Source organism: Blastocatellia bacterium (assembly GCA_035275065.1).
In the GTDB taxonomy this organism is placed as follows: Bacteria; Acidobacteriota; Blastocatellia; order UBA7656; family UBA7656; genus DATENM01.
Genome location: DATENM010000014.1, coordinates 173,015 through 230,685 on the forward strand (window position 1 = coordinate 173,015; position 57,671 = coordinate 230,685).

29 protein-coding genes and 1 riboswitch are annotated in these 57,671 nt (G+C 63.2%); of the genes, 24 read left to right on the forward strand and 5 right to left on the reverse strand.

What is annotated here, in order from left to right; all coding sequences use genetic code 11:
• Positions 1–137: 137 nt before the first annotated feature.
• Positions 138–299, reverse strand: a riboswitch (cyclic di-GMP riboswitch).
• A gap of 467 nt (positions 300–766) precedes the next feature.
• The 3 genes from VJ464_02645 to rpsU all read left to right on the forward strand — a co-directional run bounded on the left by VJ464_02645 (position 767) and on the right by rpsU (position 4,002).
• Positions 767–2,683 carry a GNAT family N-acetyltransferase gene (locus VJ464_02645; protein HKQ04003.1) on the forward strand — a complete coding sequence of 639 codons (1,917 nt, stop codon included), beginning with the start codon at positions 767–769 and terminating at the stop codon, positions 2,681–2,683.
• Positions 2,684–2,738: 55 nt separating this feature from the next.
• Positions 2,739–3,644 (forward strand): cupin-like domain-containing protein, encoded by a 906-nt coding sequence (locus tag VJ464_02650; GenBank protein ID HKQ04004.1) that lies wholly within the window; start codon positions 2,739–2,741, stop codon positions 3,642–3,644.
• A 151-nt stretch (positions 3,645–3,795) separates the two neighbouring features.
• Positions 3,796–4,002 (forward strand): 30S ribosomal protein S21, encoded by a 207-nt coding sequence (gene rpsU, locus VJ464_02655; protein HKQ04005.1) that lies wholly within the window; start codon positions 3,796–3,798, stop codon positions 4,000–4,002.
• Between the two features lie 127 nt (positions 4,003–4,129).
• Here the strand turns inward: rpsU and VJ464_02660 are convergent, their stop codons facing one another.
• From VJ464_02660 to VJ464_02680, 5 genes are all read right to left on the reverse strand, one after another.
• Entirely contained in the window at positions 4,130–4,906 is a 777-nt protein-coding gene (locus VJ464_02660; GenBank protein HKQ04006.1) for a HEAT repeat domain-containing protein, read from the reverse strand.
• Complete coding sequence (locus tag VJ464_02665; GenBank protein HKQ04007.1) at positions 4,903–5,286, reverse strand: hypothetical protein; 384 nt, start codon at positions 5,284–5,286, stop codon at positions 4,903–4,905. The genes VJ464_02660 and VJ464_02665 overlap by 4 nt, the downstream gene beginning before the upstream one ends.
• A gap of 15 nt (positions 5,287–5,301) precedes the next feature.
• Positions 5,302–5,481 carry a hypothetical protein gene (locus VJ464_02670; protein HKQ04008.1) on the reverse strand — a complete coding sequence of 60 codons (180 nt, stop codon included), beginning with the start codon at positions 5,479–5,481 and terminating at the stop codon, positions 5,302–5,304.
• A gap of 53 nt (positions 5,482–5,534) precedes the next feature.
• Entirely contained in the window at positions 5,535–6,707 is a 1,173-nt protein-coding gene (locus VJ464_02675; protein HKQ04009.1) for a phosphopentomutase, read from the reverse strand.
• A gap of 247 nt (positions 6,708–6,954) precedes the next feature.
• Positions 6,955–8,991 carry an N-6 DNA methylase gene (locus VJ464_02680; protein ID HKQ04010.1) on the reverse strand — a complete coding sequence of 679 codons (2,037 nt, stop codon included), beginning with the start codon at positions 8,989–8,991 and terminating at the stop codon, positions 6,955–6,957.
• A gap of 90 nt (positions 8,992–9,081) precedes the next feature.
• Between VJ464_02680 and VJ464_02685 the strand changes: the two genes are divergently transcribed.
• The 21 genes from VJ464_02685 (at position 9,082) to VJ464_02785 (ending at position 57,593) form a co-directional block, all read left to right on the forward strand.
• The gene (locus tag VJ464_02685; GenBank protein HKQ04011.1) at positions 9,082–10,110 is read left to right on the forward strand and encodes an alpha/beta fold hydrolase; all 1,029 of its coding nucleotides are present in this window, start codon (positions 9,082–9,084) and stop codon (positions 10,108–10,110) included.
• 293 nt (positions 10,111–10,403) lie between these two features.
• Positions 10,404–12,014, forward strand: coding sequence for a SpoIIE family protein phosphatase (locus VJ464_02690; protein HKQ04012.1), 1,611 nt, complete (start codon positions 10,404–10,406; stop codon positions 12,012–12,014).
• Between the two features lie 121 nt (positions 12,015–12,135).
• Entirely contained in the window at positions 12,136–14,583 is a 2,448-nt protein-coding gene (locus tag VJ464_02695) for an ABC transporter permease (protein ID HKQ04013.1), read from the forward strand.
• Between the two features lie 104 nt (positions 14,584–14,687).
• A complete protein-coding gene (locus VJ464_02700; protein HKQ04014.1) occupies positions 14,688–17,111 on the forward strand; it encodes an ABC transporter permease in 2,424 nt (807 codons plus the stop codon).
• A gap of 116 nt (positions 17,112–17,227) precedes the next feature.
• Positions 17,228–19,672 (forward strand): ABC transporter permease, encoded by a 2,445-nt coding sequence (locus VJ464_02705; protein HKQ04015.1) that lies wholly within the window; start codon positions 17,228–17,230, stop codon positions 19,670–19,672.
• A gap of 90 nt (positions 19,673–19,762) precedes the next feature.
• Positions 19,763–22,327, forward strand: a complete 2,565-nt coding sequence (locus VJ464_02710) for an ABC transporter permease (GenBank protein ID HKQ04016.1) — start codon at positions 19,763–19,765, stop codon at positions 22,325–22,327.
• A 127-nt stretch (positions 22,328–22,454) separates the two neighbouring features.
• Positions 22,455–24,854 (forward strand): ABC transporter permease, encoded by a 2,400-nt coding sequence (locus VJ464_02715; GenBank protein ID HKQ04017.1) that lies wholly within the window; start codon positions 22,455–22,457, stop codon positions 24,852–24,854.
• A gap of 122 nt (positions 24,855–24,976) precedes the next feature.
• Entirely contained in the window at positions 24,977–27,385 is a 2,409-nt protein-coding gene (locus VJ464_02720; GenBank protein HKQ04018.1) for an ABC transporter permease, read from the forward strand.
• 92 nt (positions 27,386–27,477) lie between these two features.
• Complete coding sequence (locus VJ464_02725; protein HKQ04019.1) at positions 27,478–29,937, forward strand: ABC transporter permease; 2,460 nt, start codon at positions 27,478–27,480, stop codon at positions 29,935–29,937.
• A gap of 22 nt (positions 29,938–29,959) precedes the next feature.
• A complete protein-coding gene (locus VJ464_02730) occupies positions 29,960–31,120 on the forward strand; it encodes a c-type cytochrome (protein ID HKQ04020.1) in 1,161 nt (386 codons plus the stop codon).
• 17 nt (positions 31,121–31,137) lie between these two features.
• The gene (locus tag VJ464_02735; GenBank protein HKQ04021.1) at positions 31,138–33,585 is read left to right on the forward strand and encodes an ABC transporter permease; all 2,448 of its coding nucleotides are present in this window, start codon (positions 31,138–31,140) and stop codon (positions 33,583–33,585) included.
• A gap of 143 nt (positions 33,586–33,728) precedes the next feature.
• Positions 33,729–34,619, forward strand: a complete 891-nt coding sequence (locus VJ464_02740; protein HKQ04022.1) for a DUF4097 family beta strand repeat-containing protein — start codon at positions 33,729–33,731, stop codon at positions 34,617–34,619.
• 466 nt (positions 34,620–35,085) lie between these two features.
• On the forward strand, positions 35,086–37,485 hold the full coding sequence (locus tag VJ464_02745) for an ABC transporter permease (protein ID HKQ04023.1): 2,400 nt from the start codon (positions 35,086–35,088) through the stop codon (positions 37,483–37,485).
• Between the two features lie 136 nt (positions 37,486–37,621).
• Positions 37,622–40,018: an ABC transporter permease gene (locus VJ464_02750; protein ID HKQ04024.1), complete on the forward strand. Its 2,397-nt coding sequence runs from the start codon at positions 37,622–37,624 to the stop codon at positions 40,016–40,018.
• A 7-nt stretch (positions 40,019–40,025) separates the two neighbouring features.
• The gene (locus tag VJ464_02755; GenBank protein HKQ04025.1) at positions 40,026–42,467 is read left to right on the forward strand and encodes an ABC transporter permease; all 2,442 of its coding nucleotides are present in this window, start codon (positions 40,026–40,028) and stop codon (positions 42,465–42,467) included.
• Positions 42,468–42,530: 63 nt separating this feature from the next.
• A complete protein-coding gene (locus VJ464_02760) occupies positions 42,531–44,960 on the forward strand; it encodes an ABC transporter permease (GenBank protein ID HKQ04026.1) in 2,430 nt (809 codons plus the stop codon).
• Between the two features lie 107 nt (positions 44,961–45,067).
• Positions 45,068–47,503: an ABC transporter permease gene (locus VJ464_02765; GenBank protein HKQ04027.1), complete on the forward strand. Its 2,436-nt coding sequence runs from the start codon at positions 45,068–45,070 to the stop codon at positions 47,501–47,503.
• Positions 47,504–47,693: 190 nt separating this feature from the next.
• Complete coding sequence (locus VJ464_02770; GenBank protein HKQ04028.1) at positions 47,694–50,117, forward strand: ABC transporter permease; 2,424 nt, start codon at positions 47,694–47,696, stop codon at positions 50,115–50,117.
• 10 nt (positions 50,118–50,127) lie between these two features.
• Positions 50,128–52,533 carry an ABC transporter permease gene (locus tag VJ464_02775; GenBank protein ID HKQ04029.1) on the forward strand — a complete coding sequence of 802 codons (2,406 nt, stop codon included), beginning with the start codon at positions 50,128–50,130 and terminating at the stop codon, positions 52,531–52,533.
• 205 nt (positions 52,534–52,738) lie between these two features.
• The gene (locus tag VJ464_02780; GenBank protein HKQ04030.1) at positions 52,739–55,150 is read left to right on the forward strand and encodes an ABC transporter permease; all 2,412 of its coding nucleotides are present in this window, start codon (positions 52,739–52,741) and stop codon (positions 55,148–55,150) included.
• Positions 55,151–55,163: 13 nt separating this feature from the next.
• Positions 55,164–57,593 (forward strand): ABC transporter permease, encoded by a 2,430-nt coding sequence (locus tag VJ464_02785; protein ID HKQ04031.1) that lies wholly within the window; start codon positions 55,164–55,166, stop codon positions 57,591–57,593.
• Positions 57,594–57,671 lie beyond the last annotated feature (78 nt).

Genomic DNA, 57,671 nt, shown 5'->3' on the forward strand with positions numbered 1-57,671 from the left:
GGGCCGCTTTCCTACGCGGCCTCTCGTCGCCATGAGCGTTGCGATTTGGGATATTGCCCGACCACAGTCGTGGCAAAACATCAGGGGACTTCCTGCGATGTGGAGTGAGATGAACTTCTAAGGAAGGAGCATCTCACTTCGGTAACCAGTCATCCTTCGGAAGTAAAAAGTAAAAAGTTAAAAGGAAAAAGTGGGAAGCCAGTGTGGCAGTTACTTTTGCCTTTCTACTTTTTACTTTTTACTTGTCAAAGGCCTTGGCTTTGCGACCCGGAATCACTTCCGGTGTGCCTTTATCGGTGAAACGACCGCGCCGGCTCATGCCGAGCCGAACGCGGATTTTGGCGGGATTCGTAACAGTTTGGGAAAGCACTTGCCATCGCAGTGTCGATGTCGAAGTGTGATGATCTTTACAAACTGTCCCGGCCCGCCAGATCAAAGATCGATGAATTGGTCGCTTATCAACCTTCATGCGTTTTCGCGAATCTTGCCGCGAATACGATCAGGACGATATGGGGCCAATTACGCCGCTGGGTGAGCAAGCAGCGTTCCATCAGAATGGAGGCTCTGCATATATAAGGAAGGCGCGGCACGGGCAGCGCCTATGGCCTCTGAATTTTTTTCATAGCGACCGGTGGCGACGATGTAAATTCTTCCGACGCGGCGGCGGCGTCATTCAGGAATCCGGCGCGCATTGGTCATTTCAACCGAGCGAGAACTACCTGCACCGCCAGCGTCGCAGCGACGCCGAGAAGGGATTGAGGAGGAGATGAAATCAGCGCTCGCCATCGTAACGCCCGACAACGCCGCGGCGCGGCCCGCGTCAGGCGATGAGGCACGCGATACGATCAAGCCCCTTCTGGCAACAGACAAGTTCTCTGCCGTCAGCCTCACCGATTTCTCCCTGCTCGACGGCATCCTGGAAAAGTGGCAGGACCTGGCGGAGCAGTCGGTCGAGCGCAATCCGTTTTTTGAGCCTGAAATGTTACGGCCCGCGCTCGCGCGTTCCGGCGCAGGCGCTGACCTGCGCGTGGTGCTGATCTACGCCCCCAATCGCGCACGGCCCGCCGAGCCATTGCTGTGCGGCGTCTTTCCGCTGGTGCGTCGCCGGCATCAAGCGATGCCTTGCCGGGCGCTCAGTCTGTGGCTGTACGAAGGTTGCGAGCTGGGGACGCCGCTCGTCCGCGCCGCGCAAGCCGAGCCCACGATGGAAGCGTTCTTTGCGTGGCTCGCCGCCGCCGACCACAGCTGCGCATTGATGGAATTCAACCGCGTCAGCGGCGAAGGCGCGTTTCATCATCTGCTGGTTGACTACCTCGATCATAATGCCGTGCTGCACCACGCCAACGATTACTCTGGCTCGAGTGACGGAACGGGTGATCGGCTGCTGCGCGACGTAACGGTCGGCACAGGCGGCCAGCGCGGCGACCTGACGGTTTCGCTGCTGCCGCTGCGCCGCTGGCTCGGCCACCCGGGCAAGCGCGCCGTACAACCGCAACCCGGCAAGATGTTCGCGGTCGCCGTCGAAGACGCCGCGCAGCTTGAACAGTATGCCGATGATTGGGAAGCACTGGCCGAGTCGGTCGGCGAGCCCAACCCATTTTACGAGCGCTGGATGTTCGAGCCGGCGCTTGCCGCCTTTGGCAAAGAGCGGCGCTTGATCTTCGTTTTCATTTTCGCAGCCGACACGGACTCGTCTTCAGACCGGCCACGGCCCTGCGGCTTCTTCCCGCTCGACCTCGGCAAGCGTTACGATGGGCTGGGCAGGCCGCTGCCGCTGAAGACGATCAGCCTGTGGAAGCACAAGTACGGTTACCTCTGCACGCCGCTGGTGCGCGAGGGCTGCGCCGCTGAAACGATTGCAGCGTTTTTCGCGTGGCTCGACAGGTTCGCGCATGGCGCGGCGCTGATGGATTTTCGTTACCTTGCCGAAGGGCCGTTTCATCGGGCGCTGGTCGAATATCTGCATCACACGGAGCGCCCGCACTATCTGGCGCAATCCTTCACGCGGGCTTTGCTCAACAAGCGCACGGATGCGACCACTTATCTGCGCGAGGCGTTGTCGCGCGAGCATCGCAAAGACCTGCGTCGCAAAGAGCGGCGGCTTGCCGAGAGCGACACGATTGAATACGCGGCGATGGGGCCAGACGACGACCCGCGCGCCTGGATCGCCGAATACATGGCGGTCGAAGATATTAGCTGGAAAGGCAAGCAGAATTGCGCGCTCTCTAGCACACCGGGCGAGCGCGAGTTCTTTGAAGCCATCGCGCTTGCGGCCTTCGCGCGCGGCCGCCTGATGATGCTTTCATTGCGCGCCGCGGGCCGCGCCATCGCCTGCAAGTGCAATTTCATTGCCGGGCGCGGCGCTTATGCCTTCAAGATCGCCTACGACGAGGAGTTCGCCGCGGCGTCGCCGGGCGTCCTGCTCGAAATGGAAAACATTCGCCGCATGCATGCGAGCGCGGCGATGGAATGGATGGACTCGTGCGCCAACCCGCACAACGCCATGATTAATCGCCTGTGGCTCGACCGCCTGCCGGTGCAGAGCATCGCCGTCAGCCGCGGGCGGCGCGGGCGGCTCGCGGTGGCGCTGATGCCGCTGTTGAAGTGGGCCAACCGCCAGGTCTTTCGCCGCAACCTGTCGCGCCGCTCGCCGGCCCGCGCCATTCAGATCATCGCGCGGTGAACCATAAGGCTTGATAAGTAGAGTGGAAGTGATGACCTCAAGCAGCAGCTTCGCAATGATTCAACCGAAGGTTGGCGCAGGGTCGAGCCAGTCAGCGACCGCGCGGCTGGAGATCAAGGCTGACGACTTTCGCGCCGGCTTCAACCGCCAGCCGTTTCTGATCGGCCATCATCTGGCCGGCCATCCGCTATTCGAGCTGCCGCAATTGCTAGGGCTGGCCTGCCGTCTTCCCGAAGCCTGTGTCGCTTACAACGCCGGCAACATTGCGGTCGCCGAAGGTCTGTATAAAGGCCCGCGCACCGGCCTGTCGGTCGAAGAGACGATCCGCCGCATCGAAGATTGCCAGTCGTGGATGGTCTTAAAGCATGTCGAGATGGACGGCGAATACAACGCGCTGCTCGATCAATGCCTTGATGAAGTGCAAACGCACTCTGAGCCGTTAGCGCCAGGCATGCACAAGCGCGAAGGGTTCATCTTCATCAGCTCGCCCGCCTCTGTGACGCCTTACCACCTTGACCCCGAATACAACTTCTTGTTGCAGATTCGCGGCAGCAAGTCTGTGCATATCTGGAGCCCCGAAGATCGCACGGTGTTGACTGACGAAGACCTCGAAGATTTCTACACGTCAGAGGCGCAGAACAATCTCAGGTTCAAGCCTGAGCATGAGCCCCGCGCTTTCGTCTTCGAGCTGACGCCGGGATGCGGCCTGCATTTTCCGGTGACCGCGCCGCACTGGGTCGAAAACGGCGGCGGCGTCTCTGTGTCGTTCAGCATCACGTTTCGGACGCCGGCGAGCGAGCGCCGCGCCATCGTTTATGGCGTCAACGCCGCGTTGCGCCGCCGCGGCTGGAAACCGAAACCCGTAGGCCGCTCCGCAATGCTCGACGCAATGAAGTATCACGCCGGGCGACTGGCGCGGCGATTCAAGCCCCTCAACAATCCCGCAACCGCGCGTCCCTGAATCAAGTCATTCTTGCCTGCCGAATGATGCGTTGACAGCCGCTAGCCGCGTTGGTAAGCTAAAAAGCTTGGAAGCGACTCGGTTTTTTTATCGAGTCATGTCTGTAGGCCAAAATAGATTAAAACCCGCTATGAATTTTCGGAGGTATTGAGTGGCAAGAGTACAGGTTCACGATAACGAGAGTATTGAAAGCGCCATCCGTCGCTTCAAGCGCGCCGTCGCCCGCGAAGGCATTATCACCGACACCAAAAAGCACGCCTTTTATCTGAAACCGGGCGAGCGCCGCCGCCTGAAATCGCAGGTCGCCCGCCGCCGCGCTCGCAAGAGCATGCGCAAGCGCACCACCAGCGACGAATAAAGAATAGGAAGCAGGAGGCAGGAGGCAGGAGGCAGTTGCTGATCGCCAGGCATTATTTGCCTCTGGTCGTCGCGACAGTTTGCCTATCCTCTGGACTGCTTCCTGCCACCTGCTTCCTGCCTCCTAATCATTGGTCCGGCGCGGCGCGCAAACGGCGCAGCGCCTCTTGCATCTGGCTTCGGGTTTCTTCTTCACGCTCACCGGTCACCGCGTCATTGAGCGCGCTCAAAGCGCGCTTGTCGCCGATGTCTGCCAGCGCCAGCGCCGCCGCCAGCTTCACCGTCCGCGACTCATCCTTAAGCAGCAGAATCAGCGATTCAACCGCCCGCCGGTCGTGCAGGTCGCCGAGCGCCGCTGCCGCCGTCGCGCGCACATCGGGCGCTGGCTCCCTGACTAAAAGCAACAGCGCCGGCACGGCGCGCTCATCCCGCAACGCGCCCAACCCCATCACCGCCGCCGCGCAGACGCTCGTGTTCGAGTCTTTCAAGGCGAGCATCAACGGCTCGACGGCGCGCTTGTCGCCCAACTGGCCCAGCACGCGGGCCGCGGCGCTACGCACAAAAGCCACCTCGTCTTTCAGCAGGGCCATCAGCGGCTCGACGGCGCGTTTGTCCGGCAAGCCGCCGAGCGCGTTGGCCGCCGCGGCGCGCACGCCGGCGTCCGTGTCTTTGAGCATAGCGATCAGCGGCTCGACGGCGCGCGCGTCTTCCATCTCGGCCAGCTTGTCAATGGCGTCGTGGCGGTCGGCTGCCGTCGCGCTCTTCAATCGCTGCACCTGCTTGGCGAAGTCATCGGGCTTCTGCGCCGCCGAAGCCGAGCCTTGAAGCGCGCCGCACCAGCCCGCCACCGGCAGCGCCAGGCCCAGCCCATAGACCACAATCATGATTTTCAGCTTCATCATCATTGATCCCTGGCTATTAATTTGATTATCGAGATGCCCAGATTGACGGCCAGTGCGATGATCGCGGCGACGAGGAGATAGACCGGCCCGCCAATGACCACCACCGCCCACTCTTCGATCTGCCACCGAAAAGTGAGCAAAAATACAAAGAGAAAAAGGGCCAGCGCCAGCACCGCCGCCGACAAAGTGGCGAGCTTGCCGGCGCTGCCGAGTTGCGCATACGTCGCCCAGGCGCGAATCAACGGGGCATAAATCCAGGCTAACCAGGAATCGCTTGCCCACTGACCGCCGGCAATCGCCCAGACCGCGCCGAAAACGTATAGCAGGCTCGCGGCCAGGACGCTTAAATTCAGAGCCAACCGCAAGCGGGCCAGCCGCGCCATCGGTGTTGACGACGGCTAACTGCCGAACATACCGCCGAGCTTATCACCCAGCCCGCCCGGCAGCTTGCCGAGCAGCGATGACGCCTGCTCGGGATGCTCTTTGAAGAAGTTGAGCACCGTGTCTACAGACTGCTCGGCCTTCTGTTGATCCAAGCCTACCTTCGAAACCAGCAATGATACCAGTTGTTCTTTCATTATCTCCCCTTTAAAAAATCCTGCCGCCTCAAGGCGCGGCGCATCGTTTCGGCTTACACAATCTCTCTGAGAAAGCTGCGGCCCGCCTGCAACTCCAGGCCGAAGTTTTCGGCGACCGTCTGCCCCAGATCAGCAAGCGAGGCGCGTGTGCCTAGATTGACGCCGGCGCGAGCGCGGCGGCCCCAGCCCAGCACCGGCACATATTCGCGGGTGTGGTCGGTCGAAACATCGCCCGGGTCGCAGCCGTGATCCGCGGTTATTAAAAGCAAGTCGTCATCGCGCATCGCCTGTTGAATCTCCGGCAATTGCGCGTCGAAGGCTTCGAGAGCGCGAGCGTAGCCTTCGACATCGTTGCGATGGCCGTAGAGCATATCGAAGTCAACGAGATTGGTGAAGATCAAGCCGCGCGGCGTCGTCTGTAACGCCTTGAGCGTTTGCTCGACGCTGGCGTTGTTGTTGCCGGCTTTCAACTCTTCAGTCGTGCCGCGATGGCAGAAGATCGAGCCGATCTTGCCGACTGCCGCGACCGCCAGATCAGCCGCCTTTAAACGATCAAGCAAGGTGTCGGCGGGCGGATCGATAGCGTAATCCTGGCGCGCTTCGGTGCGGCGAAAGTCGCCCGGCGTGCCGATGAACGGGCGGGCAATGACGCGCCCAACTTCGTCTGCGCCGACGAGCAAGGCGCGGGCGATCTTGCACCACTCATAGAGCTGTTCGAGCGGCACCACCTCTTCGTGAGCGGCGATTTGAAAGACGCTGTCGGCTGAAGTGTAAACAATCGGGTGGCCTGTGCGGACGTGCTCCTCGCCCAGCTCCTTGATGATCTCGGTTCCCGACGCCGGCTTGTTGCCAATCACCGGGCGACCGATGGCGCGCTCGAAGGCTTCGATGATGTGCGGCGGAAAGCCGTGCGGGTAAGTCGGAAAGGGCCGGGCGGTGATGAGGCCGCCCATCTCCCAGTGGCCGGTCGTCGTGTCCTTGCCGCGCGAAGCGGTGGCGGCGCGGCCATAGATGCCTGTGGGGGTGGCGACCGGCTCGATGGGCAAGCGGCGGATGTTGCCGAGTCCCAGAGCTTGTAGATTCGGCACGCGCACGTCACGCGAACCGAGCGTATGGCCGAGCGTATCCGCCCCCAGATCGCCATAATCCGCGGCGTCGGGCATCTCGCCGATGCCACAGCTATCCAGCACGATCAACACCACGCGATTGAAAGGTTGCTCAAGCATCGATTCGCTCCCCTGCCTGCGATTCTATGCCGTCAGCCGATGCGACACAAGAGCAGGAAGTAGGAAGCAGGAGGCAGAAGGCAGGGAGCAGGAAGCAGTCCCGTCAGGGACGCCATGTTTATAGTGATAGATGACGAAAATGATGAAGCCCCGTAGGGGCGAAATGTTGACATCGCGCTCCTACGGAGCTTGCATCCTTTAGAGCGTCGGTGACTATACACATCGCGCTCCTAACGGAGCTTGCGGATCAACTGCCTCCTGCTTCCTGCCTCCTGCCTCCTGCTTTCTCGTTTCTCGCGCGCACGAGTTGGGTCACTGCCGTGTACAGCTCGTCGAGCGTGGCGCGGCGCTCTGCCGGCTGCTTGAAGCCGAGGGCCGTTAGCACCAGCTCATCAAGGCGGCGGCGGTCGAAGCGCCGCACTTCATCAAAGACCGAGCCAACAGGCCGGTCAGCCATCTCGGTCAACGCCGCTTCGAGACGGCGTCGCAGCCCCGGCGGAATCGCTCGCGGGTCGGGAATCAACAACTGTGCGGCGACGGCGACATCGATATCGGCGATGGCCTGCGCGCCGGTCATCTGCCGGCAGGTCACTTCGGCGTAGTAGCGCGCCCAGGTCGAATTGAGCAGCGCCGCCAGCAACAGCTCCGAAACGCCCCGCCGCGGATAGACGCCATAGAGTTTCTTATCTTCAAAGACGCCGGCGCGATTCACCGCCACCAGCCAGCGCTCGCCGATCTTCGAGGGCAGGATGAGCGGCGCCGCCCGCCGGCTTCGCGTCACCGCGTACCAACGGTCGCGCGCCGCGCAGCTCGGGCGCAGATGATAGCCGGCGCGCTCGCCGCTGCGAATATAGGCGAGCGCCCGCGTGCCGCGCAGCTCATCTGCCGCCAACGCACAGTTGAAAAACAAGCGCCGCGAGCTGACCTCTGTAAGCCAGATCGCCGGAATCTCTTTCAACGAAAAGATCACCGGCACAAGAAAGCGCGCCTCAAGCTGATGACGAGCGCCCGCGGCATCTTGAACTTCGATGATCGAACGATCTGTAGCCTTCGCCACTTTTCGCGCCCGATGGTTGGTCGGCGCGGCGATATCGCGCACCGGCTTGAGGTAGAAGAACTCATTCGCGCCGGTCGTCAGCCCGCGCCGCACCCGCGCGATGTCGTCTAAGGCCAGCAGCGCGCCTTGAGCCTTTTGCGCTCCCCCAGGTTTTTTCAGGTAGAAGAAATCGTTGGCGCCGGTCTTCACACCGAAACGGACTTGCGCCAGTTCCGCCAGCCGGAGCAGCCGCGCGCCGCCGCGTTCGAGGATGCGAAAGAAAACATCATCGGCGCGCAGGTACTTGCCCCAGCCGTTCGCCGCGCTACTCGCGCGCGGGCCCGCATCCGTGTCGGTCAGCGCCCCCTGGCTAACCATGCGGAGGCGATAAGCGGCGGTGGTCGTCGCCACGTCGGCGCGCTCAATGGCGTGGGCAAACGCCTGCGTTGCGACAATGGAGTTCTGCCGTTTGTTCAAGATCGCGACGAGCGGCTGATTGAGTTGAACGAAGCGAACCGTGTTCGCGGCGCGCTGCTCGGCGTCCGGCTCGCGCTCAAGCACGGTGATGCTGGTGTTGACCGAAGCGTCAACGAAAAAGCTCTCCGCCGTTGACTCGATCACCGCGATGACGCGGAAGTTATCGAGCAAGAAACGGCGCAGCGCCGCGCCGTAGCCGGCGTCGAGCCAGCTACTCGCCGTCAGAAAGACCAGCCTGCCGCCAGCTCTCAGGAAACGAATCGCCCGCGCGAAAAAGTAAACGTAAATATCCGAGCGGCCTGACCAGCGCGGCCAGATCACTTCGGGCGCAGATTGCCGATCACTCAACAACCGGCGCTCGATGCGTCGCTTGTCGGGTGCGCCCATCACTTCCTGGCGAATGTAAGGCGGATTGCCGATGACCGCGTCGCAGCATTCCGGCAAACGCAACCTGTCGCTGAGTGGCGCGCCCGGCTCAAGGTCGAAGAAATCGGCCCGCGCCACCCGCGCGCCGGTCGCCGCCGCAAGCATGACCGCCTGCGCCGAGCGATCAATGCCGAAGACCCCGCGGGCAAGCTCGTGCGGCGACGCTTTCGTTGCAAGCTGCCGCTTGGCGTTGATGGCTTCCGCAAGCAAGCGCCCGTCGCCGCACGCCGGGTCAAAGACCCGATCAGCCGCCGAGCGCACGGCAAACGCCGCCAGCAGCCGCGCCACCTCGACCGGCGTGTAGTGTTGTCCGTAGCGGTGCCGCTCGTCTCTTGCCTTCGCCATCGTTATCCATCTTGCTGCGCGCCGCGCCGGTATCTACAATCAATTGAGGGATGACCGCCGGCGGTCTTAAGAGTAGCAACTGAAAAGCTGATGACGAAAGACGCCATTCTAAACGAGCTGGAGAAACAGCCCTTCGTGCCGCACCCGCGGCTAAAGAACGGCCACGCGCAGACGCTCGCCGGGGCGCTCATCCGTCGCCGCTTCAAGCGGGTGATCGAGAATTGCGAAGAGCGGCTTTTTGACATCGCGCCGGGCGGCCAGGTGCTCGGCCACTGCTCGTGGCAGGCAGACCGCACCATTCGTCCGACGCTCGTGCTGGCCCACGGCATGGAAGGCTCGACCGAATCTCGCTATATGCTCGGCACCGCGGAAAAGGCTTTGGAAGCCGGTTTCAACGTCATCCGCATGAACGTCCGCAACTGCGGCGGCACAGAACACCTGACGCCGACGCTCTATCACGCGGGGCTGACCGAAGACCTCAAACAGATCATCAGTGAGCTGAGCGAGCGCGATGGCCTGAGCGAGATTTATCTTGCGGGCTTCTCGCTCGGCGGCAACATGGTGTTGAAGCTGGCGGGCGAATACGCCACCACTGCGCCGGCGGCGCTGCGCGGCGTCATCGCCGTATCGCCTTCGATAGACCTCGCCGCTTGCGCCGATGCCATCGAGATGCGCTCGAACCTGATCTATCATTTCAAATTCATCACCAGCCTGCGCAACCGCCTGCGCCGCAAAGCGCGGCTCTTTCCCGACCGCTACGACGCCTCGCGGCTGCGCGGCGTCTGGACGATTCGCCGCTTCGACGATTTGATTACCGCGCCGCACATGGGCTTTCAAAACGTCGCCAACTATTACGAGCGTGCCAGCGCCCTGCCCTTCGTTGAGCGCATCAGTGTGCCGACGCTGATCGTCAGCGCCAAGGATGACCCCTTCATCCCCTTCGCGCCGTTCGAGCGCCCCGAAGTCACCGCCAACCCCAACGTCGCGTTGATCGCCCCGGCGCATGGCGGCCACGTCGGCTTCGTCTCCGCCAACGGCGAAGGCGAGGGCCGCTTCTGGGCCGAAGCAACCATCGTCAACTTTGCCCGGCTCATCAACGAAGGCCGCCGATCACGCTAAGCTCAACAACTCAAACCATCTTAACCTAAGCGGTTGTGGGAAAGCGCATCCCACAAGCGAACAGGGAGCAGAGGCCGGGGCCGGAGGCCAGGGGCCTGTAGAAGTCGCACCCGGCGAGTCGCAATGGCCTCGGCTGATCAACCAGCGCGTGAAGTAACTTGTCTGAAACCTGGGGTTAAACAAATTAGCCGCGCGTTTGCAACCTTTCCTTCCTTCAGACCACTGACCATTACCCGCTGGCCCCTGCCCGCGTGGCACGCCGCTTGGCTATGTCTAGCGGAGTTTTACGAGCAATGATGAATGTAGCTACAAGTGAAGAAGCGCGGCGCTGGCGGGCGCTGATTGCCGACGACCAACCCGATGTGCTGGAAGCCCTGCGCCTGCTGCTGAAAGGCGAAGGCTTTCAGACCGACGCCGTGATGTCGCCGGCGGAAGTGATCGAAGCGTTGCAGGCGCATAATTACGATCTGCTGCTGATGGATTTGAATTATGCGCGTGACACGACCTCCGGGCAGGAAGGGTTAGACTTGCTGAACGCCGTGCGCGCGCTCGACGACACCCTGCCCATCGTCGTGATGACGGCGTGGGGCAGTATCGAGCTGACGGTCGAAGCCATGCGGCGCGGCGTCCGCGATTTCGTCTTGAAGCCCTGGGAGAATGCGCGGCTGGTCAACACGCTGCGCGCCCAGGTCGAAGCCGGTCGCGCCCTGCGCCACAAAGAACATCTGAAGACCGAGCGCCGCCTGATCGCCCAGATCGTCCTCGAAGCCACCGACCAGCGCACCATGCTAGAGCTGATCGCCGGGCGTATTAGCCATGCGCTCGAACGCGCCACGGCGATCTTCACGCGCGCGCCACGCGACCATGGCTTTATGCGCGCCGCGGCTGCCGGAGACGCCAACGGGCTGGAGCACCTGGCCGGCATGGCCAACCGCGAATGGCATTTCGACGGCAGCCATCCGCTCAACCTCGCGGGCGTTGCGTTCGATGAAGCGCTGGCGGCGTATTCTTCTACTGAGCCGCCCGCTTTGATCGTGCCCGTCAAAGTCAATAATGAAATTGTCGGCTTGCTCGGCGTCGTCGGCAAGCATGCGAATGACGGCTTTGACGCCGACGACATGAAATTTCTCGACGCCGCAGCAGAGCAGATCGCTTCGGGCATCAGTAACTTTCACCTCAAGAGCCAGGAGCGCGAGCTGGCCGAAGCGCGCTTGATTCAAGAGCGGCTGCTGCCGAAAGCGATCCCGCAGATCGAGGGCTGCGAGATCGCCGCCGCCTGGCGACCGGCGCGCACCGTGTCGGGCGATTATTTCGACGTGCTGAAGTTTGACGAGCGCTGCGCGGCAGTCTGTATCGCCGACGTCAGCGGCAAGGGAATGCCGGCGGCGCTGCTGATGTCGAATGTGCAGGCGGCGGTCAAAGCCTTTGCCACGGGCGACCTCGCGCCCGCCGCCATCTGCGAGAAGCTGAATCGCGTCGTCGGCGGCAACATCGCTGACGACCGCTTTATCACTTTCTTTTATGGCTTGCTCGACACCGCGCGCAAGACGTTCACTTATGCCAACGCCGGCCATTGTCAGCCGATGCTGGTGCGCGCCGCCGGTGACGTGCTGCGCCTCGACAAAGGCGGATTGATGCTCGGGCCGTTCCCCGGCTTGCCGTTTGAACAGGGCAAGATTCAGTTACAGGCGGGCGACCGCTTGTTGCTCTTTACCGATGGCATCACGGAAGCCGACAACGGCTGCAACGAAGAGTTTGACGAGGCCCGGCTGACTGACATCCTGATTAACAACCGCGCGTTTGCCGCTGCCCGCTTAGAGGAAGTCGTGATGGAGAAGGTGATGGAATTCTGTAAGGGCGATTTTCATGACGACGCGACGTTGCTGGTTCTAAGCTTTGACTGAGAGTGACAAGTGACAAGTGACAAGTGACAAGAGCGTGTCGGTGTTGCTACTACGCTCTCCCACTCATTACTCATCACTCATCACCTCTTGTCACTTGTCACTTGTCACTCGGAGAGTCCCTATGCTGACCACCTGGCAAGACATCAAGTACGCCGCGCGCATGTGGCGCGCCCGCCCCGGCTTTGCGCTCGCGGCGGTCCTGTCGCTGGCACTCGGCATTGGCGCAAGCACGGTCATCTTTTCCATCGTTGACGGCGTGCTGCTGCGCCCGCTGCCCTACCCCGCGCCCGAACGCCTGGTGCAGCTCAAAGAGGTGAGCGAGCGCGGCAAGCAGAGCAACGTCACCGAGCCGAACTTCAAAGATGTGCGCGCCGCCAATCACACGCTCGACGCGGTGGCCGCGTATGGCGGCGGCGTCATGACGGTCACCGGCGGCACCGAGCCTGTGCGCGCCGGCACCTATGCGGTCACCGAAGATTTCTTCAAAGCGCTCGGCGTGCAGCCGGTGGTCGGGCGCGTCTTCACCGCCGAAGAGAGCAAGGCGGGCGGCGTCGCCGTCGTTAGCTATGGCTTCTGGCAGCGGCTGCTGGGCGCGCGAAGCAACCTCGACGGCGAGCGGCTCAACCTTCTGGACCAGAGCTTCGCGGTCGTCGGCGTCATGCCGCCGGGCTTCCAGTACCCCGGCGACGCCGAGGTCTGGGTGCCGAGCGTCATCTTCCCGCCCAACACGTCGCGCACGGCTCACAACTGGCAAGTGATTGGCCGCCTGCGCGCCGACACCTCGCTCGAACAGGCGAGCGCCGACGTGAGCAGCATTGTCCGGCAATTCAAAGCGCAGTACGGCAACGACGTTGACGCCGTCGACATGGCGCTCGTGCCGCTGCGCGATTATCTGGTCGGCAGCACACGGCCCGTCTTGCTGGTGATGCTGGCGGCGGTCGGATTTCTGTTGCTGATTGCCTGTGCCAACGTCGCCAATATGCTGCTGGCGCAGGCGACGGCGCGCTATAAAGAGTTCGCCATCCGGCGGGCGCTCGGCGCGAGCCGCTTCCGCCTGGCGCGGCAATTCGTCACCGAAAGCGCGCTGCTGGCGGTGGTGGCTGGCGGCGTCGGTGTGCTGCTCGCCTTCTGGGGGCTTGATGCGCTGTTGAGCTTGAATCAAGCAGCCCTGCCGCGCGCCGGCGAGATCAATGTCAACGCCAGAGTCCTCGGCTTTACGCTCGTCCTGGCTTTTGTCGTCGCCATCATTGTCGGCCTCGTGCCGGTGCTGCGGTTTTCGGGCACAGACCTGCACACAGGCTTGAAAGAAGCGGGGCGCGGTTCGTCGGCACACGCCGCGACCAACCGTTTGCGTAATGGGCTGGTGATCGCGCAAGTCGCCTTGACGCTCATCTTGCTGACCGGCGCGGGCTTGCTTGCGAAGAGCTTCATGCGCGTCTTGCAGATCGATCCGGGCTTCCGCCCCGACCGCACAGTGGCCATGGACATCTCGCTGCAATCATCCGACCCGCAGCAGGTGGCGCAGTTTCACGAGCAGTTGCTTGAGCGCGTCAGCCGGATTCCCGGCGTCACGGCTGCCGGCGGCGTCAGCAACCTGCCGATGACCGGCGGCGGCCCCGATGGCCTGTTCCTGATCGTCAACAGCGCCGACCCCAGTGAAGCCGAGTTGAAGGACTTCAAGTATTACAAGGCGCTGGCGCAGAACCCGCTGACCCGCAAAGGCAGCGCCGAGTACCGCGTGGCGAGCGCCGATTATTTCGCGGCGATGGGCATCCCGCTCGTCAGCGGGCGCACCTTCAACGCGGCGGACACGGCGAACACCGACCACGTCGCCGTCATCAGCCAGTCGCTGGCCAAGCAGTACTTCGCCGACGAAGACCCGATTGGTAAGCGCATACAGTACGGCAATATGGACGGCGACTTGCACACGCTGCACGTCGTCGGCGTCGTCGGCGACGTGCGCGATTATGGGCTTGCCAGTAACGTCAAGCCGACGGTCTACGCCAACTACTTGCAGCGCCCGCGCAAGGCTGCCGACTTCACGGTCGTGACGCGCGGCGAGGTGGCCCCGGCGGCGCTGATCGCCAGTCTGCGTGGCACCGTTGAGGAGCTGAGCCATGACGTGCCGATGAGGTTCCGCACCGTCGAGCAAATCTTCTCTTCATCGCTGAACGACCGCCGTTTCAATCTGGTAATTCTCGGCGTCTTTGCCGTCGTCGCGTTGCTGCTGGCCGTGACCGGCATCTACGGCGTGATGAGCTATGCCGTAACCCAGCGCACGCAAGAGATCGGCATCCGCATGGCGTTAGGCGCGACGGTTACAGACATTCTGAAGATGACCATCTGGCGCGGCTTCAAGCTGGTCGTAGCGGGCCTCGCCGTGGGCATTGCCGGGGCGCTGGCGCTGACGCGTTTGTTATCGAGCTTACTTTTCAACATCAGCGCCACCGACCCGCTGACGTTCGCCGTGGTTTCGCTGTTGCTGGCCGCCGTGGCGCTCGCGGCGTGCTACATCCCTGCGCGCCGCGCCACCCGCGTAGACCCGATGATCGCGCTCAGATACGAGTAGGTTTCTGGTTAGGGAAAGCGCCAGGGATGACAACCAGGAACCGCCAGCGGGCGAAGCCCATCTCCCGCTAAGGGAACCAGAAACCGCAAACCGGAGGTTTGCTGATGCTCCAAGATGTTCGCTATGCCATTCGCGTGTTGTTGAAAAAGCCGGGGTTCACCTTTGTCGCCGTGCTGACGCTGGCGCTTGGCATCGGCGCGAATGCCGCCATCTTTACGGCGGTCGATGCGGCGCTGCTGCGTCCCTTCCCTTACAAAGACCCGGCGGCGCTCGTTCACATCTGGGAGACCAGCCCGCAAAGCGAGTTCAGCGAACACGAAGCCGCTTACCCGGATTATCTCGACTGGCGGGCGCAATCAACCGCCTTTGAAGAGATGGCCGGTTATAACGCCGGCATGGCGCTCTTCTCCGGCATGGGCCAGCCGGAGCGCATTCAATCGGCGCGCGTCACATCGAGCTTCTTTCCGATGCTGGGCGCACAGGCCAGTCTCGGTCGCACCTTCCGCGACGGCGAAGACCTGCCGGGCGCAGCGCGCCTCGCCGTGCTCAGTCACGGCTTCTGGCAGCGGCGCTTTGGCGGCGACCCCAAGATCATCGGCCAGCACATCACGCTCAACGCCGAGAGCTACGAGATCATTGGCGTGATGCCGCCGGGCTTTCACTTCGCCAAAGCCGGCAGCCCCGATGTCTGGCGACCGCTTCAGCCGCTGCCCTTTCAAGTGGCGCGGCGCAATCTTTTCTGGCTCAACGTCATCGGGCGGCTCAAGTCGGGCGTTACTCAGGAGCAGGCACAACAGGACCTGGCCGCCATCGTCACGAACATCGAGCGGCAGTACAGCAACTCGCACACCGGCGAAGGCATTCGCATCGCTTCATTGCGCGACGACATCGTCGGCAACCTTAAACCGCTGTTGCTCGTGCTGCTCGGCGCGGTCGGCTTTGTACTGCTGATCGCCTGTGCCAACGTCGCCAACCTGATGCTGGCGCGCGGCGCGGCGCGGCGCAAAGAGATGGCCATCCGGCTGGCGATGGGCGCAAGCCGGGCCCAGCTCGTCCGCCAGTTGCTGACCGAAAGCCTGATGCTGTCGCTCGCAGGCGGCGCGCTCGGGTTGCTGATCGCGCAATGGATCATCGCCCTGTTGCTGGCCGGCATCCCGGCCTCGCTGATGCTCTACATGCCTTACCTGGCGACGCTCGCCGTAGACCTCAAAGCGCTCGGCTTTACCTTCGCCATCGCGACGCTGACCGGCGTGCTGTTCGGCTTAGCGCCGGCGCTGCAAGCGTCGAAGGCGGATCTGAGTGACGCGCTCAAGGAAGGCCGCACGCCGAGCGGCGCCATACGTGTTCGCATGCGCAACCTGCTCGTCGTCTCGGAAGTCGCGCTGGCGATGATGCTGCTGATTGGCGCGGGCTTGATGATGAAGAGTTTCTTCCGCCTGCTCAACGTCGATCCCGGCTTCCGCACAGACAAGCTGCTGACCTTGCAGGTCGGTCTACCCGAAGACAAGTACGCCGACGAAACGCGCCCGCCGGTATTCTTCAAGCAGATGCTCGCCAACCTCGAACGCCTGCCGGGCGTCAGCGGCGCGGCGACGACAGACATCCTGCCGCTCGCCGGCGGCGGCAACACCGCGTCGTTTTATATCGCAGGCCGGCCCGCGCCGCCGCCCGGCGAGATGGTGGAAGCCAACGTCCGCACCGTGAGCGAGAAGTATTTCAGTGTGATCGGCCTGCCGCTCGTCGAGGGGCGCTTCTTCACCGAGCACGACAACAAGAACGCGCCGACGGCTTTGATCATCAACCGCACGCTGGCCGAGCGAGTGTTTCCGCGGCAGAGCGCCGTCGGTCAGCAGGTCATCTTCGGCTTTGATTCGCAACGGCAGCCGCGTGAGATCGTCGGCGTCGTCGGCGACGAAAACGTCACCGCGCTCGATGCCCGCGTCACGCCGGTCATCTATTTCAACTATGCGCAGGACGGCGGCACCTATAACGCCGTCGTGGTACGCACGTCGAACGACCCTGCGAGCTTGATCGGCGCGGCGCGCGACGAAATCCGCGCCCTCGAACCCGACGCAGCCATCTTCAATGAAAAGCCGATGACCGGGCTGATTGCCGACGCGCCTTCGACTTTCTTTCGCCGCTACCCGGCGTTGTTGATCGGCGCTTTTGCCGCGGTCGCCGTGCTGCTGGCGATGATCGGCATCTACGGCGTGCTGTCGTATGCGGTGACCCAGCGCACGCATGAGATCGGCGTCCGCATGGCGCTCGGCGCGCAGCGCCGCGACGTCTTGCGGCTGATCGCCGGGCAGAGCTTGCGCCTGGCGCTCACAGGCATCGCGCTCGGGCTCGGCGGCGCGTTTGCTTTGACGCGCTTGCTTGCGAGCTTGCTTTACGGCGTCAGCGCCACCGACCCGCTGACCTTCGCGGCGACGGCGCTGCTGCTGGCAGGAGTGGCTCTGGCAGCCGGTTTCGTGCCGGCCCGCCGCGCCACTCGCGTTGATCCGATGATTGCTTTGAGATACGAATAAGGGGAACGAGAGGCCAGGGACTGGGGGCTAGAGCCAGAAGAACAGCTGCGATACTAGTCGTCTCATGGTGACTTCGGGCATTAGCCTCTAGTCGCTGGCCGCTACTGGAGATACTGATGGAAACATTGTCACAAGACTTAAGATATGGCGTGCGGATGCTCGTCAAACATCCGGGCTTTACGATGGTGGCTGTCATCGCGCTGGCCTTAGGGATTGGCGCGAACACGGCGATCTTTTCGGTCATCAATACCGTGTTGTTGCGCCCGCTGCCCTTTAACGAGCCGGAGCGGCTGGTCAACGTCTGGGAATCGCGACCCGACCGCGGTATCAAGCAGATGCCCGCTTCTTATCCGAACTTCGCCGACTGGCGCGATCAAGCCGACGTGTTTGAACAAGTCGCGGCTTTTGACTCGGACTCGGTCACGCTCACGGGCGACGACAACCCGGCGCGCTTAGTGGGTGCGGTGGTCTCGGCTGACCTCTTTCCGCTGCTCGGCGCGCAGGCCACCATCGGGCGCACCTTCAGCCGCGACGACGACAAGAACGGCGCGCCGCTCACCGTCATTCTCAGCCACAATCTGTGGAAGCAACGCTTCAATGCCGACCCCAACATCGTCGGCACCGTCCTGACGCTCAACAGCAAAAACTATACGGTGATCGGCGTCATGCCCGCGGGCTTTCAGTTCCCTTTGCAGAATGACCCGGTCCAGTTGTGGACGACCTACGCCAATCAATTGACGCCGACCGATGGCGACACCATCGCCGAAGAGCGCGGCGCTCACTTCCTCCAGGTGATCGCGCGGCTCAAGCCCGGCGTTTCGCTCGAACAGGCGCGGTCTACGATGGACACGATTGCCGCACGGCTCAGCGAAAAATACCCGGACTCCAACACCGGCTTTGGCGCGACGGTCAACCCGACGCATGAAGACATGGTCGGCGACGTGCGGCCGGCGCTGTTGATCTTGATGGGCGCGGTCGGCTGCGTGCTGCTGATTGCCTGCACCAACGTCGCGAGCCTGTTGCTGGCCCGCGCCACGACGCGCCACAAAGAGATGGCCATACGTGCGGCGCTCGGTGCCAGTCGGCTGCGCGTCATCCGCCAGTTGCTCACCGAAAGCGTCGTGCTGGCGGTGGCCGGCGGCGCGCTCGGATTGTTGATCGCGCTGTGGGGCACGGACGCATTGGTCAGCGCCAGCGGCGATCAACTGCTGCGCACCACACACATCGGCCTGGACGCGCGCGTGCTCGGCTTCACGTTGCTGATATCGATTATTACCGGCGTGCTGTTCGGCCTGGCGCCGGCCATTCATTCGTCGAAAACCGATCTCAACGAGTCGTTAAAAGAGGGGGCGCGCGGCAGCAGTGAAGGCGGGCGGCGCATGTCACTGCGCGGCGCGCTGGTGACCGTCGAAGTCGCCATCGCCGTCGTCCTGCTGGTCGCCGCCGGCCTGCTGATTCAAAGCCTGTGGCGCTTGCAGGGCGTCGACGCCGGCATCAACCCGCACAACGTCATGACGTTTCAGCTCGGCGTGCCCGAAGTGAAGTACGGCGCGGAGAAGCAGGCGGAATTCTTCCGCCAGTTGCAGGCGCGGCTGGCGGCGCTGCCGGGCGTCGAAGCGGCCAGCGCCGTGACCCCGCTGCCGCTCAGCAACAGCAATATGTCGATCTCGTTTGAAACCGAAGGGCGGCCCCTGCCCGCAGGCCAGCGCCCCTCGTCCGCCTATCGCGCCGTCAGCCTCGATTACTTCCGCGCCATGGGCATACGGCTGGTCCAGGGGCGTGACTTCAACGAGCGTGACGGCTATAAGGCCACACCGGTCATCATCGTCAATGAGGAGTTCGTTAACAAATACTTTCCCGGCGAAGACCCCATCGGCAAGCGCCTGCGTCCGGGCATATCGGTTGATTCCAGGGGGTTGCAGTGGCGCGAGATCATCGGCGTCGTCGGCAACGTCCGCCACCGCGCCTTGAATCGCGACTTCACCCCGGAGTACTACATACCGGAATCGCAGATACCGTTCGATTCGATGACCCTGGTGGTGAAGACCGCGGGCGACCCGCGCGGCATCGTCAGCGCCGTCCGCGAAGAAGTCCGCAACATGGACAAGGACCTGCCGCTCTACAACATTCGCACGATGGAAGATTACCTGTCGGCGTCGGTGGCGCAGCCGCGGCTGATTGCGCTGCTGCTGATGATTTTCGCCGGCCTGGCGCTGCTGCTAACGGCCATCGGCTTGTATGGCGTCATGAGCTACTCTGTGGCGCAACGCACACATGAGATCGGCATCCGCATGGCGCTCGGCGCGCGGCCCAGGGACGTGCTGCGGCTGGTCGTCGGTCAAGGCATGATACTGGCCGGGGCGGGCGTCGCCATCGGCCTGGGGATCGCGTTCGTGGCAACACGGGTGATGGCTAGCTTGCTGTTCGGCATCGGCGCTAAAGACCCGCTGACCTTTGCGGCCATCGCGGTGATCATCGTAGGAGTGGCTCTGGCAGCCTGTTTCATCCCGGCCCGCCGCGCCACTCGCGTAGACCCGATGATCGCGCTGCGCTACGAATAGGAGTCAGGAGTCAGGAGTCAGGAGTCAGAATCAAAGAGGAGGCGCAGCGACTTCCTTATTCATTCTGACTTCTGACTCCCTGGAGGGTTTATGCTGCAAGACCTGCGTTACGGGCTGCGAATGATTCGCAAAGCGCCCGGCTTTACAGCCATCGCCGTGCTATCGCTGGCGCTCGGCATCGGCGCGAACACGGCCTTGTTCAGCGTCGTTGACGCGATGCTGTTGAAGAAACTGCCGGTCAAAGAGCCTGAGCGGCTGGCGCTCCTTCAGGCGCAGTGGGGGAAGAATTTCAGCCCCGGCAGTTACAGCGGCAGCAACCAGCGCGACCCGGATACGGGTCTGACCGTCGGCACCTCTTTCCCTTTTCAAACCTATCAGCATTTGCGCGAGCAGGAGAGCGCCTTGTCCGAAGTCTTCGCCTTCTCGGATATGAGCTTCAATGTGAACGCCGACGGACAGGCCGAGGTCGCCTATGGCCAGGTGGTGTCAGGCAATTACTTTGAAGGGCTCGGCGTGCCGCCGCTCATCGGTCGCACGATCAGCGACGAAGACGACCGCGCCGGCGCCAGCCCCGTGGCGGTCATCAGCTATCGCTACTGGCAGCGGCGCTTCAGCGGCGACCCGGCGGTCATCGACCGCCAGATCGACCTCAACAACATCGCTTTCACCATCGTCGGCGTTACCCCGGCAGGCTTCGATGGGACAGCGCAGGTCGGCTATTCCCTGGACGTCACCATTCCGCTTGCCTGGGAAGCCCAGATCACCCCTGAGCGTTCGAACATGAAGAATCAGGTGTGGTGGCTGCGCTTGATGGGGCGGCTGAAACCCGGCGCGACCTTCGAGCAGGCGCGCGCCGACCTGGAGACAGCCTTTACACAATCGGTGCTTGAGCATCGCCAGGCATATCAAGCGCAGCGGGTGGCCGAGGGGCGGCCGGCGGCCAAGCCGCTGGCCCCGGAAGATTATCCGCGCCTCGCGGTGGTCTCCGGCAGCCAGGGCGAGATGAACCTGCGGCAGTTCTACGCCAAGTCGCTTTACTTACTTTTGGGCGTTGTCGGCCTGGTGTTGCTGGTCGCCTGCGCCAACGTCGCCAATCTGCTGCTTGCCCGCGCCACGTCAAGGCAGAAAGAGATCGCCGTGCGGTTGGCGATGGGCGCGGGGCGCGGGCGACTCGTCCGTCAACTGCTGACTGAAAGCGTCCTGCTGGCGGTGATCGCCGGGGCGCTCGGCGTCTTGCTGGCCATGTGGATCAAGGACGGCTTGCTGGCCGTGAGCGATTGGGGCAGAGGGATGAATGCTCTCAACCCGGCGCTCGACCTGCGCGTGCTCGGCTTCACGTTCCTGTTGTCGTTGCTGACCGGGCTGCTCTTCGGCATCGCGCCGGCCTGGCGCTCGACGCGGGTTGACCTGACGCCGGCGCTCAAAGACAGCGGCAGGGGTTCGAGCGCCGCGTCGCGTTCGTGGCTAAGCAAATCTTTGATCGTCGCACAGGTAGCCGTATCGCTGTTGTTGTTGATCGGCGCCGGCCTGCTGCTGCGCACTCTGCTCAACCTGCAAAAGGTCGAAGCCGGATTCAATCAACAGAACCTCTTGCTCTTCCGCATTGATCCCGGCCTGATCGGCTACAAAGCCGAGCGCCTGACGACGCTCTACAAAGACTTGTCCGAGCATATCGAAGCGGTGCCCGGCGTGCGCATCGCGACCTTCTCGCGCGTGCCGCTGCTGTCGCAAAGCATGAGCAGCCGCTCGGTAACGCTGCCGGGCGTCGCGCCGCCTGCGGAGGGCGAGCGCAGCCCGACTGACAACATCTACGTGCATACCGTGCGCGAAAACTTTCTCGAAGCCATGCAGATCCCCTTGCTCGCCGGTCGCAGCTTCACGGCGCATGACGACACCACGGCGCCACGGGTCGCCATCGTCAATCAGACTTTCGCGAACCTTTGCTTCCCGGACGAAAGTCCCATCGGCAAACGCTTCGGCTTCGACCCGCGCAAGCCCGCGGAGATCGAGATCATCGGCCTCGCCCGCGATGCCAAATACGCCCGCCAGCGCGATGACATTCCGCCGACGATCTACGTCTCCTGGCAACAGGAGCTGCGCACCCTCAGCAGCGCCACCTTCGAGGTGCGCACCGTCGGCGAGCCGACGGCCACGGTCGCCGCCATTCGCCAGGCCGTGAGCGAGGTGGATGGCAACCTGCCGATCCATGACGTCAAGACGCAGGTTGAACAGTCCGAGCAGACGCTGGCGCAGGAGCGGCTGTTTGCGAAGCTGCTGACGATCTTCGGGCTGCTGGCGCAACAGCTCGCGGCCATCGGGTTGTATGGCGTGATGGCGTATGGCGTGGCACAGCGCCGGCACGAGATCGGTATCCGCATGGCACTGGGCGCGACTTCGAGCGACGTGCTGAAGATGATCCTGCGGCAAGGCATGGGGTTGACGCTCGCGGGCATCGCGCTCGGCATCGTCAGCGCTTACGTGCTGACGAAATACTTGCAGAGCCTGACCAGCATGTTATACGGCGTGCGCGCCGCCGACCCGCTGACTTTCGCGGCAGTTGCCGTGTTGCTGGGGCTGGTGGCATTCGCCGCCTGTTACATCCCTGCGCGCCGTGCTACCCGCGTTGACCCAATGGTGGCGCTGCGATACGAATGATCCAATTGCGGATTGCGGATTGGCGAACTTGTTCCTGAGTTTCATTTGATATTTGCGCCGTTAAGCTCTGAAGAAATCCGGGTTCCAGAATCCGCAATCCGCAATCCGCAATCGAGAGAGGTGACGAATGCAAACGATGCTGCAAGACCTGCGATATGGGGCGCGCATGCTGCGCAAGAAGCCGGGCTTTACGCTGGTGGCGATCATTACACTGGCGCTTGGCATCGGCGCGAACACGGCGATCTTCACGGTGATCTACGCGGTGCTGTTGCGTCCGCTGCCGTTTAACGAGCCCGACCGCGTGGTCTGGATGTGGGGCGCGGTGCGCGACCGCGTCAGCCGTGCCAGCGTCTCGCCGCTCGACTTCCTCGATTACCGCGCCCGCAATCAGAGCTTCGACGAATTCGCCGCCTCGATTTCGATTCCCATTTCATTCAACCTGACGGGCAGCGGCGAGCCCGAACGCCTGAGCGGCGCGGTGGTGACGACGAATTATTTCGCCGCGCTCGGCGTCAACCCGATGCTGGGGCGGGCCTTCATCAGCGAAGAAGAACAGGCGGGCCACGACCGCGTCATCATTCTCAGCCACGGCTTGTGGCAAAGGCGTTTCGGCGCCGACCCGGCGATCATTGATCGTACCCTCACCCTCGACGGCCAGAGCCTCACGGTCATCGGCGTTATGCCGCCGAAGATACGCTTCCCATACGACGCCGACCTGTGGCGGCCTATGAGCTTCGATGCGGCTCCCGAAATGAAGCAGCGACGCGCGCACTTCTTGCGTCCCCTCGGGCGGCTCAAGGCGGGCGTCACCGTGCAGCAGGCGCAGGCCGAGATAGACACCATCGCCGGTCAATTAGAAGCGCAATACCCGGAGACCAATACCAAGTGGTCGATGTTGCTGGTGCCGCTTCAAGAGCGCATCGTTGGCGACATTCGTCCGACGCTCTGGGTGCTGCTCGGCGCGGTCGCCTTCGTGCTGCTGATCGCTTGTAGCAACGTGGCGAACCTGCTGCTGGCGCGCGCCTCGTCGCGCCAGAGAGAGATTGCCATCCGCCTGGCTATGGGCGCGAGTCGCTGGCGCATCGTCCGGCAGATGCTGACTGAGAGTCTCGTACTTGCGTTCGCCGGCGGCGTGCTTGGCATCTTGCTGGCGTGGTGGGGCGTTGACATTCTGCTCAGCTTCAGCGACGCGAGCATCCCGCGGGCCGCCGAGATCGGCGTTAACGCGACCGTGCTCGTCTTCACGCTGGCCGTTTCACTGATCACCGGCACCCTCTTCGGGTTGGTGCCTGCGTTGGGGGCCTCGCGGCCTGACCTGCACGACACGCTCAAAGAGGGCAGCCGCAGCGTCAGCGGCGCGCGCCACCGATTGCGCAGCCTGCTGGTGATTGCCGAAAGCGCCCTGGCGGTAGTGCTGCTGATCGGCGCCGGCTTGCTGATTAAGAGCTTCGTCAAGCTGCAACAGGTCGGCCCCGGCTTTGAAGCGGAGCACGTCTTGACGATGCGCCTCGACCTGCCGCGCAGCAAGTCCGCCGAGCAGGTGGCAGATTTCTATGACCAGCTACAACAGCGCGTCGCGGGGCTGGCCGGCGTCGAAGCGGTCGGCATGGTGTCAGAGCTGCCTTTGACCGGCCAGCCCAATGACGCGCCGTTCGCTATCGAAGGGCGCACCCTCGAAGCTCCCGACCAGAGGCCCAACGCCGATTTCCGCCGCGTCAATCACGACTACTTCCGGGCCTTGCGCATCCCGCTGCTCAAGGGGCGACAGTTCACCGAGCAAGAAGCGCGTCAGGGCGCGGGCGTGGCGATCATCAGTGAGCGGCTGGCGCAGCAGTACTTCCCCGATGAAGAACCGCTAGGCAAGTATCTAGCGTTTGACTTCAACAAGCAGCTGCGATTTGAAATCGTCGGCATCGTCGGCGACGTGCGCCATCGGGCGCTGGCGCAAGACACCTACCCGGCGTTGTACGTGCCGTCGCTTTCGATCCCGTGGACGAATCTGGTCATCCGCTCGGCGAATGATCCGGCAAACCTTGCCGCCGCCGTGCGCAAAGAGGTCGGCGCGCTCGATGCGCAGCAACCGATTGCGGCGATCAAGCCGATGGCGCAATGGCTCTCGGAATCGGTCGCGCAGCCGCGCTTCCGCACCCTCTTGCTCGGTGTCTTTGCGGCCATCGCGCTGCTGCTTTCGGTGATCGGCATCTACGGCGTGATGAGTTATGTGGTCGCGCAGCGGACACGCGAGGTCGGCATTCGCATGGCGCTCGGCGCCAGCCGCCGCGACGTGCTGAGACTGGTCGTCGGACAGGGTATGAAGCTGGCGATTGCGGGCGTCGCCCTCGGCCTGGGGGCCGCCTATGGCCTGACGCGATTGCTGGCGAGCCTGCTCTACGAAGTGAGCGCCACAGACCCCGCGACCTTTATCGCCATCGCCTTGCTGCTGGCAGGAGTGGCTCTGGCAGCCTGTTTCGTGCCGGCTCGCCGCGCCACGAAGGTAGACCCGATGGTGGCGCTGCGCTACGAATAGAAGTCAGGAGTCAGGAGTCAGAAGTCAGAATAAAAGCGGCGGCGGACAAGCGTACTCGCTGCCGCCGACTTCCCTTTCCATTCCGACTCCTGACTCCTGACTCCTGGCTCCCTGGAGGATTTATGCAAACACTGCTGCAAGACATTCGCTACGGGGCGCGCATGCTGATGCGCAACCCGACCTTCACCGCCGTCGCGGTCGTCGCCCTGGCTTTAGGTATCGGCGCCAACGCGGCGATCTTCTCGGTCGTCAACGCCGTGTTGCTCCGTCCGCTGCCCTATGCGGAGCCGGATCGCTTGATGATGATCCGCGAGACCAAGTTGCCGCAGTTCCCCGAATTCTCTGTCGCGCCCGGCAACTTTCTCGAATGGCAGAAACAGAACACCGTCTTCGAGCGCCTGGTGGCAATCAACAGTAGCGCCTTCAACCTGATCGGCGCGGGCGAGCCTGAGCGGCTGCAAGGGCAGCGCGTCAGCGACGGTTTCTTCGCTATGCTCGGCGCCAAGCCGGCGCTCGGTCGTGACTTTCTCGCCGAAGAAGACCAGCCCGGACACAACCAGGTCGTGATCATCAGTCATGGCTTATGGCAGCGGCGCTTCGGCGGCGACCCGAATGTCCTGGGCCAGGCCATCACGCTCAATGGATTGAGCTACACCATCATCGGCGTGATGCCGCCGGACTTTCGCTATGGTGGTCAGACGACTGAGTTGTGGACGCCTGTGGGGTTCACCGCCGATCAAGCGCAGCAGCACGGCGCGCATTATATCGGCGTCGTCGGGCGGCTCAAGCCGGGTGTCACGGTCGAGCAGGCGCGCACCGAGATGGTCGCCATCGCCGCACGGCTGTCCGAACAATTTCCCGGCCCGCTCACGGGTTGGAGCGTCAGGGTTGAGCCGATGCTCGACTACACCGTCCGCAGCATCAAGCTGGCGCTCTATGTATTGTTGGGCGCGGTCGGCTTCGTCCTGTTGATCGCCTGCGCCAACGTCGCCAACTTGCTGATGGCGCGCGCCACCTCGCGGCAGAAAGAGATCGCCGTGCGCACAGCGCTTGGCGCGAGCCGCTGGCGCATCGTCCGCCAGTTGCTGACCGAAAGCGTGCTGCTCGCCGTGATCGGCGGCGTGATCGGCATGGTGCTCGCCGTCTGGGGCAAAGACCTGCTGCTGTCGCTTGCGCCCGAAGACCTGCCGCGCGTGCGCGACGCGGCGCTCGACGGCTGGGTGCTCGCCTTCACCGGCGGCATCACGCTGCTGACCGGCTTGATCTTCGGAGTGGTGCCGGCGTTGCAAGCGTCAAAGCCGAACCTCAACGAGACGTTGAAAGACGCCGGGCGCGGCTCAACCGAAGGCGGTCACCGCCACTTGATTCGCAGCCTGCTGGTCATCCTTGAAGTCGCGACGGCGCTGGTGCTGCTGGTCGGCGCGGGCTTACTGATCAAGAGCTTTCTGCGCTTGCAGAATGTCGACCCCGGTTTCAATCCCGACAACGCCTTGATGGTGAAGATCGCGCTGCCGGGCAAGAAATACAACGAGCCGGATCAGCAGGCCGCTTTCTATAATCAGCTGCTCGAAAAAGTTTCGCAGTTGCCCGGCGTCGAGGCCGCCGGCGCGGCGGTCGTCCTGCCGCTCGACAACGACTTCCTGCTCGGCTTCGAGATCGAAGGCCGCCCGCCGCTGCCCGCCGATCAGGATCAGAGCACGAACTACTACTCGGTGACGCCAGGTTACTTTAAAGCGATGGGCATCCCGCTGCGCCGTGGGCGACTGTTCGACGACCGCGACCGCAAGAACGCGACGCGCGTCATCATCATCAACGAGGAGATGGCGCGACGACTCTTCCCCGACGAAGACCCGCTCGGCAAGCGCATCCATGTGACGATGGGCGAGAAGCTTTATCGTGAAGTCGTCGGCGTCGTCGGCGACGTCAAGCAGAATGGGTTGGATCAGAAGACGCCGCTTGAAACCTACGAGCCGTTCGCGCAACAGCCGTTCTCATCAATGTCGCTGGTCGTCCGCGCCGCCGGCGACCCGACCGCGTTGAGCAATGCCATTCGCGGTGAAGTATTGAGCATTGACAAAGACCAGCCGGTCTCAAGCATCAAGCCGCTCACCGAACTGGTGCGCTCGTCCATCGCGCAGCAGCGTTTCGCGATGTTGTTGCTGGGCGTCTTTGCGGCGGTGGCGATGTTGTTGGCGGTGGTCGGTATTTATGGCGTGATGTCGTATTCGGTGACGCAACGCACGCACGAGATCGGCATCCGCATGGCCCTGGGCGCGAGTCCGCGCAACGTGCTGCGGCTGGTCGTCGGGCACGGGATGCGGCTGGCATTGATCGGCGTGGCGCTCGGATTGAGCATCGCCTTCCTGGTGACGCGCATCATGGCGAGCTTGCTATTCGGCGTCAGCGCCACCGACCTGATGACCTTCACCGTCTTTTCCGTATCGTTGACCGCCGTGGCGCTGGTCGCCTGCCTGGTGCCGGCTCGCCGCGCCTTGAAGGTAGACCCGATGGTGGCGCTGCGCTACGAATAGAAGTCAGGAGCCAGGAGTCAGAAGTCAGAATAAAAGCGGCGGCGATAGCCGACTTCCCTTTCCATTCTGACTCCTGACTCCCTGGAGGATTTATGCAAACACTGCTGCAAGACATTCGCTACGGTGTGCGCGTGCTGCTGAAGGGACGCACGGTGACCTTCGTCGCCATCGTCGCGCTGGCGTTGGGGATCGGCGCCAATACGGCCATCTTCTCGGTCGTCAACGCGCTGCTGTTTCGTAGCCTGCCTTACCAAAACCCTGAGCGCCTGGTGATGATCTGGGAGACCAACTCCGAAGTGCAGATCGGCTTCGACCTGCTGCCGGTCTCGAACGCCGCCTTCGCCGACTGGCACAATCAAGCGCAGTCGTTTGAAGCCGTCTCGGTGCTCGATTCGCAGCGCTATGCCTTCACCGGCGCGGGCCAGCCCGAGCGCATTGGCGGCGTTTCGACGTCGGCCAGCTTCTTCGACGTGATGGGCGTGTCGCCGATGCTGGGCCGCGCCTACACCGAAGACGAAGACCGCCCCGGCGCTAATAAAGTCGCGGTCATCAGCTACGCGCTATGGCAGAGCCGTTTCGGCGGTGACAAGGAAATCTGCGGTAGGACGATGCAGCTCGACGGCAGCAATTACACGATCCTCGGTGTGATGCCGCAAGGTTTTCAGTTCCCCCGCGCCACCGATTTGCCGTCGCTCTTTCAATTGCCGCCGCAAACCGAGCTGTGGACGCCCGCCGGGATGAGCGACAAACAGCTGGCGAATCGCGGCAGCCATAACAAAGCAGTGATCGCGCGGTTGAAGGCCGGCGTCGGTCCCGAGCAAGCGCAATCAGAGTTAGACGCCATCACCAGTCGCAACCTTCAGCAGTTCCCCGAATCGCAGGGCTGGGGGTCGCGCCTCATGCCGCTGAAGGAACAGCTCGTCGGCGGCCTGCGCCTCGCGCTGTTGATCCTGCTCGGCGCGGTCGGCCTCGTCCTCTTGATCGCCTGCGCCAACGTCGCCAACCTCTTGCTCGCCCGCGCCGCATCAAGGCAGAAAGAGATGGCCGTGCGCACGGCATTGGGCGCCAGCCGTGCCCGCCTCGTCCGCCAATTGTTGACCGAGAGCGTGCTGCTGGCCATCGTCGGCGGCGGCATCGCCGTGCTGCTGGCGGTCTGGGGCATTGACCTGTTGCTGGCGGTCAGCCCCGCCGGCATCCCGCGCAAATATGAGATTCGGCTCGACGGCGCGGCACTCGCGTTTACCTTCACTGTCGCCTTGATTACCGGTGTGCTGTTCGGGCTGGCGCCGGCGTTTCAGGTCTCGCGCTTCAATCTGAACGAGACCTTGAAAGAAGGGGCGCGCGGCTCGACCGGCAGCCGCAACCGCGTCCGCAGCCTGCTGGTCGTCTCAGAGGTGGCGCTGTCACTCGTCCTGCTGATCGGCGCGGGCTTGCTGATTCGCAGCTTCGCGCACCTGATGAGCACCGACCCCGGATTCAATCCGCGCAACGTTGCGGCGATGAACCTCTCGGCCTCGTCATCACAATACGACGCAACCGCCAGGCAGGTGCGCTTCTTCAAGCAGGTGCTTGAGAAGGTCAGGGCGATTCCCGGCGTCGTCGCGGCGGGCGCGGTGTCGGAGCTGCCGCTGGGCGGCGCTGAAGAGATTGACCAATTCACCGTCGAAGGCGCGCCGCCGCCAAAGACCTTGAACGACACGCCGCTCGCCGACTATCGCTTCATTGATGCAGACTACTTAAAGACGCTGGAGATTCCCCTGGTTGCGGGCCGCGCTTTCACCGAATACGACAACGAAACCGCGCCGCAGGTGGTCATCATCGGCGAGACCCTGGCGCGGCGTTACTTCGGCGACCAGCCCGCCGTCGGCAAGCGATTGAAAGCCGGCGCGCTCGAAGACGAAGCGCCGTGGGCAACGATTGTCGGCGTCGTCAAAGACATCAAGCACACGGGGCTCGACGCCGACATTCGACCGCAGCTCTACTTCCCTTACCAACAGAAACTCTGGGGGAGGATGGTCATCGTCGCGCGCTCGACGACTGACGCGGCGGGCCTCTTCCCGGCAATGCGCGAAGCCGTCTGGGCGGTGGATAAAGATCAGCCCATCACCAGCCTGCGGACCATGACCGATTTCTTGAGCGATTCGGTGTCGCAGCAACGCTTCAACGCCGCGCTGCTGGCGGCCTTCGCCGTGCTGGCGCTGATCCTCGCGTCGGTGGGCATCTACGGCGTGATGAGCTATTCGGTGACGCAGCGCACGCACGAGCTAGGCATCCGCATGGCGCTCGGCGCAAAGCCGCGGGATGTATTTCGGATGGTGGTCATGGAAGGCATGCGGTTGGCGATGGCGGGCGTCGGCGTCGGCATCGGTCTGGCGGGAGCATTTGCGGCGACACGCGTGATGGCCAGCCTGTTGTTCGGCGTCAGCGCCACCGACCCATTGACCTTCGCGCTGATTTCACTGATCCTGACAGGAGTGGCTCTGGCGGCCTGTTTCGTGCCCGCACGCCGCGCCACTCGCGTAGACCCGATGATCGCACTCAGGTATGAGTAGCGCGCTTTCTAGGAGGCTCGTTATGATGAGCGACACGACAACGCATCGCCGCGCCCGCCTGGCGCTGGGCCTCGTGACCGTCGCCCTGCTCATGGGCTGGGCAAGCGGGCGCGCCGGCGCCCAGGCCGACAAGCCAGCCGAGCAGATGAGCAAGAACATCCAGGTGTTCAAGGGGCTGCCCGCTTCGCAGCTCATGACCGTCATGCAATTCATGCGGGCGTCGCTCGGCGTCCGCTGCGATTACTGCCACATCGCCGAGAACGGCAAGTACTGGATGGACGACAAGCCCGCCAAGCAGACGGCGCGGCGCATGATTCAGATGGTCCGCGAGATCAACCGGGCCAACTTCGATGGCCGGGCTGTCGTCACATGTAATTCTTGCCACAGGGGGCAGACGACGCCGGTGGCGGTGCCAGACATCAGCCAGGGGGCATTCGCCAACACCACGCGGGCCGACCCCGGTCCCGCACGGCCTTCGCCGCTGCCGACCGTGGAGGCGCTGCTCGGCAAATACCGCCAGGCCCTTGCCGGCAAGGCGGCGGTTGAGAGCATCCAGACGCGGGTCAGCAAGATCACCTGGATGAGGCCGAAGCTCGTGAACGTCGGCACGCCGAGCGCGGCGTCGATTCCGCGCGCCGAGCCCTGGGCGATGGAGCTTTATCAGAAGGCCCCGGACAAGTATCTCGCGGTAATCACGTCGCCGAACGGCGTGATCTACCAGGGCTTCAACGGCACCACCGGCTGGATCAAGACGCCCGAGGGGCAGCGCGAGCTGAACGCCCAGGAGTTGGCCCGCGTGCGCCGCCTGGCCGATCTGTTCAGCGGCTTGCGGCTGCGGGAGCAATTCGCCAGTGTGGCCGTGACCGGCAAGCAGAGCATCGACGGGCGCGACACCTACGTAGTCGAGGCGGTGGCCGCCGACGGGCACGGCGAGAAGTTTTTCTTCGACGCCCGGACCGGCCTGCTGCGGCGACGGCTCGTGCTGACCCCGGCCCCGTTCGGCCAGGACCCCGAGCAGACCGACTACGAGGATTACCGCGAAGTCGGCGGCGTCAGGCTGCCGTTCAACGTCGTCTTCTCCTATCTGGACGACAACCACTATGGCACGGCACGCCGGTACACCGAGGTCAAACACAACCTTCCGTTGGACGACGCTCAGTTCGACCCACCAGTCAGGAAATAAGGAGGCTAGATCACGTCATGGATAACTTATGGAAAGACCTGCGCTATGGAATGCGCATGCTGATGAACAAGCCGGGCTTCGCCGCGGTGGCGATCATTACGCTGGCGTTGGGGATCGGCGCCAACACGGCGATCTTCTCCGTCGTCAACGCCGTGCTGTTGCAGCCGCTGCCGTACCGCGAGCCGGACAAGCTGGTGCGCGTCTACACAGAGTTCCCGACCATGGGGCTGCGGAAGTTCTGGATGTCTGTGCCCGAGTTCACCGACATCCGCAACGAAGCGCAGTCGTGGGAGAGCCTCGGTGCCTGGTCGAGCGGCGGCGTCAACGTCGCCAGCGCCAGCGAGCCGATCCGCGTCACCTCGGCCTCGATCACGCGCGGGCTGATTGACGTGCTCGGCGTGCAGCCGGCCATGGGCCGCAACTTCACCGAAGAAGAGGACCGCAGGGGCGGGCCGCGCGCCGCGTTGATCGCCGACGGCCTGTGGCGCAGCGCTTTCGGCGCAGACCCCGACATTATCGGTAAAGAGATTCAGATCAACGCCCAGCCGTACACGGTCATCGGCGTCATGCCGCGCAGCTTCAACTTCCCTGCCGGCAGCAACGACCCGGCGCAGGTCTGGGTGTCGTTCCAGTTCGACCCGACCACCCCCGGCAACCGCGCCGGCCACTTCTTGAACGTCATTGGCCGGCTCAAGCCCGACGCCACGCTCGACCAGGCGCGCTCCGAGTTGAGCTCGCTGATGGCCGGCTGGCGGCAAGAGAACCGCGCCCGCCACCTGATGAATGCCGAGAACCACCCGGTGCTGATGTTCCCGCTGCACGAAGACGTCGTCGGCGCGGCGCGGCCCGCCGTCTTGATGCTGTTGGGCGCGGTGGCGTTCGTCTTGTTGATCGCCTGCGTCAACGTCGCCAACCTGTTGCTGGCGCGGGCCGAGGCGCGACGCCGCGAGTTCGCCATCCGCCTGGCGATGGGCGCTGGCCGCACGCGCCTGCTGCGCCAGTTCCTCGCCGAAGGGCTGATCCTCGTCGTGCTCGGCGCAGGGGCCGGCTTGATCCTCGGCAAGCTCGGACTCAGCCTGGTGATCGCTGCGGCGCCCGACAGCGTGCCGCGCACTAGCGAGATCAGCATCAACCTGCCGGTGCTGGCTTTCACGCTGGGGCTATCGGTGCTGTCGGTGCTGGTTTTTGCCATGGCGCCGCTGGTGCAGATGCGCGAGCGCGACCTGGCGACCTGGCTGCACGGCTCGGGCAAGGGCTCAGGCAGCGGCGGCCAGCGTTTGCGCAAGGCGCTGGTGATCGCCGAGATTGCCCTGGCCGTCGTGCCGATGATCGGCTCGGGGCTGATGGTGCGGGCCTTCTGGAAGCTGCGTCAGGTTGACATGGGGTTCGAGCCGCGCGGCGTCATCGCCTTCAACCTGGCGCTGCCGCGAAGCCGCTACCAGAACCCCGACCTGCTGAAGTTCGGCGAGACGCTCGAAACCAAGCTGACAGCGCTGCCGGGCGTCCAGGCCGCGGCCATCGCCGGCGAGTTGCCGCCCGTCCGCCCCATAGACGCCAACGACACACAGATCGAAGGCTTCCAGCCGACGCCGGACGGCCCGGCGCAGAACGTCGACTTCTGGAACATCATCGGCAAGGATTACTTTAAGGCGATGGGGATTCGCACCATCGAGGGCCGCACCTTCGAGCCGATGGACATGGGCGACAAGGCGCAGAAGGTCGTGGTTATCAACCAGGCGCTGGCGCGGCGCTTCTGGCCCGGTGAGAGCCCCATCGGACGGCGTCTCAACCCCCAGGTCGCTGCCGAGCCGACGTGGTTCACCATCGTCGGCATCGTCGAAGACACCAAGAATCTGGGCACGGACAAGCCGGCGGGCACAGAGCTTTACATCCTCGAACACCAGACGGTCGAGTTCGGAATCAACAGCGTCAAGAGCTTCGTCGTGCGCACAGATGGCACGCCGGGCGCGACCATGTCGGGCATCCGCTCGGCGGTCGCCGAGATGGACCCGAGCATTCCGATCTACAGCATGAAGACCATGGGCGATATCGTCGGCGATTCGCTGGTCAAGCCGCGTTTCCTGTCGCTGCTGCTCGGGGCGTTTTCGCTGATCGCCATCGCGCTGGCGGCCATCGGCATCTACGGCGTCATGGCCTACGCGGTGACGCAGCGCACGCAAGAGATCGGCTTGCGCGTGGCGCTCGGGGCGACGACGCGCAACGTGCTGGGGATGGTGCTGGGCCAGGGCTTGAGGATGACGGTGATCGGCCTGGCGGTGGGCCTGGGCGGCGCCTTCTTCCTGACGCGGGTGATGGCCAGCCTGCTGTTTGAAGTCAGCACCACTGACCCGCTGACCTTCGTGGTGGTCGGGGTGGGGCTTACGGCGGTCGGCTTGCTGGCCTGCTTCGTTCCGGCACGCCGCGCCGCCCGCGTTGACCCGATGATCGCGCTCAGATACGAATGATTCGAATGCGGATTGCGGATTGCGGATTGCGGATTATCGAGCTTGTTCCTGAGTTTCATTTGAACCCTCGCAGGCTCAAGTTCTGAAGAGAATCCGCGGTTCCAGAATCCGCAATCCGCAATCCGCAATTCAAGGAGATAATTATGCTTTTAACGATCTGCATGCTCTTTTTCGGCTTCTCGCCATCCGCTTCAACCGATGAATGGTCGAGAAGCTATCAGGTACAAGGCACGCCGAAAGTCCACGTCGAAACCGGCGACGCGAACATTCATGTGACGGTCGGCGAAGGCCGCACGGTCGCCGCCCGCATTACGACCGAAGGCTGGAAGATCGGCGGCGACGGCATCACGATCAGCGACCACCAGACCGGCGATCAGGTCGAGATCGAGGTGCGCTTCCCACGCCATATGTTTCACATCGACCTGGGCCACAGGCGCGTCGATATCGAGATCAAGGTGCCGCGCGAGGCCAGCCTCGACCTGCACACAGGCGATGGCAACGTGGATGCGCAGGGCGTGCGCGGGTCAATCGTCTTGCGCAGCGGCGACGGCAACCTCAACCTATCGAACCTGGACGGAACACTGCGCGCCGAGACCGGCGATGGCAACATCGATATGCGCGACGTTCGTGGCGACCTGACCCTGCACACCGGCGACGGGCGAATCGATGTGAGCGGCATAGACGGCTCGTTGCGCGCTGAAACCGGCGACGGGCGCATCCACGTCAATGGGCGCTTTGACCTGCTCGATGTGAAGACCGGCGACGGCGGCATCAACGCCGAAGCGCTCGACGGCTCGAAGCTGGACGCCAACTGGCGGTTGAGCAGCGGCGATGGTGATTTGACGGTGCGCGTGCCAGCGACAATGGCTGCCGATGTCGAATTACACACCAGCGACGGGCACATTGATCTGGCGATGCCGGTCACGGTCATGGGCCGCACGGGAACACGCGAGCTGCACGGACGCATCAACGGCGGCGGCAAATTGCTCTCGTTGAGAACCGGCGATGGCTCGATCCGCCTGGAGCAGAAGTAAGCAGGAGGCAGGAGGCAGGAGGCAGGAGGCAGTGCGTCGCCAAGCTCCGTAGGAGCGTGATGTTTATAGAGCGTGTCTGAAAAGACAGCTCCGTTAGGAGCGTGATGTTTATAGTCACCGGGTCGGTGTATTCATCAAGCTCCGTAGGAGCGCAATGTCAACATTCCGCCCCTACGGAGCTTGTTTCTTTTTTATGCCTGTAACTATTAACATCGCGTCCCTACGGGACTCTCTCCTGCCTCCTGCTTCCTGCCTCCTGCTTCCTGCCTCCTGCCTCCTGCTCTCTCCCCGCCCGCTTTTGGGAAGCGCAATCCCGCAATCGGACAAGCGCCCGCCGCGCGCTTTCCGCAGTCCGCCTGCAAGTCTTAGCCCTTCAGCGTTTATTGCCACGCCATCTGCGGCACACCGATTGAACATCGAGGCGGGATTATTTCTTCTTCCAGCTCTGCACTGAGGAGACAAGACCATGGCCACGCTCTGGCAAGACCTGCGCTATGCCACACGCATGTTGCTGAAAAGTCCCACCTACACGGCGGTTGCTATTCTGGCTCTGGCCTTAGGCATCGGGGCGAATACCGCCATCTTTTCAGTCGTCAACGCGCTGTTGCTGCGCCCACTGCCTTACATCGATTCCGAGCGCCTCGTGCTTGTCGAATCGGCCAACCAAAAGGCCGGCGCGCAGCCGCTCGGCGGCGTTTCGCCCGCGGACTTCTGGGACTTCCAGGAGCAGAGCGAAAGCTTCGAGCAACTGGTCGCCATGTCGGGCGGCGGCTTCAGCCTGACCGGTGTTGAAAACCCCGAATCGTTCCCCGGCGCGCGCGTCTCGACCAACTTCTTCGACGCGCTGCACGCCCGCCCGCTGCTGGGCCGCACCTTTCGCCCCGAAGATGGCTTCGTCAAGGCCGACGACACCATCATCCTCAGTTACCGTCTGTGGCAGGAACGTTTCGGCGGCGACCCGAACGTCATCGGCACGACGCTTGGCGACACCGGCACGACGGTCATCGGCGTGATGCCGCCCGACTTTAAGTATCCCGGCTTCGCGCAGGTGTGGATTCCGCTGTCAAAAGATTCCGGCGAGATGCACAACCGCAGCAACCGCTACTTCGGCGTGATGGGCATGCTCAAGCCTGGGCAGACGCTTTCGGCGGCGCAGACCGAGTTGCAGACCATCGCCGGCCGACTCGAAGCGCAATACCCCGACAACGACAAAGAGATCACCGCAAAGTTGACGCTGTTTCGCAAATGGGTGGTGCGTGACGTGCAGGCGTCGCTGTGGATTCTGATGGGCGCGGTGACATTGATCCTGCTGATCGCCTGCGCCAACGTCGCTAATCTCTTGCTCGCCCGCGCCGCTTCAAGGCGTAAAGAGCTGGCGATTCGTTTCGCGTTGGGCGCGAGCCGCTGGCGCGTGATGCAGCAATTGCTGGCCGAGAGCCTGTTGCTGGCGCTGATCGGCGGCGCTGCCGGATTGCTGCTGGCGCTGTGGGGCGTAGACGCGCTGATGGGCTTGATGCCGGCAAGCTGGAACAACCTGAAGCTGCAAGACAAGGTCGGCATCGATCTGCTGGTGCTGGCCTTCACGCTGGCGACGACGCTGGTGACCGGCATCGCGCTTGGCCTGATCCCGGCGTGGCAGGCGTCGCGGCCCGACGTCAACGAATGGCTGAAGGAAGCCGGGCGCGGCTCGGAGGGCGTACGCCACCGCCGCACGCGGAATGTATTTGTCGTTACAGAGATCGCCCTTGCCCTGGTGGTGCTGATCGGCGCCGGGCTGCTGATTAACAGCTTCCTAAGACTGCAACGCAACGACCTCGGCTTCAACCCGCGCGGCCTGATGAACCTGAGCTTTGCGATGCCTTTCAATCGCTACCCGGATGACGCAGCGCGGTCGCGCTTCATCAAGCGCGTGCTTGACGAAGCGACCGCCGCGCCGGGCGTCGAAGCGGTGGCGGCGACCAGCGGCAACGTCTTCCCGTTTCTCTTTTTCAGCTTTAGCATCGTCGGCCAGCCGCAAGCAGTCGAGCAGGAAGGACTCTACGACGCCATCAGCCCGAATTATTTCCGCGTCATCGGCGCTGAGATGACGGCGGGCCGCGAGTTCAACGACCACGACGACCAGCGCGCCCCTGCCGTGGCGATCATCAACGAGTCGCTCCGTCGGCAATACTTCGCCGACAGCGAGCCGCTCGGCCAGCGCATCACGGTCAACTTCCTCGGACGGCCGCAGATGCGCGAGATTGTCGGCGTCGTCCGCGACTTCAATCAGGGCGAGCCGGGCAAGGTCACGCCGCAGGTCTTCGTCTGTTACCTGCAACAGCCGTGGCTGTCGGCTTCATTGCTGGTGCGCTCGGCGGGTGATACGGAAGCGACGCGCAAGTCTGTGCAAAGCGCCATCTGGGCCGTAGACAAAACGCAGCCGGCGCGCCGCCCAGACATGGCCGAGACCGTGTTAAACACGGCGCTCGGCGAGCCGCGTCTCTACACCTTGCTGCTCGGCAGCTTCGCGGCGCTGGCGCTGGTGCTCGCCGCGGTCGGCATCTATGGCGTGATGAGCTACTCGGTGGCACAGCGCACGCAAGAGATCGGCATCCGCATGGCGCTCGGCGCAAGTCCCGGCAAGGTGCTGCGGATGATCGTCGGCCAGGGCATGACGCTGATCGTCGCCGGCATCACCTTCGGCCTGATCGGGGCATTCGTGCTGACGCGGCTGCTGGCGAGCCTGCTGTTTCGCATCAGCGCCACCGATCCGCTGACCTACGCGGCGGTTATTCTCTTGCTGGCGCTGGTGGCGCTCGCCGCCTGTTACATCCCGGCACGGCGGGCGACGAAGGTTGATCCGATGATCGCGCTGCGTTACGAGTAGAAGTCAGGAGTCAGGAGTCAGGAGTCAGAATGGAAAAGGAAGAGGAGTCTCAAAGGTAGAATAAAAGCGGCGGCGAAGCCGACTCCCCTTTTCATTCTGTCTTCTGACTTCTGACTCCTGACTCCCTGGAGGTTTTATGCAAACACTGCTGCAAGACATTCGCTACGGCGCGCGCATGCTGCTGAAGCGGCCCGGCTTCACCTTTATCGCCGTGCTTACTTTGGCGCTCGGCGTTGGCGCGAACACAGCGATCTTCAGTATCGTCTATGGCGTGCTGCTGCGCCCGCTGCCTTATGCGGAGCCCGAGCGGCTGACGATGGTCTGGCTGCGCGGCGTCAAAGAAGCGGGCGGCGATCAAACACCGCTGTCGGTCGCCGACCTGTTGGACTGGCGTGCAAAGAATCATGGGTTTGAACAGGTCGGCGCTTTCGGCTTCGCCCGCTTCAACTACACCGGCGGCCAGGTGCCTGAAGAGATCACCGGCAACCAGGTGACCGCCAATTTCTTCGACACCCTCGGCGTGCGCCCGCTGCTTGGCCGCACCTTCCTGGCCGCCGAAGAACAGCCCGGCGCTCAGCGCGCCGTCGTCGTCAGCGAAGGCTTCTGGCGCAAGTATCTCGGCGCCGACCCGCAGGCCGTCGAGCGGGCGATCACCCTCAACGGCGAGAGCTACACCGTCGTCGGCGTGATGCCGCAGGCTTTCGACTTCCCCTCACCCGAATCCGCGGTGTGGACGGCGATGCAACTTGCGCCGCCGAGCCGCCGCGGGCCTTATTACCTGACCGGCCTGGCGCGGCTCGGCTCGGGCATGACGATTGAACAGGCGCGCAGCGAGATGCAGGGCATCGCCGGTCAAATCTCCGGCAAAGAGGTAGCGCCCGACGGAGGCTTCAACGTCATGCCGATCAATGAAGTCATCCTTGGCAAAGTCAGCCTGGCGCTATGGGTGCTGTTTGCGGCGGTGTTGCTGGTGCTGCTGATCGCATCGGTCAACGTCGCCAACCTGCAACTGGCGCGGGCGACGGCGCGCGACCGCGAGTTTTCGATCCGCACGGCGCTCGGCGCCAGTCGGCTGCGGCTGGTGCGCCAGTTGTTGACCGAAAGCCTGCTGCTGGCCGTCGCCGGCGGCCTGGCCGGTCTGCTGCTGGCGGTGTGGGGCGTTGACCTGCTGCTGTCGCTCGGCAAAGACCAGGTGCCGCGACTGAATGAAGTCGGCGTAGACTGGCGAGTCTTCGGCTGGGCGATGTTGATCGCCCTGGCGAGCGGCTTGATCTTCGGCCTAGTGCCGGCGCTGCAAGGCTCGAAAACGAATCTCAACGAAGCGCTCAAGGAAGGCGGGCGCAGCACAACCGAAGGCGTCAGCCGGCGGCGCTTGCGCGACATGCTGGTCGTCGTCGAAGTCGCGCTGGCGCTCTCCTTGCTGGTCGGCGCGGGTTTGCTGTTAAAGAGTTTCTGGCGTTTGCAGAATGTCGAAACCGGCGTCCACGCGCAAAAAGTTTTTACAGGCCGCCTGTCGCTGGTCAGCAAGCGGTATGAGGGGCGCGACCGGCGGCGCGACTTCTATCGTCAGCTCCTCGAACGGCTGAAGACGACGCCGGGCGTGCAATCCGTAGCGCTGACTTCGGGGCTGCCGCCCGACCGCCTGGGAATCTCCGACGGCTTCAGCGTCGAAGGCCGCCCCGCCCCGCCCGATGGCAAGAACCCGGTCGCCGACCTCGTGATGGTTACCCCGGCGTACTTTGAAACGCTCGGCATTCCCATTCAGCAAGGCCGCGATTTTACCGACGCGGACAAACAGGGTGCGCCCACGGTCGTCATCATTAACCAGACGCTGGCGCGCAAGTTCTTCGCGGACGAAAACCCTATCGGAAAGCGGCTGATTTATGGCGACCCTGTTGAAATCGTCGGCGTCGTCAGTGATGTCAAATACCGCGGGCTTGGTGAAGAGGTGGCGCCGGCCATCTACCTGTCGCTTCAGCAGTCGCCCTTCTTCGCGGTTTTCATCACGGCGCGCGCAGGGGTCGCTGACCCGTTGAGCCTGACATCGGCCATCCGCGCCGAGGTCAGCGAGATTGACAGTGATATGGCGGTCGCCGACATCTCCACGGTGGAGCGGATGGTTTACGAATCGGTTGGCGAAGTGCGACTGCGCACGGTGTTGATCACGGCGTTTGCGGCGCTGGCGGTGCTGTTGGCCGGCGTCGGCATTTATGGCGTGATGAGCTACAGCGTCACGCAGCGCACGCACGAAATCGGCTTGCGTTTGGCACTGGGAGCGCAAACCGGCGATGTCATGCGACTGGTCATTGGTCAGGGAATGAAAGTCATCTTGATCGGCGTCGCTATCGGGCTCGCCGCGGCGTTCGCTTTGACGCGGCTGCTGGAGAGCTTGCTGTTCAACGTCAGCACGACCGACCCGCTGACCTTTGGCGCCATCACCCTGTTGCTAGCCGGCATCGCGCTGCTGGCCTGTTACCTGCCGGCGCGGCGGGCAACCAGAGTAGACCCGATGGTGGCGCTCAGATACGAGTAAGGGACTTATGCAAACACTGCTGCAAGATGTGCGGTATGGCTGGCGGATGCTGCTGAAGCGGCCCGGCTTCACGTTCGTTGCCGTCCTCACGCTGGCTTTAGGCATCGGCGCGAACACCGCCATCTTCAGCGTCGTTTATGGCGTCTTGCTGCGCCCGCTGCCCTTCGCTCATCAGGAAAGCCTGATCGTCGCCTGGAAGAAAGACACGACCGCCACCGCGCCTTTCGTCGAGCTGTCGCCCGCCGAATTCAAAGACTGGCAGGCCGCGAGCCAGAGCTTTGCTGAGATGGCGGCGATGCCGACGACGGCCTACGGTTACGGCTACGTGCTGACCGGCGGCGATGAAGCCGTACAGCTCGAAAGCTCAAAGGTGACGGGCGGCTTCTTTTCACTGCTCGGCGCGCAACCGGCGCTTGGCCGCGTCCTCGACGAAAACGACGATCAGGTGAATGCGCCGAAAGTCGCCGTGCTGAGCGACCGGCTATGGCGCACGACCTTCAACGCTGACCCGGAGATCATCGGGCGCACACTGACGCTCACAGGCCAGGGCTTCACGGTCGTCGGCGTCATGCCGCCGCAATTTGAATTCCCCCGCGGCGTTGACCTATGGGTGCCGCTGACGGCGACGATGAACCCGCGCGTCTGGCAAAATCGCGGCGCGATCTTCTTGCAAGCCGTCGGCAGGCTGAAGCCCGGCGTCACTCGCGAGCAAGCCGAAGCCGAGTTGAACACAGTCATCGCAAGCATTGCCGAACAACACCCGGAGACCGCTGCCGCGGGCCATCGCGTCGTCATCACGCCGCTGGCTGAGCATCTCTTCGGCGACGCCCGTCCGGCGCTCTGGCTGCTGCTGGCCGCCACCGCGCTGTTGCTGCTAATCGCCTCGGCCAACATCGCCAACCTGCTGCTGGCGCGCGCGACTTCGCGGCGTCGGGAGTTCGCCTTGCGCACCGCGCTCGGGGCCAGCCGCTGGCAGATTATTCGGCAACTATTGACTGAGAGCCTGGTGCTTGCGGTCATCGGTGGCGGGCTCGGCTTGCTGCTGGCGCACTGGCTGGTTGACCTGCTCATCCAGGTCGCCCCCGCCGACGTGCCGCGCATCAACGAAGTCCGTCTCAGTTTGCCGGCGCTCGCCTTCAGTGCTCTTGTCACGCTGTCGGCAAGCCTGATGTTCGGACTGATCCCGGCGCTCGCGGCTTCCAGGCTCAACCTCAGCGAGACGCTCAACGAAGGTAGCTCCAGGCTATCGGGCGACCGCGCCGGCAAGCGGCTGCGCCAGTCGCTGATCGTTGCCGAAATCGCCATCACCATGGTGCTGCTGGCGGGCGCGGCGCTCATCCTGCGCAGTTTCATGAACCTCAGCCGCGTTGATCTCGGCCTTGAGCCGCGCAACGTTCTGACCATGCAGTTGCGGCTGACCGGCGCGCGCTATGGCAAGCCCGAGGCGCGGCGCGAGTTCTTCAGCCGGCTGGTCGAGCGGCTCGAAAGCCAGCCCGGCGTCGTTGCTGCCGGCGGCGTGTTGATCCGCCCGCTCGAAGGCACGGTCGGCTGGGAGATGGATTACGCGCTCGAAGGCCAACCGCTGGACGAAGCGCGGCGCAACACCGTGGCAAACTTTGAAGTCGTCACGCCGCATTACTTCCGTGCCATGAATATCGCCATCAAGGCCGGGCGGGAATTTGCCGAACAGGACAGGGCCGACACCGAGCGCGTCGTCATCGTCAGCGAAAGTATGGCCAGGCAACTCTTCGGGTCTGCCGAGGCGGCGGTGGGCAAACGCATCAAGCTTGAGCCGGCGTCGGCGGACGAGCCTTTGCGCACCATCGTCGCGGTTGCCGGTGACGTGCGTTACCGCGAGCTGCGCGACGTGCGTTGGGATGTTTATGTGCCGCATGCGCAGAGCGCGGTCACGCTCAACCATTTCGCCGTGCGCACGGCGACCGAGGCGACGGCCTTTCTGCCTGTCGTGCGGCGCGAAGTCGCGGCGCTCGACGCCACTCAAGCCATCGCCGGCGTCGCGACCGTCGAGCAACTGCTGGCCACGAATCTGTCGCGCCCGCGGTTCAGCGCCTTGTTGTTGAACTGCTTGGCGGGGCTCGCCCTGCTGCTTGCAGGCGTCGGCATCTATGGCGTCGTCGCTTATTCGGTGGCGCAGCGCACCGCTGAGCTGGGCATCCGCGTCGCCCTCGGCGCTCAGACAAAAGACATATTGCGGCTGGTCATCCGCGAAGGCATGACCGTGACGTTGCTCGGCGTCGGCGTCGGCGCGCTGGCTGCCGCTTTATTGACGCGACTGATCAACGACCTGTTATTCGCCGTCAGCGCCACCGATCCGTTGACCTTCGCCGCTATCGCCTTGACGCTGGCCGGCGTGGCGCTCGCGGCCTGTTACCTGCCGGCGCGGCGGGCAACCAGAGTAGACCCGATGGTGGCGCTGCGCTACGAATGAGAAGGGCCTCAAACCTTCGAGGGAACGTTTCCAGGTCTGACGTTTCCCCGAGGAGGAGAGTTTATGCAGACATTGTTGAGTGATGTGCGCTTCGGTTGGAGAATGCTGATCAAAACGCCGGGATTCACGGCTGTGGCTGTCGTCACCTTGGCGCTGGGTATTGGGGCCAACTCCGCGCTCTTCGGCTTGTTAGACGCCGTGTTGCTGCGGACGCTAACCGTGCCGCGCCCGGAGGAACTGGTGCTGGTCGCAACGCACACCACCGAGGGCGGCTCGCATCCAGATTTTTCTTATCCGCTCTATGTCGCCCTGCGCGACAACAACGATGTGTTTTCGGGACTGCTAGCTAAAACCGACAGCAGCTTCGGCATCAGCGACGGTAACCAAACCGAGCGGCTGCGCGGAGAATATGTCAGCGCGAACTATTTCTCGGTGCTCGGCCTTGAGCTGGCGCGCGGCACCGGCTTTGTCCCAAGCGACGAGTTCCCTGGGGCGCAGCCTGCCGTGGTCATCAGCGACAGACTGTGGAAGCGCTTCTTCTCCGGCGATGCGGCTGTCTTGCAAAAGACATTGACGATTAACGGTCGCAGCTTCGCCGTCGTCGGCGTTGCCCCTCCGGGTTTCACGGGCTTAGCGCAGGGCTTGGCCGCGGATGTCTGGTTGACCTTGCCGCAGCGCATCGCGCTGGGCGGATCGCCTGAATTACTGAGTTCCCGTCAAACGAGTTGGCTGGAGCTGGCGGCGCGGTTGAAACCTGGTGTGACACTGGCGCAGGCGCAGGAGAGGCTAACCTCGCAGTTGCCGCCGGGATTCGAGAGCGCCCGCGGTGCCGGTGATTGGCAGGCTGCGCTCACTCCTGCGTCGCGCGGCAATGACTTTTACGTTGCTGAGTTATCGCAACCGCTGCAACTGCTTGCGGTGATGGTTGCGTTGATCCTGCTCATCGCCTGCGCGAACATCGCCAATCTTTTGCTGGCCCGCGGGCAGGCGCGACAAAAGGAGGTGGGCATTCGATTGGCGCTCGGCGCTTCTCGCGGGCGCATCGTCGGGCAGCTCATGGTTGAGAGTCTACTGCTGGCGCTCATTGGAGGGAGCCTTGGGCTGTTGATCGTGCTCTGGTCGCATGATCTCATGACCAACATTCGCACACGAGTTGGCGGGGCGCTGACGCTCGACAGCTCGCCCAATTGGCGCGTCATCATCTTCACGCTCGCGGTGGCGGTAATCACTTCACTGTTGTTCGGTATTATCCCGGCCTTGCAGGCGGCACGCGTCGAGCTGGTGCCGGTGCTGAAAGATGGCCGGGCTTCGTCGCCCTTGTCTATCCGAATGTTTTCGCTGCGGAATCTGCTGGTGATGGCGCAAGTCGCCGTCTCGATTGTGTTGCTGGTCGGCGCAGGGCTTTTCCTGCGCAGTTTGTGGAAGCTGCGTTCTATTGACGTCGGCTTCTCCGGTGACCAGGTGGTGGCGCTCACGCTCGACCTGCGCTTGCGAGGCTACCGAGAAGTGCCGGGCAAGAACTTCTACGCCGCTGCGCTTGAGAAGGTCGCTGCCGTTCCGGGCGTGCAAGCCGTCAGTCTGGCCAGCGTGCTGCCGGTGACCGCAGGCGGCTCTCGCTTACAAAGGCCTCCCAATGGCACGCGGCCGGCGGTCAACGACCCCATCTCGATTGACATCATCACCGTGACGCCACAGTTCTTCGAGACGCTGGGGCTGCCGCTGCTACAGGGCCGCGATTTCAGATCGTTAGACAGCGAGAAGTCGGCGCGAGTGATCATCGTCAATGAGACGATGGCGCGTAAGTTTTGGCCGAACACCGATCCAGTCGGGCAGAGCTTCTACGACGGCATTGAAAACTTTGAGGTCGTTGGTGTGGCCCGCGCTACCAAATACCGCGACCTGCGCGAAGAGCCGCGAATGACGATGTACCAACCGTTGGCGCAGCAGTATTCTTCCGGCATGAATCTACTCGTGCGCACAGCGCTCCCACCAACCGGGGTGATCGCGCCAATCCAGGCCGAGTTAAGCGCGCTCGACCCGGCGCTACCCGCCTTCAACATTCGCACGCTGCCGGAACATATAGGAAGATCGCTATACGTCGAGCGAATACAAAGCGTGTTGCTCTCGTTGTTCGGTTTGCTCGCGCTGGTGCTGACAGTAGTGGGGCTTTACGGTGTGATGTCTTACACGGTTACGCAACGCACGCATGAGATCGGCATACACATGGCGCTGGGCGCCCAGACGGGCGGGATTTTGCGGCTTGTCATCGCGCAAGGAATGAAGATGACGCTGATTGGCTTGGGCGTCGGCGTAGCGGCGGCGCTGGCATTGACGCGCGTGGTCGCGAGCCGCCTATACGGCATCAACGCGACCGACCCGCTGACGTTCATGGCTATCGCATTGTTACTCGGTTCAGTTGCTCTGTTGGCTTGCTATCTTCCGGCGCGGCGGGCAACCAGAGTAGACCCGATGGTGGCGCTCAGATACGAATAGAAGTCAGATGTCAGGAGTCAAGAGTCAGAATAAAAGCGGAGGCGAAGCCGACTGCCTTATTCATTCTGACTTCTGAATTCTGACTCCTGACTCCCTGGAGGGGACTTATGCAAACTCTGCTGCAAGATTTGCGATACGGATTGCGCATGCTCGGCAAGCGGCCCGGCTTTACGCTGGTTGCCGTCATCACGCTGGCTTTAGGCATCGGCGCCAACACGGCGATCTTTTCCGTCATCAACGCGCTGGTCTTGAATCCGCCGGCCATCGCCGAACCGGAGCGCGTCGCGGCGATCTGGCGATCCCCTCTGGACAGGCGCGTCGAAGGCTACATCTCTTACCTTAATCTGCAAGACTGGCAAACCCGCAGTCAGAGCTTTGAGACCATCGCCGCTTACAAGCCCAACGGCTTTATTCTGCTGCGCGACGGTCAGGCCGAACGCGTTCAAGGGATGCGCGTCACTGCCAACTTCCTGTCGCTCCTCAAAGTCCGGGTGCTGCGCGGTCGCGATTTTCAATTCGAAGAGGAGCGGCGCGGCGCTCAACCCGTTGTCATTCTCGGCCACGATTTTTGGCAAACTCAGTTTGGCGGCAATGAGGCGGCGCTCGGGCAATCGCTGACCTTGAATGGCAAGCTGTTCACCATCATCGGCGTTCTGCCGCCCGGCTTCGAGTTTCCGCTGGCCGGCAAAGACATCCAGCTCGTGACCACCATCGCCGGCGAAGGCGGCAACCTCGACCAGCGCGGCGCGCAGGTGCTCAGGGCGATTGGCCGCTTGCAGCCGGGCGTCTCGATGGCGCAGGCGCAAGCCGAGATGACCGGCATCGCCGATAGCCTTGCCGGGCAGTATCCGCAATACAATCGCAACGCCACGGCTTACGTGGTGCGCGTGGATGAGCAGTTAGTCGGCCATGACGTGCGCCGCGCGCTCTGGGTGTTGCTGGGGGCCGTGGGATTCATTCTGCTGATCGCCTGCACCAACGTGACCAATCTGCTGCTCGTGCGAGCCAGCGCCAGGGAGAAAGAACTCGCCTTGCGCGCCGCGCTCGGGGCCAGCCGCTGGCAGATTATTCGGCAACTGTTGACTGAGAGCCTGGTGCTTTCATTGCTCGCGGGCGGCGCCGGCTTGCTCGTCGCGATGTGGGGCCTGAGCGCCATCAAGCATTATGGCGCGAATCAACTACCGCGGCTCGACGAAGTGCAGATCAACGCCAAAGTGCTTGTCTTTACGCTTGCCGTGTCCGTCTTGACGGCGCTGCTGTTCAGTCTGCTGCCGGTCATCAAAGCGTCGCGCCCGGAGATTAACGAGCTGTTGAAGGGCGGCGCGAAAAGCGTCACCAGCAGCCGGTCGCTGCGCGTCTGGCGTGACTCGCTGGTCGTCACCGAAGTGGCGCTGGGTCTGGTGCTGCTCGTCGGCGCAGGGCTCATGATTCGCAGCTTTGCGATGCTCGTGAATGTCGATCCCGGCTTCGATCCGAAGAACGTATTGACCGGGCGCATCAGCATGACGCGGGCGCTCTATCAAGCGCACGACGAGCGAGTCCGCTACGTCAAGCAAACGCTCGAACGGTTGAAAGCCATGCCCGGCGTCGAGAGCGCGGCCTTCGTCGCGCCGATGCCCTTCAGCGGCGGCAATGTCGGCAGCGATTTCAGGATTGAAGGCCGCCCCGCGCCTGAGCCGGGGCAAGAGCCCGACGCTAACAACCGCAGCGTCACCGTCGATTACTTCGAGGCCATCAAGATTCCCTTGCGCCGGGGGCGTTACTTCACTGAGCAGGATCAGCGCGGCGGCACCGGCGTTGCCATCATCAACGAAACCCTGGCGCGCCGCTACTTCGCCGACGAAGACCCGATTGGCAAGCGCATCTCGCACATCGGCGCGAATCAAAACGAGGGCGACCCCGAACAATTTGAGATCGTCGGCGTCGTCGGCGACGTACATCATTCGAGCTTGACCAGGGCAGCGAATCCCGAAATCTACTTGCCTTACCAGCAGAACAGTTGGGATTGGGGCAACTTTCTGGTGCGCACCACGCATGCCCCCGCGGCGTTGACTGGAAGCTTCACCGAAGCAGTGCGCTCGGGTGATCGGACCGTGCCGGTCACCAATGTGCAGCCGCTCGCAGAGGCCATCCGCGGCACCGTCGCCGAGACGCAGTTCTACACCTTGCTCTTCGCCCTGTTCGGGGCGACGGGGTTGATTCTGACGCTGACCGGCATCTATGGCGTGATCGCTTACACGGTGTCGCAACGCACACAGGAGATCGGCATCCGCATGGCGCTCGGCGGCCAAAGCAAGGACGTGCTGAGGCTGTTCGTCGGCAAGGGTATGATGTTGACGGCAGCCGGCATCGCGATTGGGGTTGTGGTGGCCGTGGCGCTGACGCGATTGATGGCCAACTTGCTATTCGGGTTGAGCCCTACCGACCCGCTGACGTTCGCGGTGATTGCCCTGTTGCTGGGCGTCGTGGCGCTGGTGGCTTGCTACATCCCTGCGCGCCGCGCCACGAAGATCGATCCGATGGCGGCGCTTAGATACGAGTAGACAGGAAGCAGTTCATTCTCAAGCTCCGTTAGGAGCGCGATGTTTATAGTCATGGATAACCTCAAAGACGCAAGCTCCGTAGGAGCGGAATGTGGACATTGCGCCCCTACGGGGCTGGGGTTCTCTACGACGCTAGTCACTATAAACATCACGTCCCTACGGGACTGCTTCCTGATTATTGGAGGTTTTTATGCAGACGATTACTCAAGACCTGCGATATGGATTGCGCATGCTCGGCAAGCGGCCCGGCTTTACGCTGGTGGCTGTGATTACCCTGGCATTAGGGATTGGCGCCAACACCGCCATCTTTAGCATGGTGGATGCGCTGCTCATCAATCCGCTGCCCTTCCCCCAGGTCAACCGCCTGGTGGCCCTCTGGGAGAAGGTTCCGAGCCAGGGCGTCGAGCGCAACGAAACCGCCATCGCCAACTATCTCGACTGGCAAGCGCAGAACCAGTCGTTTGAGAACATCTCGCTCTATAGCTGGTGGAACGCCAACCTGTCGGGCATTGATCCGCCGGAGCGATTACAGGGTTATGTGGTCACAACCAACCTGCTCGACACCATGAAAGTGCAACCCCTGCTGGGCCGCGGCTTCATTCCCGAAGAGGGACAGCCCGGCAAGGATCAGGTGGTCATTCTCAGTTATGGATTGTGGCAGCGGCGCTTCGCCGGCGACCCGCAGATCATCAACCAGACGGTCACCATCAACGGCATTCCGCGCACGGTCATCGGCGTGATGGGCGAAAATTATCAGTTCCCCAAAGGCTTCGACATCCTTGCGCCTTTCGCCTTCACGCCGCAACTCTCGGCCAGTCGCGGCAGCCACGGCAATCTCACGGTCGCCCGCCTGAAAGACGGCGTCTCGCTGGCGCAGGCGCAGGCCGACATGGACGCGATTGCCGGACGCCTCGCGGAACAAAACCCGCAGACGAACACCGGGCGCGGCATCACCGTCTACACCCTGATGGACGACACCGTGCGCATCTACAAAGCGGCGCTGCTGGTGTCGCTACTGGCAGTCGGCTTCGTCCTGTTGATCGCTTGCGCCAACGTCGCCAACCTGACGATGGCGCGCGCCGCCTCGCGCAGCAAAGAAATCGCCGTCCGTTTAGCATTAGGCGCGAGCCGCTGGCGCATCATGCGGCAGTTGATCACCGAGAGCGTTATCCTCTCCGTCGCGGGCGGCGTTGCAGGCATCCTGCTGGCGCTATGGGGCGTGGACACCTTGAAAGCCGCCATGCCCGGCGAAACGGTGCGCTATATCATCGGCTGGAAAAACATCAGCATCAATCTGACTGTTCTGGCTTACACGCTGGGGCTGTCGCTGTTCGTTGGCATTCTCTTCGGGCTGGCGCCGGCGTTGCAGGCATCGAAGCCGGATTTGAATGAAACGCTCAAAGAAGGCAGCGGCAAGACGACCGCGAGCGGCCATCATCGCCTGCGCAGCACCCTGGTGATCGCCGAAGTCGCGCTGGCGCTGGTGCTGCTCGTCGGCGCCGGCTTGATGGTCAAGAGTTTCTGGCAAATTCTAAAAACCAACCCCGGCTTTAACGGCGACAACGTGCTGACTATGAGAATGACGCTGCCGCGCGCCAAATACGCGGACGCAGCACAGCGGCGCGCGTTTTACGAGCAGTTGAACCGGCAAGTCGCAACCCTACCCGGCGTCGAATCGGTCGGCCTGACCAACTATATTCCGCTTGGCGGCAGCAACTCGTCGGACAGCTTTCTTGTCGAAGGCGTGCCCGACCCGCCACCCGGCCAGGAGTTCATCGGGCGCTACCGCAACTGTACGCCGGATTACTTTAAGGCGATGGGCATTCAGGTGCTCAACGGACGCGGCTTCACCGAGCAGGACATCGCCACCGCGCCACCGGTCGCGGTCATCAATGAGACCATGGCGCGGCAATACTGGCCGAACGGCGACGCCATCGGCAAACGCTTTCGCCTGGAGGGACCGATTGCCGAGAACCCCTGGCGCACGGTGGTCGGCGTCATCCGCGACGTCAAGCACGAGCTGAATCTGGCCGTCACCCCGGAATACTACTTCCCGCTGGCGCAAGACCCGTGGTCTTCGATGGTGCTGGTGGCGCACACGAGCGGCGAACCAGCCGCGTTGACCCCGGCCATCCGCGCCGAAGTCCAGGCGATTGACAAAGACCAGCCGGTCTTTGAAGTTCAAACCATGCAGCAGGTGCGCTCGGCCTCGACGATGGGCTTCAGCTTTACGGGAGCACTGATGTCTGTCTTCGCCGGCATCGCCCTGTTGCTTGCGGGCGTCGGCATCTACGGCGTGATGAGCTACACGGTGACGCAGCGGACGCGCGAGATCGGCATCCGCATGGCCCTGGGCGCGCGGCCTACGGACGTATTGAAGATGGTCGTCCGCCACGGCATGGGGCTGACCGTCACGGGGCTCGGCATCGGCACGCTCGGCGCGTGGTTCATGATGAAGGCGATGGCGAGCCTGCTGTTTGAAGTCTCGGCGAATGATCTGACGATCTTCGCCGCCGTGCCCATCATTTTGACGGCGGTGGCGCTACTGGCCTGCTATGTCCCTGCGCGCCGCGCCACCAAGGTAGACCCGATGATCGCACTCAGATACGAATAAGGGGTTATTTATGCAAACACTGCTGCAAGATATTCGCTACGGCGCGCGCATGCTGCTGAAGCGGCCCGGTTTCACATTCGTGGCCATCATTACACTGGCTCTAGGCATCGGCGCGAACACGGCGATCTTCTCGGTCATCAACGCCGTGCTGCTGCGCGCCCTGCCGTATCACAACCCGCAGAAGCTCGTGATGCTGTTCGCGGCGGATGCCAAGGGCAACCGCGACGTCATCTCGCTCGCCGAAGCGCAAGACTTCGCGGCGCAGTTGACGACGCTCGATGACTTTGCGGCGTTTCAATCGCAGAGCGTCAACCTGACCGGCCAGGATCAGCCGGAGCGCGTGCGCGGCGGCTTTGTGTCGGCGAATTTCTTCGAGGTCTTCAACCTCTCGCCGGTCATTGGGCGAACCTTTATGCGCGGCGAAGATCAGCCGGGCGCCGACCGCGTCGCCGTCGTCAATGAAGGCTTCTGGCAGCGTCACCTGAACGCTGACCCCGACCTGACGGGCAAGAAAGTCATCCTCAACGGCGAGCCCTATAGCGTCGTCGGCGTCGTCACCAGCGCCTTTCACCAGCCGATGGACGCGGAAGTCGAAGTCTGGATGACGGCGCAGCGTTTTCCCGGCTATACCCCTCAGCGCGACGCGCGCTTCCTCTTCGGCATCGGCCACCTCAAGCCGGGCGTGTCGCTCGAATCAATGCAGGCCGAAGCTCGAACCATCGCCGCGCAGATGGAGCAGGCGTACCCGGACAACAATGCCGGGCGCAGCGCCAAGGCCGAGATGCTCAGCGAGCTGGCGGTGCAAGACATTCGCCCGATCCTGCTGGTGCTGTTCGCGGCGGTCGGCATCATCCTGTTGATTGCGTGCGCCAACCTCGCCAACCTGACACTGGCGCGCGGCGCGGCGCGGCTCAAAGAATTCGCCCTGCGCGCCGCGTTGGGGGCGGGCCGCTGGCGATTGGTTCGGCAGTTGTTGACCGAGACGACCTTGCTGGCCTTGCTCGGCGGCGGGCTCGGACTCTTCATCGCCGCCTGGGGGATTGACGGATTGCTGGCGGTCAACCCGGGCGGGCTGCCGCTGAATGCGGTAAAGCTCGACACCCGCGTATTATTGTTCTCGCTCGGAGCGTCAATCCTCACAGGCATCCTGTTTGGCCTTGCGCCGGCACTGCAACTGTCGCGCATCGATCTGCACACGGTGCTTAAAGAAGGCGGGCGCGCCGGCAGCGAAGGCGCGGGGGCGCGGCGGGCGCGCAGCGTCTTTGTCGTCGTGCAGGTGGCGCTGTCGCTGGTGCTGCTGGTCGGCGGCGCGCTGCTCATCAAGAGCTTTTATAGACTGCTTCAGGTAGACCCGGGCTTTAAGCCCGCCAACCTGCTGACGCTCGAATACCGCATGCCGCGCAACAAATATGGCAAGCCTGAGGGTCAGTGGGAGTTCCACCGCCAGGTCGTCGAGCACTTGCGAGAAGTGCCCGGCGTCGAGTCGGCGGCGCTGGTTCGCGGTCTGCCCTTCAGCGGCAACGGCCAGACCACGCGCATCGGCCTGCCCGACCGCGAAGCGCCGCCCAAGGGCCAGGAGCCGCAGGTCTTGTGGAACACGGCGACGCCCGGCTACTTCGACACCATCGGCATTCCTTTCATCCAGGGCCGCCTCTTCGACAGCCGCGACCAGTTGAACACGCCGACTGTTCTGGTCATCAATCAGACGATGGCGCGGCGCTTCTGGCCCGACCAGGACCCTCTCGGCAAGCAGATCAAGATGCTCGCCGACGGGATTGTCGGCACCGTCGTCGGCGTCGTCGGCGACGCCCGGCAGTACTACCTGAGCGAAGAACAGCAGCCGCAAGTTTACGACTGCTACAGCCAGTTTCCCGGCATCTTCGCGACGGTCGTGGTGCGCACCAGTGTTGAGCCGATGAGCCTGTCCCAGTCGGTGCGCGAAGCCATCTGGAAGGTGGACAAAGATCAGCCGGTCTGGAAAATCCGCAGCGAAGAATTCCTGCTATCGCGCAACGTCGCCGACAAGCGATTCCTGATGCTGTTGATGGGCATCTTCGCGGGGTTGGCGCTGACGATCACCGCCGTTGGCTTGTACGGCGTCGTCAGTTACACGGTCGGCCAGCGCACACAGGAGATCGGCATCCGCATGGCGTTGGGGGCGCGGGCGGGCGACATCCTGGGGATGATCTTGCGACAGGGGATGAACATGGTGCTGGTCGGTGTGGCGGTCGGACTGGCGGCCTCTTTCGCGCTGACGCGGCTGATGGCGAGCTTGCTTTATGGCACGAGCGCCACCGACCCGCTGGCCTTTGCGGCCATCGCCTTGCTGCTCGCAGGCGTGGCGCTACTGGCCTGCTACCTGCCGGCGCGCCGCGCTACCCGCGTAGACCCGATGGTGGCATTGCGGTATGAGTAGGCAGGCGGCAGGAGGCAGGAGGCAGTTCATCTCAAGCTCCGTTAGGAGCGCGATGTTTATAGCCACGGATGTCCTTAAAGACGCAAGCTCCGTAGGAGCGGCATATGGACATCGCGCCCCTACGGGGCTGGGGTTCTCTACAACGCCGGTGACTATAAACATCACGTCCCTACGGGACTGCTTCCTGATTATTCGGAGGTGAATCATGCAAGCGATCATTCAAGACCTGCGCTACGGCGTCCGCATGCTGACGAAGCGGCCCGGCTTCACGGTGGTTGCCGTCATCACACTGGCCTTAGGCATCGGCGCCAACACGACGATCTTCAGCTTCGTCAATGGCATCCTGCTGCGCTCGCTGCCCTACCCGCAGCCCGAGCGGCTGGTGACGCTCGACGAAACGGCGCTCAAGCGCGGTGTCACTTCGATGGGCGTGTCGTTCCCGAACTTTCTCGACTGGCGCGAGCAGAATCGCGTCTTCGAAGACGTCGCGGCTTACGACACCGTCGGCCTGGCGCTTACGGGAAGCGGCGAGCCCGAGCAGATTCAGGGAGCAGAGGGCGCGCAGGGGCTGTTTGAAATCCTGCGCGTGTCGCCGCTGCTGGGACGGACTTTCACCGCCGAAGAAGACCGCCCGAATACCGACGCCGTGGTGATTCTCAGCTACGGGCTGTGGCAGCGCCGCTTCGGCGGCGACCCCGGCATCATCGGCCAGACGTTGATTATGAATAGCCGCCCGCGCACCGTCATCGGCATCATGCCGGAAGGCTTCCGCTTTCCGGAGGTCGCCGAATTCTGGGTGCCGCTCGCCCTCACCACGAAAACGTATACGCGCAACGATCACGGTCTGGGCGCGATTGCTCGCTTGAAAGACGGCATGAGCCTGGAGCAAGCGCGCAACGAGATGAATGACATTGCCGAGCGCATCGAACAGCAGAACCCTGTGACCAACGAAGGGCTGGGCGTCAGCGTCACGGGCATGCACGACGCGCTGACGGGCGATTATCGCCAGGCGCTGGTGATCCTGCTCAGCGTCGTCGCTTGTGTCTTGTTGATCGCGTGTGCCAACGTCGCCAACCTGATGCTGGTGCGAGCGACGACGAGACAGAAAGAGGTCGCTATTCGGGCGGCGCTCGGCGCTTCGCGCTGGCGCATCGTTCGGCAACTGCTGACCGAGAGCGTCATGCTCGCCGGATTGGGTGGCGCGCTCGGCTTGCTGCTGGCGGTCTGGGGCCTCGACCTGTTGCTCGCGGCCATCCCCATCAAGCTGCCGTTCTGGATGAAGTTCGGACTCGACTGGCGCGTGCTCGGCTTCACGTTCGGCGTCGCTTTATTGACCGGCCTGGTCTTTGGCATTCTGCCGGCGCTGCACGCATCGAGAATCAATCTCAACGAAACGCTCAAGGAAGGAGGCCGCAGCGCCGCCGGCGCGGGCCGCCAGCGCTCGCGCAGCTTGATGGTGGTTGCCGAGATCGCGCTGTCGCTGGTGCTGTTGATCGGCGCCGGATTGATGATGCGCAGCTTCCTGCGCTTGCAACACGTTGACGCCGGCTTCAATCCGACAGGCGTGATGACGATGCGCATCAACCTGCCGCAAAGCAAGTACAACCCCGGGGCGCGGCGCAGCGATTATTTTCGTCAGTTGATGGAGCGGCTGCGAGCGCAGCCCGGCGTCGAGAGCGCCGCGGCGATTTCGACCCTGCCGTTGAGCGGCAACACCTGGGGCCGCAGCCTGACGGTCGAAGGCTTTCCCATCCTTTCGGTCGGGCAAGCGCCTTTCATTCAGCACAACGTCGTTATGCCGGGTTATTTTCGCGCCCTCGGCATCCCCATCCTCGAAGGGCGCGACTTCACCGACGCTGACACCGCAGAGGGGCCGAAAATCACCATTGTTGATGAGCGGCTGGCGCGCCAGTACTGGCCGAATGAAAGCGCCATCGGCAAGCGCATACGCTTCGGGCCGCCGGAAGACAACGAGCCCTGGCACACGATTGTCGGCGTCGTCGGCGCCGTGCGCCACGAGCGTTTGGAAGCGACGACGCGCAACAGCGTCTACCTGCCGCACGTCGAAATTCCTGTCGGCAGAATGTATATCACGCTACGCACGACCGGAAAGCCTGAGAGCCTGATCGAGCCGGCGCGCACGCAGATTCGCGCCCTTGATCCCGACTTGCCCATCACCCACGTCAGGACGATGGACGAGGTCGAGGCGCAATCGGTCTGGCAGCCGCGTCTGTACACCATCCTGTTCGGCGTCTTCGCCGCGGTGGCGTTGTTGCTGGCCGCCGTCGGGCTCTACGGCGTGATGGCTTACACCGTGACCATGCGAACGCACGAGATCGGCTTGCGCGTCGCGCTCGGCGCGCGGTCGGGCGACGTGCTGAAACTGATCGCCGGTCAAGGCATCAAGCTGGCATTGATTGGCGTCGGCAGCGGCTTGATTGCGGCGTTGTTGCTGACGCGGCTGATGGCGACGCTGCTGTTCAACACAAGCGTCAACGACCCGCTGACTTTTGCCGGCATCGCCCTGTTGCTCGTCCTGGTGGCGCTGCTGGCCTGCTACCTGCCGGCTCGCCGGGCAACGAAGGTAGACCCGATGGTCGCGCTGCGATACGAATAAACAGGGAGGTTTTATGCAAACGATCACTCAAGACCTGCGTTATGGCCTGCGCCTGCTGCTGAAGCAGCCGGGCTTTGCATTAGTGGCAATCATTACACTCGCTTTAGGCATTGGCGCCAACACCGCGATCTTTTCTGTCGTCAACGCGGTGCTGCTCCGCCCGCTGCCTTACCGCGATGCCCAGCGCATCGTCGTCATTCAGGAGCTTAGCAAAGAGGGCAAGCGCGTTCAGGTGACGCCGGCGAACTTTGTTGACTGGCGCAATCAGAACACCGTCTTCGAGCACCTGGCGGCGATCCTTCAGCGCCCCGCAAATCTCGCCGGCGAGAACGATGCCGAGCGCATCAACCTGGTGATGGCGTCCGCCGATTTCTTCGACGTCTTCGGCCTACAGCCAGAGCGCGGGCGGCTGTTCATCGCCGAAGACGAGCAGGCCGGCCACCCGGCGATCATCGTCATCAGTCACGGGCTGTGGCAGCGGCGCTTCGGCGGTGACCCGGAGATTGTCGGGCGCAACATCCTGCTCGACGGCCGCAGCTACGCCGTCGTCGGTATCGCGCCCGCGGGGTTTCAGTATCCCAACAAGACGGACGCCTGGGTGCCGCCATTCAAGCTCGTGCCGACGCTCAGCGAGGCGATGGATGTCAACCGCGCGCGCGGCTTCGGCTTCCTCAGCACGGTGGGGCTGCTCAAGTCCGGCGTCTCGCTCCAACAGGCGAGGACCGAGATGGAGAGCATCATCGCGCGGCTGCGCGAGCAGTACCCCGAATCCAACAACAATCGCTTTGACCGCGTCGACACGCTGCACACGAACCTGGTCGGCGACACCAGCACCGTCTTATGGCTGCTGCTCGGCGCAGTCGGCTTCGTCCTGTTGATCGCCTGCGCGAATGTGGCGAACCTGATGCTGGTGCGGGCGACGGCGCGGCAGAAGGAGATCGCCATCCGCACGGCGATGGGCGCGAGCCGCGGGCGCATCCTCAGGCAACTGCTCACGGAGAGCCTGATCCTGGCGCTCGCAGGCGGCGGGCTCGGCCTGCTGCTGGCGTTGTGGGGCGTTGACCTGCTAACGCGGCTGCTGCCGAAAGACTTCCCGCGCCTCGCCGACATCAACCTCGACTTCGCGGTGCTCGGCTTCACACTGCTGGTGTCTATGATCACCGGCATCGTCTTCGGCTTCGCGCCGGCGTGGCAGGTCTCGCGGGTCAACTTGCAGGAATCGCTCAAGGACAGCGCCCGCGGCTCGACCGGCGGACGCAATCGCCTGCGCGGTCTCTTCGTCATCGCTGAAGTCACCCTATCACTCGTGCTGCTGGTCGGCGCGGGGCTGCTCTTCCGCAGCTTCATGCGCTTGCAGGCGGTTGACACCGGATTCAACGCGCAACAGGTGTTGACCCTGCGACTCAGCCCGTCGGGGACGAACTTTAGGCAAGACCCGCAGTTTGTCGCTTACTTCCAGCAGGTTGAAGAGCGGCTGCGGGCGGTGCCTGGCGTTCAAGAGGTGGGCTTGATCAACACGCTGCCGCTCGAAAAAGGGCCGACCTCGGCTTTTCGCATCGAAGGCCGAGCACCGCTGCCCATCGATCAGTGGCCGAGTGTCAATTATCGCTCAGTCAATCCCGCCTACTTCAGCGCCCTAAACATTCCCATCCTGCAAGGCCGCGGCTTTGACAGCCGCGACAATATGTCTGTGCCGCTGGTGGTGATGATCAACCAGGCTGCCGCCGACAAGGACTTCGCCGGCGAGAACCCGGTTGGCAAGCGCCTCAACATGGGCGGCACCGACAGCCGCAATCAGCCGATCTGGATGGAGATCGTCGGCGTCGCCGCCAACGTTCGCAGCCTGGAGTTGCAGGAAGCGCCGGTGCCCGAGATTTACACCTGCGCCTTGCAGGACCCTTTCGCAACCATGTCGATGGTCATCCGCACGACCATCGAGCCGGCGACCATCGCCGCGTCTGTGCGCGAGGCGGCGCAGGAAGTTGACAAGGCGCAGCCGGTGTCGGACCTGCGGACGATGGACAACATCGTCGGCGAGGCGGTGACGCAGCCGCGCTTCAACCTCATCCTGCTAGGGGTCTTCGGGTTCATCGCGCTGGTCTTGTCGGCGTCGGGCATCTATGGCGTGATGAGCTACACGGTGACGCAGCGAACGCATGAGATCGGCATCCGCATGGCATTGGGGGCGCGCTCGGGCGATGTGCTGCGCATGGTGATGGGGCAAGGGCTGCGGTTGACTGCCGCAGGCATCGGCGGCGGCTTGCTGGCGTCAGTGCTGCTGACTCGTTACCTGTCGAGCCTGTTGTTCGGCGTCAGCGCCACCGATACGGTGACCTTTGCCGCGGTCGCTCTGTTTCTGGCAGGAGTGGCTCTGGTGGCCAGTTTCGTGCCCGCCCGCCGCGCCGCCCGGACCGACCCGATGGTGGCATTGCGGTATGAGTAGGCAGGAGGCAGGAAGCAGGAGGCAGTAGACGGCAAGTCCTGGGTTGATGATTACCTGGGCCTTCCTGCCTATTGCGGA

Bases quoted from the DNA above. Each gene is read 5' to 3' on its own strand.
- VJ464_02720 (HKQ04018.1), top strand. From the start codon at position 24,977: ATGCAAACACTGCTGCAAGACATTCGCTACGGGGCGCGCATGCTGATG.
- VJ464_02700 (HKQ04014.1), top strand. From the start codon at position 14,688: ATGCTCCAAGATGTTCGCTATGCCATTCGCGTGTTGTTGAAAAAGCCG.
- VJ464_02755 (HKQ04025.1), top strand. From the start codon at position 40,026: ATGCAAACACTGCTGCAAGATGTGCGGTATGGCTGGCGGATGCTGCTG.
- VJ464_02675 (HKQ04009.1), bottom strand. From the start codon at position 6,707: ATGCTTGAGCAACCTTTCAATCGCGTGGTGTTGATCGTGCTGGATAGC.
- VJ464_02725 (HKQ04019.1), top strand. From the start codon at position 27,478: ATGCAAACACTGCTGCAAGACATTCGCTACGGTGTGCGCGTGCTGCTG.
- VJ464_02710 (HKQ04016.1), top strand. From the start codon at position 19,763: ATGCTGCAAGACCTGCGTTACGGGCTGCGAATGATTCGCAAAGCGCCC.
- VJ464_02690 (HKQ04012.1), top strand. From the start codon at position 10,404: ATGATGAATGTAGCTACAAGTGAAGAAGCGCGGCGCTGGCGGGCGCTG.
- VJ464_02660 (HKQ04006.1), bottom strand. From the start codon at position 4,906: ATGATGATGAAGCTGAAAATCATGATTGTGGTCTATGGGCTGGGCCTG.
- VJ464_02665 (HKQ04007.1), bottom strand. From the start codon at position 5,286: ATGGCGCGGCTGGCCCGCTTGCGGTTGGCTCTGAATTTAAGCGTCCTG.
- VJ464_02705 (HKQ04015.1), top strand. From the start codon at position 17,228: ATGGAAACATTGTCACAAGACTTAAGATATGGCGTGCGGATGCTCGTC.
- VJ464_02695 (HKQ04013.1), top strand. From the start codon at position 12,136: ATGCTGACCACCTGGCAAGACATCAAGTACGCCGCGCGCATGTGGCGC.
- VJ464_02745 (HKQ04023.1), top strand. From the start codon at position 35,086: ATGGCCACGCTCTGGCAAGACCTGCGCTATGCCACACGCATGTTGCTG.
- VJ464_02685 (HKQ04011.1), top strand. From the start codon at position 9,082: ATGACGAAAGACGCCATTCTAAACGAGCTGGAGAAACAGCCCTTCGTG.
- VJ464_02735 (HKQ04021.1), top strand. From the start codon at position 31,138: ATGGATAACTTATGGAAAGACCTGCGCTATGGAATGCGCATGCTGATG.
- VJ464_02680 (HKQ04010.1), bottom strand. From the start codon at position 8,991: ATGGCGAAGGCAAGAGACGAGCGGCACCGCTACGGACAACACTACACG.
- VJ464_02750 (HKQ04024.1), top strand. From the start codon at position 37,622: ATGCAAACACTGCTGCAAGACATTCGCTACGGCGCGCGCATGCTGCTG.
- VJ464_02740 (HKQ04022.1), top strand. From the start codon at position 33,729: ATGCTTTTAACGATCTGCATGCTCTTTTTCGGCTTCTCGCCATCCGCT.
- VJ464_02730 (HKQ04020.1), top strand. From the start codon at position 29,960: ATGATGAGCGACACGACAACGCATCGCCGCGCCCGCCTGGCGCTGGGC.
- VJ464_02670 (HKQ04008.1), bottom strand. From the start codon at position 5,481: ATGAAAGAACAACTGGTATCATTGCTGGTTTCGAAGGTAGGCTTGGAT.
- VJ464_02770 (HKQ04028.1), top strand. From the start codon at position 47,694: ATGCAGACGATTACTCAAGACCTGCGATATGGATTGCGCATGCTCGGC.
- VJ464_02765 (HKQ04027.1), top strand. From the start codon at position 45,068: ATGCAAACTCTGCTGCAAGATTTGCGATACGGATTGCGCATGCTCGGC.
- VJ464_02650 (HKQ04004.1), top strand. From the start codon at position 2,739: ATGATTCAACCGAAGGTTGGCGCAGGGTCGAGCCAGTCAGCGACCGCG.
- VJ464_02780 (HKQ04030.1), top strand. From the start codon at position 52,739: ATGCAAGCGATCATTCAAGACCTGCGCTACGGCGTCCGCATGCTGACG.
- VJ464_02645 (HKQ04003.1), top strand. From the start codon at position 767: ATGAAATCAGCGCTCGCCATCGTAACGCCCGACAACGCCGCGGCGCGG.
- VJ464_02760 (HKQ04026.1), top strand. From the start codon at position 42,531: ATGCAGACATTGTTGAGTGATGTGCGCTTCGGTTGGAGAATGCTGATC.
- VJ464_02715 (HKQ04017.1), top strand. From the start codon at position 22,455: ATGCAAACGATGCTGCAAGACCTGCGATATGGGGCGCGCATGCTGCGC.
- VJ464_02785 (HKQ04031.1), top strand. From the start codon at position 55,164: ATGCAAACGATCACTCAAGACCTGCGTTATGGCCTGCGCCTGCTGCTG.
- VJ464_02775 (HKQ04029.1), top strand. From the start codon at position 50,128: ATGCAAACACTGCTGCAAGATATTCGCTACGGCGCGCGCATGCTGCTG.